Raw genomic sequence first — 47,757 nt, 5'->3', positions numbered from 1 at the left:
CGTTACAAGGGCCGTGCCAGGGGGCGGGGGGCCAGCAATGGCGCGGCTTGCCGGCCACTCTGAAATGTCTGGGAAACGCCCGTGTGCAGGGCGTCACGAAAGGTTGCGCAACAACTGGCGCAGCGCTGCGCAGGGGCTTGCGCAGAGGGGCGGGGCCGCATCGGACTAGGCCTGCGCGGTGGTGGGTGGCGGCGGGTGCGCAGAAAGTGGCGCAGGGGTGAGGGGTGCGATTCCGGATTGCACTCGGCTGCGGCCCTCACCCCGGCCCTCTCCCGGTGGGAGAGGGAGGCTTCCGCAGCTCAGTCTTCCCAGGTGCGGCCGGCCAGTTCCAGCAGGGTGCTGGCCTGTTCCGGGCCGTTGCTGCCGGCGGGGTAGGGGCGCGGGTCCTGGTAGTTGTCGCGCCAGCCCTTGAGGATCGGGTCGATCCAGGCCCAGGCCGCTTCCACTTCATCCCTGCGCATAAACAGCGTCGAGTCGCCCTCGATCACGTCCAGCAGCAGGCGTTCGTAGGCGTCCCAGCGGCGCTTCTGCGGCGACACCTGGGCCAGGTTGAGGTCCAGCTCGATGGGGGTCAGCCGCATGCCCTTGCCCGGGCTCTTGCCCATCAGCTGCAGGGTGATGCGCTCCTCCGGCTGCAGGCTGATCACCAGGCGGTTGGCCTGGCTGCCCTCGAACAGGCGGTGCGGCACCGGCTTGAACTGGATGACGATCTCCGAGCACTTCCTGGCCATGCGCTTGCCGGTGCGCAGGTAGAAGGGCACGCCGGCCCAGCGCCAGTTGTCGATCTCCGCCTGGAGGGCGACGAAGGTTTCGGTATCGCTGTCGTTGTCGACATGTTTCTCGAAATAGTACGCAGGCACTTCCTGCCCGCCGATCTTCCCGGCGACGTACTGGCCGCGCACCGTCTTGTCGTGCACGTCGAGCCCGGCGATGGGCTTGAGCGCCTCGAGGATCTTCACCTTCTCGTTGCGCACCGACTCGGCGTCGAAGCGCACCGGCGCCTCCATGGCCACCAGGCAGAGCAGCTGCAGCAGGTGGTTCTGCACCATGTCGCGCATGGCTCCGGCGTGGTCGTAGTAGGCGCCGCGATTCTCCACGCCGAGGGTCTCGTTGACGCTGATCTGCACGTGGTCGATGTGCCCGGCGCGCCAGATCGGCTCGAACAGGGCGTTGGCGAAGCGCAGCGCCATCAGGTTCTGCACCGTCTCCTTGCCCAGGTAATGGTCGATGCGAAACACCTGCGACTCGGCGAACACCGCGCCGATGGCGGCGTTGATTTCCTGGGCCGACTCCAGCGAGTGGCCGATCGGCTTCTCCAGGACGATGCGCGTGGCGCTGTCGGCCAGCCCGGCGATGGCCAGGTGCTCGGCGATGGCCTCGAACAGGTCCGGCGCGGTGGCCAGGTAGTAGATGCGTCCACGGTTGCGCGCATGGGCGCCGAGGAACTTGCCGAGGCGGCCGAATTCGGCGCTCTGCGACAGGTCCATGGCGAAGTAGTCGAGGCGCGCGGCGAAGCCGGACCAGGTGTCGTTGTCGAACTCGCTGCGCGCCACCTGGGCGCGTACCCGGCGTTCGGCCAGGGCCAGGTAGCCGGCGCGGTCGAGGGCGTTGCGCGCCGCCGCCAGGATGCGCATGTCGGCCGGCAGGCGCCCGTCGCGGTGCAGATGGTAGAGCGCCGGCAGCAGCTTGTGCAGGGCCAGGTCGCCGGTGCCGCCGAATACCAGCATGTCGCAGGGGCTGTTCAAGGCAGGGCCTCCGGCCGGGTTTGCCTGTGCGGGTTGGACATTCATGTAGTATAACTACAAGGTCACTACAGCCCGATCATAACAGGCCGGGTGAAAGCGCCGCGAGTCGGCTGCCTTCGCCGAGCGCCCGCCAACAGAGTCCCGCCTGTGAATCTTCTGCAGCATATCGCCCAGTCCCGTCACCTGCTTCGCAAGTCCGAACTGAAGGTCGCCGACCATGTCCTGCAGGACCCGTCGGCGGTGATGCACAGTTCCATGGCCGATCTGGCGCACGAAGTCGGCATCAGCGAGCCGACCATAGTGCGCTTCTGCCGCGCCATCGGCTGCAGCGGTTTCCAGGATCTCAAGCTGAAGCTGGCGCAGAGCTTGGCGGCGGGGGCCAGTTTCGGCCAGTTCGCCATCAGCGAGAACGATTCGGTGGCGGACTTCAGCCTGAAGATCTTCGACACCACCCTGCACACCCTGATGGAGGTGCGCGAGCGCCTCGACCCGCAGGCCCTGGAGAAGGCCATCGCCGCCATCGCCCGGGCCCCGCGCATCGAGTTCTATGGTTTCGGCGCCTCCGGCGCGGTGGCCGCCGACGCCCAGCACAAGTTCTTCCGCCTGCTGCTGACCGCCGCCGCCTACTCCGACCCGCATATGCAGGCGATGAGCGCGGTGACCCTCAAGCCCGGCGACGTGGCCATCTGCATCTCCCAGTCCGGGCGCTCCAAGGACCTGCTGATCACCGCCAACCTGGTGCGCGAGTCCGGTGCCACGCTGATCACCCTGTGCCCGGGGCAGACGCCGCTGGCGGATCTGTCCGACGTCAACCTGGCCATCGACGTGCAGGAGGACACCGAGATCTACACGCCGCTGACCTCGCGTATCGCCCATCTGGTGGTGATCGACGTGCTGGCCATGGGCGTGGCCATGGCCCGCGGTCCGGACCTGGTCAACCACCTCAAGAGCGTCAAGCGCAGCCTGCGCAGCCTGCGCCTGTCGCCCAAGACGGTGCGCAGCGCCGAGGACTGACACGCAAAGTTCATCGCCGCGCCGCCAAAGCGTCACGCCTAGGCGTGCAAGCTGGGTTCCCGGAAAACGGACCAGGAGCCCCGCGATGAGCCCGCATCACGCCGAACCCGTTCACGACAGCAAGACCCGCCGTAAGCTGGAAGACCAGCGCCGCATGGCCTTCCGCCGCGCCATCGAGGAGCGCGCCGAGCAGCGCCGCCTGCAGTGCGAACTCGACGGCTATAGCGATCTGCTCCCCGCCGATTTCCTCCTGACCAGTGCCGCGCGGCGCCGCCAGGCGGCCTGAGCTTAGGGCCTGTTGACGTTTCGCCGCGACCGCGACGGAGCCCGTTTTTGCGCGGAGCTAGGCGCGAGACGCGAAGTTTGGTCGTCCAAATGAGCCGTCGAGCAACGACGTTCCGCGCCAAAACGGGCCCGTCCCTGCGGGTTGCGCGCCAAATCGCGCCATGCGTTGTTGCGGGACTTGGCAAGGGATCGCCATTCCCTGCGTCCCGCGCCTAGCCTGGCGCGATTTGGCGCAGCAACGCGGCTTGCGCCGAAACGTCAACAGGCCCTAGCACGGGTATGCCGAATTCGGCATGCCGGGCGGGCAAATCGATCAAGCCGCGGCGGCGTCGAGAGGCCAGTGTAACGGGCAGACTGCCAGGAGCCCGTTATGACCCGACTGACCCTCACCGAGGCCCATGAGCTGGCCGCCGAGATCCTGCGCCACGCCGGCTTCGCCGAGGCCTTCGTGCAGGCCATCGCCGCCACCGTCACCGCCGGCGAGCGCGACGGCTGCACCTCGCACGGCCTGTGGCGCCTGCTCGGCATCGTGCACACGCTCAAGGCCGGCAAGGCGGTGGCCGACGCCGAGCCCGAGGTGATCGACCTGGCCCCCTCGCTGGTGCGGGTCGACGCCCACGGCGGCTTCTCCCAGCTGGCCTTCGCCGCCGGACTGCCGCTGCTGGTCGACAAGGCCCGGCGCAACGGCATCGCCGCCCTGGCGATCAACCGCTGCGTGCACTTCTCCGCGCTCTGGGTGGAGATGGAGGCGCTCACCGAGCAGGGCCTGGTGGCCCTGGCCTGCAACCCGACCCAGGCCTACGTGGCCCCGGCCGGCGGCAGCCGCCCGCTGTTCGGCACCAACCCCATCGCCTTCGGCTGGCCGCGTGCCGGCGCGCATCCCTTCGTCTTCGACTTCGCCACCAGCGCCATCGCCCGCGGCGAGATCGAGCTGCACCGCCGCGCGGGCCAGCCGCTGCCGCCCGGCTGGGGCGTGGACCGCCACGGCCAGCCCTGCAGCGACGCCACCGAGGTGCTCGACCACGGCGCCATGCTGACCTTCGGCGGCCACAAGGGCTCGGCCCTGGCGGCGATGATCGAGCTGATCGCCGGACCGCTGATCGGCGACCTCACCAGCCCGGAGTCCGGCGCCTTCGACGCCGGCAGCAATGCCCTGCCGCACCACGGCGAGCTGATCGTCGCCCTTGACCCGCAGCGTTTTCTCGGCGAGCAGGCCGACTTCCACCTGGCGCGGGCCGAGGCCATGTTCGAGGCGATCCAGGGCCAGGGCGCGCGGCTGCCCTCGCAGCGCCGCTACCAGGCGCGGGCCAGAAGCCTGGTCGAGGGCGTGGAGATCGACGACGGCCTGTATCGCGACCTGCGTGCGCTGCTGGCGTAGGGTGTCGTTTGACTTAGCGCTACAGGTCTGGCAGCTCCGAGTCGCCCGAAACACCCTCACCCCAGCCCTCTCCCGGAGGGAGAGGGGGCCTGTCTCCTCAGGCAAAAAAAGCCCCGGCGAGCCGGGGCTGAGGGAGAGAGTCGCCGCTGCCTGGGCCGACACCCGTTCAGGCCAGCGACTCCCGCGTGGCGATGCCGTCGACCAGCCGGGTGATGCCCAGCGGGTTGGCGTTCTTCAGGGCGTCCGGCAGCAGGGCGTCCGGACAGTTCTGGTAGCACAGCGGGCGCAGGAAGCGCTCGATCGCCAGGCTGCCGACCGAGGTGCCGCGGGCGTCCGAGGTGGCCGGGTAGGGGCCGCCGTGGACCATGGCGTCGCACACCTCCACGCCGGTCGGGTAGCCGTTGAATAGCACGCGGCCGACCTTCTGCTCCAGCAGCGGCAACAGGTCGCCATGGTCCTCGAGGTCGGCCGGTTCGGCCGTCAGGGTGGCCGTCAGCTGGCCGCGCAGACCGTGCAGGGCGCGCAGCAGCTCGGCCTTGTCGGCCACTTCCACCACCAGGGTCAGCGGGCCGAACACCTCCTCCTGGAGCAGCGCGTCGCCCTCCAGCAGCGCGGCATCGGCCTGGAACAGCTGCGGGCGAGCCTGGCGGCCCTGCTGCGCCTGGCCGGCCAGGTGCTTGACCCGCGGATGGGCATGCAGCGCGGCCAGGCCGCGCTCGTAGCTGTGCAGGGTACCGGCGTTGAGCATGGTCTGCGGCGGGCGCTGGCCGATCTCGGCCATCAGGCGGGCGACGAACAGGCTGAAGGCCGGCGAGGCGATGCCGATGACCAGGCCGGGGTTGGTGCAGAACTGGCCGCAGCCGAGTACCACCGAGTCGGCCAGCTCGCGGGCGATGCGCTCGCCGCGGGCGGCGAGGGCGGCGGGCAGCACCAGCACCGGGTTGATCGAACTCATCTCGGCGAACACCGGGATCGGCTGCGGGCGCGCGGCGGCCATGTCGCACAGGGCGCGGCCGCCCTTCAGCGAGCCGGTGAAGCCGACCGCCTGGATCGCCGGGTGCTTGACCAGCCACTCGCCGACCCCGCCGCCGTAGACCATGTTGAACACCCCGGCCGGCATGCCGGTTTGCTCCGCCGCCGTGACGATCGCCTGCGCCACCCGCTCGGCGGTGGCCATATGGCCGCTGTGCGCCTTGAACACCACCGGGCAGCCGGCGGCCAGGCCGGCGGCGGTGTCGCCGCCGGCGGTGGAGAAGGCCAGCGGGAAGTTGCTGGCGCCGAACACCGCCACCGGGCCGACGCCGGTGCGGTACTGGCGCAGGTCCGGGCGTGGCAGCGGCTGGCGTGCGGGCAGGGCGCGGTCGATGCGCGCACCGAGGAAGTCGCCGCGGCGCAGCACCCGGGCGAACAGACGCATCTGCCCGCTGGTGCGCGCTCGCTCGCCCTGGATGCGTGCGGCCGGCAGGGCGGTCTCGCGGCACACCAGTTCGACGAAGTCGTCGCCGAGGGCGTCGATCTGTTCGGCGATGGCGTCGAGGAAGCACGCGCGGCGCTCCGGGCTCAGCTGGCGGTAGACCGGATAGGCGGCCGCGGCGGCGCGGGCGGCGGCGTCCACCTCGGCCTCGGTGGCCTGGTGGAAGGCGAAGGGCAGCGCCTCGCCGGTCGTCGCGTCGAGGCTCTGCAGGGTGACGCTGCCGGCGGCGCTGCGCGCGCCGGCGATGAAGTTGTGGCCGAGAATGCCGGGCATGGTTAGCTCCTGTTGGGGGCCTGGAAACACCTGCGCCGTCGGCGAACTGCCGAGCGGCGTGGCGGGTCGGCCGGAGTCGCTGCAAGCCTCCGGCCGCAGCATGGTGTTCAGGCGATGCCGTGCTCGGCCGACCAGTTGGCGTACCACTGGCGGAACAGCTGGTACTGGCTCTGCGCGTAGTTGCGCTGGGCGGCGCTGAGCGCATCGGTTTCGTTGAAGTGCAGGGCGTATTCCAGATCGCCGTTGAGCACCATCAGGTACTTGTAGTAGAGGACCAGGTCGGTGCCTTCGTCGAAGGACGACAGCACATTCAGCGCCTCGGACAGCTCCAGCGCGCGGCGACGGGCGACGGCGTCGCCCTTGGCGGCCTGCTTGCTCAGCTCGACCAGCTGCAGCACTTCGCGCGGCAGGGCGTTGCCGATACCGGTGATGGCGCCGGTCGCGCCGCAGTTGACGAAGCCGTGCATCACCTGGGTATCGACGCCGGCCATGAGAATCACCTGGTCATCCTGCGAGGTGATGTGCTCGGCGGCGTAGCGCATGTCGGCGGCGCCGCCGAACTCCTTGAAGCCGATCAGGTTGGGGTACTGGCGGCGCAGCTTGAAGAACAGCTCGGCGCGGGTGGCGAAGCCGTAGTAGGGGCTGTTGTAGATCACCGCCGGCAGCTTAGGCGCCGCCTCCAGAATGGCGGCGAAGTGCGCCTCCTGGGCGGCCGGCGAGGCGCCGCGGGACAGCACGCGCGGGATGACCATCAGGCCATGGGCGCCGACCTTGGCGGCGTGGGCGGCGTGGGACACCGCTTCGCGGCTGTTCACCGCGCCGGTGCCGACTATGGTCGGGACGCCGGCGGCGACCAGGCGTGCCACGCCTTCCTGGCGCTCGGCCTCGGTGAGCAGCGGCCAGTCGCCCATGGAGCCGCAGTAGACCACGGCGCTCATGCCGATCTGGATCAGCTCGCGGCCCTTGCGCACCAGAGCGTCGAAGTCCGGCTTGCGCTCGGCGGTGCAGGGGGTCATCAGGGCGGGGATGGTGCCGGTGAAGATGTCGCTGTTCATGCTGTTGCCTCCTGGGCAGTTTCAAAGTATTTCGTATACGAAAGCAATCGGTCGTTTGAGCCCTAGCTTTCACGGGTTGGGCCTGGGCCCGGGTCATGGCGCCGCCGAGGCGGCGGTTTTCAAGTCTTCGAGAACGGTGCTACGGCTTCGGCTCCACCGGCCAGGTGTCGGACAGGCGGTAGCCCTGCGGCCAGGGGTCGTCCGGGTCGAGCAGGTGCTGGTGGGTGCCGGTGATCCAGGCCCGGCCCGACAGGCAGGGAAGGATGGCCGGGCGCCCGGCGACCTCGGTGAGGCCGGCGATGCGGCAATGGAACTCGGAGCCGATGATCGAGCGGCCGACGAAGCGCTCGTCCGCGCGCATCTGGCCCTTGGCGTGGAGCACCGCCATGCGCGCCGAGCAGCCGGTGCCGCAGGGCGAGCGGTCGATCTTGCCGGGGCGGATGATCACCGCATTGGCGGCGCTCAGCACGCCGTCGATGCGTTCCACCGGCGCGGCGATCTGGCAGAAGGAGATGTGGTCCCAGTCGTGGTTGGTGGGGTGGACGAAGCCCAGCTGCTCGTTGGCCGCACGGGTGATCTTCAGGCCGGCGGCGACCAGGTCGGCGGCCTCGTCGGCGCTGAGCGAAAAGCCCAGGGTGCGGGCATCGGCGATGACGAAGCTGTCGCCGCCATAGGCGGTGTCGACCCTGAGGCTGCCGAGGCCCTCGACCTCGATCATGGCGTCCAGTTTGTCGGCGAAGGACGGCAGGTTCTTCACTTCCACCCGCTGCACCTTGCCGCCCGCGCACTCGGCCACGGCCTCGATCAGCCCGCCGGGGGCCTCCAGCACCAGGCGCGTCTGCGGTTCGCTCATCGGCAGGATGCCGCTGTCGAGCAGCACGGTGGACACGCACAGCGAGTTGGAGCCGGACATCGGCGGGGTGTCGGCCGGCTCCATGATGATCCAGGCCATCTGCGCCCGCGGGTCCTTGGCCGGGAGCAGCAGGTTGACGTGGCGGAACACCCCGCCGCGCGGCTCGTTCAGCACGAAGTTGCGCAGCTCCTGGTCGCGCGCGATCCAGCGCGACTGTTCCCACAGGGTGGCGCCCGGCGGCGGCGCGACGCCGCCGACTATGACGTCGCCGACCTCGCCCTCGGCGTGGCAGCTGACCACATGGATGACCTTGCTCGAACGCATGGGTTTCTCCTGTATCGCGAGGGCCTGCAATTCCCTCACCCCGGCCCTCTCCCAAGGGGAGAAGGGGTTTAAAGACGTAGGGCGGGTTAGGCCTCTGGCCGTAACCCGCCGACCGGCCCGAGGGGCCGGCCAGCGCGTGTGGTTGACGCATGCGCCGCCCGCCGACAGTTCCGGCGGGTTACGCCGCCCTACGTCCTCCCTCACCCCGGCCCTCTCCCAGGGGGAGAGGGAGTAGTTAAAGCACCGACTTCAAGAAATCCGCGGTCTCCGGCTTCTGCGGGCTGCCGATGACCTGTTCGGGGGCGCCAATCTCGTGCACCAGGCCGTTGCGGAAGAACGCCACGCGGTCGGACACGTCGCGGGCGAAGCGGATCTCGTGGGTCACCAGGATCATGGTCATGCCCTCCTCGGCGAGCAGGCGCATGGTGTCCAGCACCTCGCCGACCAGCTGCGGGTCGAGGGCGCTGGTGGCCTCGTCGAACAGCATGTAGTCCGGGCTCATGGCCAGCGCGCGGGCGATCGCCATGCGCTGCTGCTGGCCGCCGGAGAGCTTGCTGGGAAACACCTTGAGCTTGTCCGCCAGGCCGACGTGGGTGAGCTGCTTGACCGCCATGGCCTCGGCCTCCTGCTTGCTCAGGCCGAGCACCTTGCGCGGCGCCAGCATGACGTTCTCCAGCACGGTCAGGTGGGGGAAGGCGTTCCACTGCTGGAACACGATGCCGATCTTCTGCCGCAGCTTGTTCAGGTCGGTGCCCGGCGCGTGCACCTCGGTGCCGTCGACGCGGATGCTGCCCTTCTGGATCGGTTCCAGGCCGTTGATGCACATCAGCAGGGTCGACTTGCCGGAGCCGGAGCCGCCGATGATCGACACCACCTCGCCCTTGTTCACCGTCAGGCTGACGCCCTTGATGACTTCGAGGGAGCCGAAGGATTTATGGACGTTGTCGATCTCAATCATTTTCCTGCCACCTTTTCTCCAGCCGGGCGCCCAGTTGGGCCACCACCAGGCTCATGACGTAGTAGATGAGGCCGGCGATGCACAGCACCAGCAGCGGCTCCTGAATGCGCGTGACTATGGTCTGCGAGGCACGCAGCAGCTCGACGATGCCGATCCACATGACCAGCGCGGTGTCCTTCATCACTCCCAGCACCAGGTTGAGCCAGCCGGGGAAGGCCACCCGGGTGGCCAGCGGCAGGACGATATGGCGCAGGTCCTGCCAGTAGCTCATGCCCAGCGAGCGCGAGGCGCGGCGCAGGTTGGCCGGCACGGCGAGCACGCCGCCGCGGACGATCTCGGTGCAGAAGGCGGCGGCGTACACGCCGAGCACGATGCAGCCGACGGCGAAGGCGCTGATGTCCAGCCCGGCGATGCTCTTGAGGGCGTTGAACAGGACGAACTGGATCAGCAGCGGCACGCTGCGGAACACGTCGAGCACCCAGGCCAGCGGCAGGGTGGCGCGCGGCAGGGCGGCGCGCAGCAGGCCGAGGATGAGGCCGGCCAGGGTGCCGATCAGCATGGCGCCGACGGTCAGCTTGAGGGTGATCCAGGCGCCCTGCAGCATGAACAGCAGGTCGTTGGAGGTGAGGCTGGTTTCGAACATGCGCAGTCCTCCCTCAGTAGCGGAACAGGCGCCAGGCCATCAGGCGCGCGGCCAGCACTATGGTCTTGGCGATCAGGTAGTAGAGCACCGCGGCCACGGCGAAGAACTCGAAGGTGCGGAAGGTCTTCACGTTGTAGTCCTGGGTCACTCCGGTGAGGTCGTTGTTCAGCCCGACTATCACGCCCAGCGAGGTCATCAGCACGGCCCAGACCATCTGGTTGGAGAGCGGGTAGAAGACGATGCGCAACAGCTGCGGCACTATGATCAGGCGGTAGGCCTGGAAGGCGCTCATGCCCAGCGAGCGGGCCGCCTTCATCTGCGTTTCCGGCACCGCCTTGAGGCCGCCGCGGAAGTTCTCCGCCAGGTAGCCGGCGTTGTTGAAGGTGATGCCGGCGAGCAGGGCGATCCAGGAGCTGACGTGCAGGCCGAAGCTGCCCAGGCCGAAGTAGAGGATGTAGATCTGGAACAGCGACGGGGTGTTGCGCGCGATGGACACCCAGGTGTTGGCGAAATGCCGTGGCAGCGGGTTGTGCATCTGCCGCATCACCGTCAGCAGCAGGGCGATCAGGGTGCCCAGGAGCATCGACAGGGCTGCCGTCTCCAGGGTCACCCAGGCGCCCGCCAGCATGTCCGGCAGGGCCTTGAAGGCCGCGCGCCAGTGGAAGGTGTAATCGAACATCGATCAGCGATTCCCTTGGGGTTGAGGTTGACCCAGCCAGGCCGGGAGTTGTCCCTGGTTGCGCCCCGTGCAGGCGGCCTCGACGCAGGCGGCGAGACTGCCGAAGTGCACCTGGCGGCCGACCAGGCCGGGGGCGTAGTGGGCGTACTTGCCCGAGTTGGTCATCAGGTTGCCGCCGCCCGGCGGCACCACCGGCTCGCCGAGCATGCACCAGCAGGTATCGGTGAGCAGGCGCGCACCGAATCTTTCCAGCGTAGCCACATGGCCGGCGCGCGCCGCCTGCTCATGCACGGCGCGGCCGCAGGTCACCACCAGGGCGGTGTGCGGATGTTTTTTGCGGCCCTCGCACAGCTCGGCCAGGCGCGCCAGCTCGGCGGCGGAGCTGTGCGGGTTGCCGATGGCCACCAGGGCCACCTCGGCCGACTCGGCGCCGTTCAGCTCCCACCAGCTGTCGAGCAGCTCGGCGAGCGCGACCCGCAGGCGCCGGGCCGGCGCGCGGCCGCCGAGGGCGCGGGCGACGTCCGGTGCCTCCGGGGTGACGCCGGCGATATGGAACATGGGCGCCGCCGAGGTGGTGGCGAAGGCGGCGCCGAAGGCTTTGAGGTCGTCGGCGCTCGGCGCGCTGTGCTCCAGGCCGGCGAGCACCGGGATGTCGCGGGCGGCGAGCAGGCCGACGTGGTAGCCGAGCAGTGGCCAGAAGCTGTCGTCCGCCTGCCGCGGTGCCTGCACTTCGAGCAGCAGGCTGGCGTGGCGGCCCTCGTCGAGGTGGCTGCCGCAGCGCGGCGCGCGGCCGGTGAGGGCGATGCAGATGTCCAGGTAGTCCGGGTACTTCAGGGTGCGCGCGCCGAGCACGCTGTTGGCGTAGACCACGGCGTTGGACTCGGCCCAGACGATCTGCTCGCCCAGCGCCGGGGCGCTGTCCAGCAGGTAGGGCGCGCAGGTGAAGCTGAGCCGCGCGCCCATGGCCATGTACACATCGCCGAGTTCGCTGGCCGGCTCGCCGAAGGCCGGGTCGATGCCCAGGGCGCACCACTGGCGCTGGTCCACCGAGATCGAGTTGAGGGTGGTCGGCACGCGCACCCGCGCGCCCCAGTCCAGCAACTGGCGGGCGAAGCGCAGGCACGCCGGGCCGGTGTAGATGCAGCCGTCGATATGCGCCTGGGTCACGTCGAGCAGCTCGCGCGCGCCCTGCAGCTCGGCCATGCGCAGCACCAGCTGCATGGCCACCTGGGCCGCCTTGCCATGGGCGCCGGCGAGCAGCTCCCGGTCGAGGGCGCTCAGCGTCAGGCCGGGTGGAAGGGCGCCGTCGTGGGCGATGGGCGAGGCCTGCCAGGCATCGTCCGGGGCGGCCTGCAGGCGGGCGCCGTCGACCCGCACCGTGGTGCCGGCATGGGCGGCCAGCTCGGCGAAGGCGGCGTGGCCGATGCACAGCACCGGCAGTTGTACGTCGAACACCTGCTCGGCGACCAGCGCGCCGAGGGTGAGAATCTCGTCGGGTTCGGCCAGCACCAGCGCCGCCGGTGCCGGACCGTTGAGGATCAGTTCCAGCAGGACGCTGCTGCCGGTGCAGGAGCCGCGTCCGCTGGGTATGGCCAGCACGCGCCCGGCCAGGGATTGCCCGCTCAGCGGGTGGTGACGGTCGATCACCTCGCCGCTGAACGGGTCGACGCCGCCCCAGAAGCTCAGGCCGACATCGGCGTACAGCAGCGGCCCCTGGCCCCTGCCGGCGACCAGGGCGCGGCCCGTGGTGGGTAGTGCGGACATGCTCGTCTCTCCCGGGGGCGGCCGCTCAGTAGTACACGCCGGGTACGGTCAGGCTGGCCGGCTTGATCTCTTCGCCGACCCACTTCTTCCACAGCTCCTCGTAGCGGCCGGTGCGCACCTGCTGGTTGACGAACAGGTTGAGGTAGTTGAGCAGACCGTACTCGCTGCGCTTGGCCGCCAGCGACACGTAGTCGACCACGTAGGGCGCGTCGCCGGCGACCTTGAGGCCCTTGTACTTGCCGGACTTGAGGGTGGCGGCGGCCACGGTGTTGGTCACCACGGTGGCGTCGATATGGCCCTGGGCCACGGCGAGGATGGTGTCGTTCTGCGACTGGTAGGCGCGGAAGCTGCCCGAGCCCCAGGCCTTCTGGTCCTTCTCCAGGGCGATGGCCTCGTAGGTGCCGCTGGTGTTGCCCAGCTTCTTGCCCTTGAGGTCGGCGTAGCTGTTCACCCCGGCGTCCTCGCGGGTCAGCACGACCATCTGGAAGGCGAAGTAGGGCACGGTCATGCCCACCGTCTTGGCCCGCTCCAGGGTGTCCGAGGTGGAGGCGACTATGACGTCGGCGCGGCCGGAGACCAGTGCCGGGATGCGATCGGGAAAGGGCGTCTCGACCACTTCCGGCTCCACGCCGAGGACCTTGGCCAGGTCGGCGCAGTAGTCCACGTCGAAGCCGGCCGGCTGGTTGTTCTCGTCGCGGAAGCCCATGGGCGGGAAGTCCAGGGTCACGGCGCAGCGCAGCTTGCCGGACTCGATGATGTCGTCGAGCTTGTCGGCCTGGGCGGTGGCGGCCAGGGATGCGCTCAGGGTGGCGCCCAGGGCGATGGCGAGGGTCTTTCTATTCATGTGCAGCCTCATGTGTGTGATGGGTTGGCAGATGAAACAGATGTATCTTGAATTTCGTATACGATATTTGATTAGCAAGGGCTGTGCCGGATCGCCCTCGATGGACGCGGTCATCCGCTCGGCCCGCGCCACATCGGCCCGGGCGGGCAGATGCGGCGGTGGCATGAAGACTAGCCTGGCCTGTTCGTGACCGCCCGGTGTTACAGAAGGAAGCATGGCGGCATCGGCGTGCCCGCAAACGGAACACGCCGGGTTGCACCCACTGCGGTCTGGCGGGCTCAGGCGCCGCGGTGCGAGTCGCGGTACTGGCTGGGCGAGAGCCCGGTGAGCGCCTTGAACTGGCGGCTGAAGGCGCTGTGGTCGGTGTAGCCGCAGCGCAGGGCGATCTCGGTGATCGGCAGTTCGCCGAGCAGCAGCTGCGAGGCGGCGCCGAGACGCGCCTTGTGGATCATCTGCCGCGGGGTGAGCTGGAAGATGCGCTTGCAGTGGCGCTCCAGCTGCGCCACCGAGAGGCCGGCGATGGCGGTCAGCTCGGCCAGGCTGATCGGCTGGGCGTAGTGGCGGCGGATGTGCTCGTCCACCGCCGCCAGCTTCTGGTAGGCCGGGTGCGCGGCCTGGGCCGCCGGCAGGTCGCAGGAAACGCCGGCCATGCCGATGATGCTGCCGGCGGCGTTGCGCAGGGCCAGCTTGTGGGTCAGGCACCAGCCGGGCTGGCGACCGGGGTAGAGGTGCAGCTCCAGCTGGTCTTCGAGGCCGTTGCCTTGATCCAGCACCTGCAGGTCCTGGGCGGTGTAGAGGGGGCCGAAGCGCGAGGGGAAGACCTCCTCGGCGGTACGCCCGAGCAGCTCGCTCTTGTCGCGGAAGCCGCAGCGGGTGGCCAGGGTCTGGTTGACCAGCGCGTAGCGCGCCTGGGGATCCTTGATGAAGAACACCACGCCGGGCATGGCGTCGAGCAGCGGCGCCACGGCGCTCAGGCTGGCGAGCAGGGCGGGCAGGTCGGCGGGGGCGGGTTGCGGCAGCAGATCGAGCATCGGAGAGCGGGCCGGGCCGGGGAGGGCCCATTCTGCGCGGCGCTGTACGCCGCGGACAAGCGGCCCGCCCGCAGGCGGGCCGCTCGCGCGTCACGGCAGACGCACGCTGTAGTCCTCCACTTCGCCGTAGTTGAAGGTGCCGCAGGGCACCGGCGCCGCGTTGTAGCGCATGGCCACGCGCATGCGTGTGGTGCCGGCCGGGGCGTTGCTCGGCACCGTCAGGGTGCCGCTGACCACGCTGCTCAGCGCGCGACCGGAGCTGTAGACCTCTTCGCCGGCATCGGTGAAGTCACCGTCCTTGTTGAAGTCGATCCAGGCCTTCCAGTATTCCCGGTAGGTGCTGCCGGCGAACTGCGGGGTCAGGCGCAGGCTGTTGCCGCCACGCTGCAGGTCGATCACCTTGGCGGTGAAGTCGCTGTAGGTGCTGGCCCCGGAGCTGTTGCTGAAGCTGCCGACCTGCACCTGGCCGATCCACTCGTCGTTGGCGTTGCCGCTGGCGGCGCTGCAGTAGTTGGGCTGCGGCGTGCCGGTGCCGATCACCAGGAAGCTGGAGCTGACCGCACCCCAGCTGCCGGAGGCGTCGCGGGCGCGCACGTAGATCATGTGCTTGCCGGTGGCCAGGCCGGTGGTGTCGATGCTGCCGGTGAGCGCCTCGGTCTTGGCGTTGAAGGCGCCGTCCTGCGGCTGCAGGGCGATGGGCGTGGCGCCGGACTCCCAGGGCGCCTTGTCGATGTAGTACTCGGCTTCGGCGATGTTCTGCGTGGTCTCGGTGCCGTTGGCGGTGCTGAAGCGCAGGTCGCTGGTGCTGGCGCTCAGGGTCACCGCCGTGCCGGCGGGTACCCCGCTGGTGGCGGCGCCGCCGCTCAGGGTGACGCTGGTCACGTCCGGGCCGGCCGGGGTGATATAGGGCGTGCGCACCACCTTGGCGGCGTAGATCAGCGCCGGCAGGTTCTTCGGCTTGATGGTGTTCTCGTACACGCTGCAGCTCTGGAAGAACTGGGTGCCCAGCTCGAAGGTGAAGGCGGGTACGCCCAGCTCGCCGTAGCTGATGCTGTCGCTGGTGCCGTCGGTGGGGTAGAGACCGATCGACTGCTGCGGCGTGTAGCCGTTGAAGAAGGCGAACTTGCGGCCCAGGGTCTGCATCGACGTGCCGTTGGGCGCCACCTGGCTGGTGTCGCCCCAGGGCCACAGGACCAGTTCGCTGTAGCTGTGGATGTCCAGGTGGATGCCGCTGGTGTCGCTGGGTGCCGCGTCGCTGCGGTTGGGGCCGCGGCGGTCCGGCCACAGGCTGCGGGCATAGGCTTCCAGGGCCTTGATCTCGGGCTCGGAGCCGGCGCTGGGGCCGCGATAGGTGTCGTTGCACTGGTCGCCGCTGGAGCCCTGGCCGTTGGTGCTGTTCCAGCCGAAGGTGAAGTTGCGGTTGAGGTCGGCGCCACGGCTGTTGCTGGTCGGCCCGCAGTAGTTCTGGTTGGTGTTCTTGCGCCAGGACAGGCCGGTCTCGGCCTTCTTGCGGCCGTCCGGGTTGGTGTGCAGCAGCAGGTGCACCTCATGGTGGTCGAGGATCCAGGTGGCGTCCGGGTCCACCCCGTAGCCGTCCACCAGCCAACGGGCGAAGGACAGCACCAGCGGCGCGGTGGTGTACTCGCGGGCGTGGATGGCGCTGTTGATCAGCAGCTTGGGCTTGGCGCCGGGCTTGTCCTTGTTGGTCAGCTTGAGCACGCGGATGTCGTAACCGCCCAGGCCCTGGGTCTTCTCCCAGGACTGGCCGACGTTCAGCCACTCGGCCAGCTGCGGCTTCTGGCTGGCCATGCCGGCCGCCGCCGCGTAGGTCTCCTCCACCGTCTCGTAGCAGGAGTAGCCGGGGATGCTGGCGATGCTGGTCATGTTGGCCGAGCTGGTGCTCATGCTGCGCTGCTGCAGGCGCTGCTGGATGCCTTCGAGGATGCGGTTGCGCTTGGCGATGAAGTCGTTGGCCACCTCGAAGGTGAAGCCGAACGCGGCCAGCTTCTGCTGCTCTTTCTCGGTCAGCTCCATGATCAGGTAGCCCTGGTCATAGTGCGACTCCAGCATCTGGCCGTGGAAGCTGATGGCGGCCTTGCGGGCGATCTCCTTGTTGGGGAAGAAGGCCTTGTACACCTGGTTGTTGGCCTTCTCCTCCTCCAGCAGGAGGAAGTCCTCCTGGGCCTTGGCCTGGCTGTCGGCCTGGGCGGCGCTGAGCATGCAGAGAGTGGCGATACCCGCGCCGATGGCGAGTGTTAACTTCCGCTTTATCATTCTTGATGTTCCTATCCATGTGTTGTGGTTTCGCCCGGCCCGATAAGGCACAGGCGGTTTTGTGCGCCTTCTTGTGGAAGGTGCATGGATCGAGGCAGTGGAAGCTCTGGATGCCGACTGCACAGGCGTTGGGATATCCCTTCCTGGCCTTGTGGGTGACAGGTGGCCGGTCTGGCAGCAAGAGTGCGAGAAAACCTAGAAGCCCCGTTTGGGTCTGTCAATTTTCCAGATGATGTCTGCCGTTTTTAGAACGTTCGCGGCAGAACATCCGCAAGGGAGGTGCCTATGAAGTCCGTCTCATGTCTGTGCGCGACACTGTTGCTGGCGCTGTGCGGCTGCGCCCACACGGCGGTGGCCGAGGATGCCGCGCTGGCGGCCGAGTGGCGCGAGCTGCGCCAGGTTGCCGGCCACCACGCCGGCGGCCCCTGGCGCCAGGACCTGGATGCCTGGCAGGGACGCAAGCACCAGCTGATGCAGAGCCTGGCCGAACGGCTGCTGGCCGAGAAGCCGGACGCGGCCGGGGTGCGCGCGCTGATGGGCGAACCGGACCGGCGCGTCGCCGCCGGGGCGGCCGAGCATGCCGACTGGCTGCGGCGCACCCAGTGGCAGGGCGAGCCGGACGGCGAGCTGTGGAGCTACCACTGGCGCGGCGACCACGACCAGCTGCTGGTGGCCATGGTCGGCGGCCGAGTCGGCGCCGTGGGCTGGCTCTACGCCTGGGAGTGAGGCCGGTCGTCGAGCGCCAGTAGCGTGTCGATGCGCGCCGGGCTGAAGGGCGGGCGCGGCGCCGGCGGCTGCCAGCCGAACAGGGCCTGGGTGGCGGCGCCGCAGATGCGCCCCTGGCAGGCGCCCATGCCGCAGCGGCTGGCCAGCTTGGCCTGGCTCCAGCCCTGCTGGTCGGCCAGGGCGGCCAGCGGCACGTCCTCGCAGCGGCAGATCAGGGTGTCCGGCTTGGCCAGGTGCCTGACCGCCTCGCCCAGGGCGAAGGCTCGGTCGAGGGCCTCGGCGAAGCCCTGCCAGCGCCGCCGGCGCGGCCACAGGCGGCGGGCCGCGTCGTGCTCGCCGACCGCCGCATGGCCGGCGATGGCGCCTTCGACTAGGGCCTTCTCGCTGCCGCCGAAGCCGGTGCTCTCGCCGGCCGCATAGACCCCGGGCAGGCTGCTGGCCTGCCAGGCGTCGACGGCGATGGCGTCGCCTTCGATGCGGCAACCCAGGGCCTGGCCCAGCTGCAGGTTGGGGATCAGGCCGAAGCCGCAGGCCAGACGCTCGCAGGCGACTTCGCGCAGCTTGCCGCCGACGCTCAGGCGCACCGCCTCCAGGCGGCCGTCGCCGAGGGCCTCGAGCACATGGCTGGCGGCGCGGTAGCCCGGGTGGAACAGGCCGCAGGCCTGCAGCAGCTTGTGCGGCCAGCGCGGCAGCCGTGCGGCGAAGCCGGCCACGGCGGCCCACGGCGCCTGTTCGAGGATGTGCAGCACCCGCGCGCCGTGCTCCTGCGCGGTGGCGGCGCTGGCCAGCAGCAGCGGGCCGCTGCCGGCGACCACGATGCGCTCGCCGGCCACCGGCAGGCCGCCCTTGATCAGCGCCTGCAGGCCGCCGGCACCGGTGACGCCGGGCAGCGTCCAGCCGGGGAAGGGCAGCAGCAACTCGCGCGCGCCGCTGCACAGGATCAGCTTGTCGTACTCGATCACCCGGCCCCGCTCGGGGTCTTCCACCAGCAGCGCGCGGGGCCCGGCCAGGGCCACCACCCGGCTGCTGGCCAGCAGCTGGATATTGGCCTGGGCGGCGAGGCGTTGGCGATGCGCGCGGGCCAGCGCCGGCAGATGCGCCTGCGGGCCGTCGCGCCAGATCTGCCCGCCGGCGGTCGGGTTGTCGTCGAGCAGGGCGATGCGCGCGCCGCTGGGCGCGGCGGCCAGGGCCGCGGCCAGGCCGGCGGGGCCGGCGCCGACGATCAGGATGTCCACCTTCATGGCCGGGTCTCCACGCGCATGCCGTCGCGGCACAGGGTCTGGCAGGCCAGGCGGCGCTGGCCGTCGATGCTCACCCGGCACTCCTGGCACACGCCCATGCCGCACAGCGGCGCGCGGCGCTGGCCGCTGACCGAGGTGCGGCTGCTGCCGTCGCCGCCGAGGGCCAGCGCGGCCGCCACCGTGGTGCCCTCGGCCACTGCCAGCGGGCGGCCGTCGAGAAGCAGTTCAGGCATATGCGGCGACTCCCGGGAAACGTTGCGGCAGGTAGGGCTGCGCCGCCAGCGGCGCGGTCTCGTTGAACAGCTGGGCGACCAGCAGGTCGGCGCTGCCCGGCGCGGTGGTGACGCCCAGGCCCTCGTGGCCGACCGCCAGCCACAGGCCGCGGCGCTGCGGATGCTCGCCGAGCAGCGGCAGGCCGTCCGGGCTGGCGGCGCGAAAGCCGGTCCAGGCGCGGATGGCGTTGAGCCGGGCCAGCCCCGGCATGTAGTGCACGGCGCGCTGGAGCATCCTGGCCAGCATCCAGGGTTCGACCTCGGGGTCGTTAGTGCCGAACTGGCGCGAGGCGCCGATGAACAGCTGCCCGGTCGGCCTGGGCTGGATATTGGCCGCGGTGGAGGGGCCGCTGGCGTTGTGCGCGCTGGTGACGTAGCCCAGCTCGACCAGGGTGTTGCTGACGCGCCCCGGGTAGCGGTCGGTGATCAGCAGGTGGCCCTTCTTCGGCTCGATCGGCAGCTCCGGGCACAGCTCGGTGACATGGCTGCCGCCGGCCAGGATCACCGCCTGGGCGCTCAGCCAGGCGCCGTCGTCCAGGCGCACGCGGGCGCCGTCGATCTCCACCACCCGGGCCCGGCGCTGCTCGATCAGCCCATGGTCGAGCAGCCAGCGCGCGGCGTTGGGCGCGTAGAGGATGCCGTCGCCGACCACCCGCAGGCCGCCGTGCAGGCCTTCGCGCAGTTCCGGCTCGGCGGCGCGCAGGGCGCTGGCGCCGAGCAGCTCGCAGTCCAGGCCGTGCTCGCGCAGGGCCCGGTACTTGGCCTCGGCCACCGCCATCTCCTCGGCGTTGGCGGCCAGCCACAGGGTGCCGTTCTGCCGGTAGGCGCAGTCCTCCGGCATCTGCCGCGCCCAGTCGCGCCAGCGCTGCACCGAATACTGGCTGAGCGCCAGTTCCGCCGGGTTGTCGTCCAGCACTATCAGGTGGCCCATGCCGGCGGCCGTGGCGGCGCGCAGGCCGGCGTCCAGCACCAGCACGCGCTGGCCGCGCCGCGCCAGTTCGTGGGCGCAGGCGGCGCCGACTATGCCGGCGCCGATGACGATGACGTCGCTCACGTACGGATGCCCCAGGCGAAGGGGTCGTCTTCCTCGAGCAGCAGGGTGGCCTCGGCGCTGATATGCGCGCGGCCGCGGATGGTGGGCACGATGCGGCCGTTGTCGGCGTTCTCGTAGCGGCCCTCGAACTGGCTGCCGATCACGCTGGCCTGGCGCCACAACTGGCCGGGCTGCAGTTTGCCGTCTGCCGCCAGGCAGGCCAGCTTGGCGCTGGTGCCGGTGCCGCAGGGCGAGCGGTCGTAGGCCTTGCCCGGGCACAGCACGAAGTTGCGGCTGTCGGCTCGCAGCCAGGCTGCTGCGCTCGATGGGGCGTCGTTAAGAGCAGGCTCAGAATGCTCATTTACCGCCTGTAAACTGCGCTTCTTCGCCTGCTCCTGCCTAGCCCCCTCATCGCTCGCGACGCCTGGCTGCGAGCCTTTCGGCTGTTCAGGGTCGGCGAACAGCTCGATATGGTCGATCGCGCCGCCGTCCTCGCCGCGGATGCCCTGCTCGTCCAGCGCCCGCTGCACGGCCACCGCATAGGCGGTGAGCGCCTCCAGATTGTCGCCGGCCACGCGCAGGCCGGGCTCGCCGATCAGGAAGAACCAGTTGCCGCCCCAGGCGATATCGCCGACCACCCTGCCGTGGCCGGGCACCTCGACCTCGACGGCCTTGCGGTAGCGGTAGGCCGGCACGTTGCGCACGCTCACCGAGCGGTCCTCGTGCAGGGTCGCCTCGACGGTGCCGACCGGCGTCTCGATGCGGTGCAGCCCCGGGCCGATGCGCCCCAGGTGGGCCAGCGAGGCCACCAGGCCGATGGTGCCGTGGCCGCACATGCCGAGGTAGCCGGTGTTGTTGAAGAAGATCACCCCGGCACAGGCCGCGGGGTCGAGCGGCTCGCACAGCAGGGCGCCGACCAGCACGTCGCTGCCGCGCGGTTCCAGCACGCTGGCGGCGCGCCAGCGGTCGAAGCGCTCGGCCAGCACCCGGCGGCGCTCGGCCATGCTGCCGCCACCCAGGTCGGGGAAGCCATCGAGGATCAGGCGGGTCGGTTCACCGCCGGTGTGCGAATCGAGTACTCGGATGCGTTGCATGGGCGTCCCCTGCCGGTGGATGTTCCGGCAAGGGTGCCGCCGCGCGGGTGTCGGCGGCTTGAGTCATTTAGCCCGCGCCGATGACGAAATCGGCACAGCGGCGCCGGCTCAGAGGCGGTTGGGCAGGTGCGCGTAGAGGGTCTGGCAGACACCGTCGATATGCGTCTCGATCAGTGCGGCGGCGCGCTCGGCGTCGCCGGCGCGGCAGGCGGCGATGATCTCGCGGTGCTCCTGGTCGGCGCGCTCCTTGCCCTCGGACAGGCTCATCTGCATGCGCAGGTAGCGCTCCAGCTTGTCGTGGATCGAGCGGATCAGGCCGATCAGGAAGGGGCGCCCGGCCGGCTCGTAGAGGCAGGCGTGCAGCTGCCAGTTGAGCTCGGCCCAGCGGCCGACGTCCTCCTCGCCGAGGAAGGCCTCGCAGATGCGCTCGGCCTCGGCGAAGGTGGCCTCGCTCATGTTCGGCACGGCCAGGCGGATCGCCCGCACCTCCAGCAGCACGCGCACCTCGAACATCTGCGCCAGCTCGGGCTCGGAGATGCGCGTGACCACCGCGCCCTTGTTGCGCTGGAACAGCACCAGGCCCTCGGCCTCCAGGCGCTTGAGCGCCTCGCGCACGGGAATCTTGCTGACGTTGAACAGCGCGGCGATGTCGTCCTGGCGGATCGGCTCGTCCTCGGCGAACTGGCCGGAGACGATGGCGTCGCGCAGGTGCTTGGCGATGACCTCGGACGCCGAGGGGACTATTCCCAGGTTGGGGGCATTGAAGCGTGGTAGGGGCACGGCGGGTCACCGAGTCGTCTGATCAGTGCGGATATGATATACGAAATTCCTGGCCGCCCGCTCAGCCGATGCGGCCGAAGCGCCGCTCCAGCTCGGCGATCTGTGCCCGTTCGTCGCGGATGAAATCGCGGAAGGCCTGGGCCACCGGCGACAGGTGCTTGCCGCGCGGGTGCACCACGCACCAGCTGCGCTGCAGTGGCAGCTCCTCCACCGGCAATTCGCGCAGCAAACCCTGGGCCAGCGCCAGGCGCACGGCGTGCAGCGGCAGCAGGGCCAGGCCGAGGCCGGCGATGGCCGCCTCCGCCTGGGCCTCGCTGGAGCCCAGCTCCAGGGTCTGGGCGAAGTGCGCGCGCTTCTGGTTGCAGTATTCCTCGCAGGCGCGCCGGGTGCCCGAGCCGGCTTCGCGCACCAGCAGGGGGAATTCGGTCAGGTCGGCCAGGCGTAGCCGCTGCAGCGTGCACAGCGGGTGGTGCGGTGGCGCCACCGCGATGATCGGGTTGGTCAGGAAGGGGAAGAAGTCCAGCGGCGGGTCGCTCGGTGGTTGCGACATGATCAGCAGGTCGTCGCGGCTGGCCGACAGGCGCCGCACCGCCTGGGCGTGGTTGACCACCACCAGTTGCAGGCTGACTTCCGGATGCTGCTCGCGGAAGGCGGCGAACAGGTGCGGCACCAGGTACTTGGCGCTGGACTCGACGGCCAGGCTGAGCTGGCCCTGCAGCGAGCCCTGCAGGTCGGAGAGCTGCATGTCCAGGGCCTCCAGGCGCCCGAACACGTCCTCGCCGGCCTTCAGCAGGGCCTCGGCGGCGGGGGTCAGGTGCAGCTTCTTGGCCACGTAGTCGAACAGCGGCTGGCCGAGCAGCTCCTCCAGCTGGCGGATCTGCAGGCTGACCGCCGGCTGGGTCAGCGCCATCTCCTCCGCGGCGCGGCTGTAGGAGCGGCTCTCGCACACCGCGCGAAAGATCTGCAGCTGGCGAAAGGTCATTCGCATCAGTGACTTGCGCATGGAAAACGATCCCGGAGGTGGCCTCTTGCGAACTAATATAAGTTTTACCTAATGCTTGTCCAAATAAATATTGATTTTGGCTAATCGAGCGCCGGGCGTAGGGTAGGCGCAAGACCGCCGGGGCTGGAGCGGTCACCCACGGACCGCATTGCCGCGGTCCATTGCTCACGTGATCGAGGAGCCAGGCTCGTGATCAAGAAGATTCTCATCGCCAACCGCGGCGAAATCGCCGTGCGCATCGTGCGCGCCTGCGCCGAGATGGGCATCCGTTCGGTGGCCATCTACTCCGAGGCGGACCGCCACGCGCTGCACGTCAAGCGCGCCGACGAGGCGCACAGCGTCGGCGACGATCCGCTGGCCGGCTACCTGAACCCGCGCAAGCTGGTCAACCTGGCCGTGGAGACCGGCTGCGACGCCCTCCATCCGGGCTACGGCTTCCTCTCGGAGAACGCCGAGCTGGCGGAGATCTGCGCCGCGCGCGGAATCAAATTTATCGGCCCCTCCGCCGAGGTGATTCGCCGTATGGGCGACAAGACCGAGGCGCGGCGCAGCATGATCGCCGCCGGCGTGCCGGTCACCCCGGGCACCGAGGGCAATGTCGCCGACCTCGCCGAGGCGCTTTCCGAGGCCGAGCGCATCGGTTATCCGGTGATGCTCAAGGCCACCAGCGGCGGCGGCGGCCGCGGCATCCGTCGCTGCAACTCGCGCGCCGAACTGGAGTCGGCCTTCCCGCGGGTGATCTCCGAGGCGACCAAGGCCTTCGGCAGCGCCGAGGTGTTCCTCGAGAAGTGCATCGTCAACCCGAAGCACATCGAGGCGCAGATCCTCGCCGACAGCCTGGGCAACACCGTGCACCTGTTCGAGCGCGACTGCTCGATCCAGCGGCGCAACCAGAAGCTCATCGAGATCGCCCCCAGCCCGCAGCTGACACCCGAGCAGCGCGCCTATATCGGCGACCTGGCGGTGCGCGCCGCGCAGGCGGTGGGCTACGAGAACGCCGGCACCGTGGAGTTCCTGCTCGCCGAGGGCGAGGTGTACTTCATGGAGATGAACACCCGGGTGCAGGTGGAGCACACCATCACCGAGGAAATCACCGGCATCGACATCGTCCGCGAGCAGATCCGCATCGCTTCGGGCCTGGAACTGTCGGTGAAGCAGGAGGACATCATTCACCGCGGCTATGCCCTGCAGTTCCGCATCAACGCCGAGGACCCGAAGAACAACTTCCTGCCCAGCTTCGGCAAGATCACCCGCTACTACGCCCCCGGCGGCCCCGGCGTGCGTACCGACACGGCGATCTACACCGGCTACACCATTCCGCCCTACTACGACTCCATGTGCCTGAAGCTGATCGTCTGGGCGTTGACCTGGGAGGAGGCGCTGGACCGCGGCCTGCGCGCGCTGGACGACATGCGCGTGCAGGGCGTGCGCACCACCGCGCCCTATTATCAGGAGATCCTGCGCAACCCCGAGTTCCGCAGCGCCCGGTTCAACACCAGCTTCGTCGAGAGCCACCCGGAGCTGACCCAGTATTCGATCAAGCGCAATCCGTCGCACCTGGCCATCGCCATCGCCACCGCCATCGCCGCCCACGCAGGCCTATGAAGCAGTGACAAGCTACAAGCCACAAGCGACAAGTAAAGGCGCAACGGCTTTGACTTGCGGCTTGAGGCTTGGAGCTTGCAGCTCCCGAGGAGAGTTCTGATGAGAAAGAAGATTACGGTCACTGACACCATCCTGCGCGATGCCCACCAGTCGCTGATCGCCACCCGCATGCGCCTGGAGGACATGCTGCCGATCTGCGACAAGCTCGACCAGGTCGGCTACTGGTCGCTGGAAGTCTGGGGCGGCGCCACCTTCGACGCCTGCGTGCGCTTCCTCAAGGAAGACCCCTGGGAGCGCCTGCGCAAGCTCAAGGCGGCGCTGCCCAACACCCGCCTGCAGATGCTCCTGCGCGGGCAGAACCTGCTCGGCTACCGCCACTACAGCGACGACGTGGTCGAGGCCTTCGTGGCGAAAGCCGCCGTGAATGGCATCGATGTGTTCCGCATCTTCGACGCGATGAACGACGTGCGTAACCTGCGCGTCTCCATCGAGGCGGTGAAGGCCGCCGGCAAGCACGCCCAGGGCACCCTCTGCTACACCACCAGCCCGGTGCACACCGTGGCCGCCTACGTCGAGCAGGCCAAGGCCATGCAGGCCATGGGCATCGACTCCATCGCCATCAAGGACATGGCCGGCCTGCTCACGCCCTACTCGACCTTCGAGCTGGTCAAGGCGCTCAAGGCCGAGATCGACCTGCCGGTGTTCGTGCACAGCCACGACACCGCCGGCATGGGCGCCATGTGCCAGCTCAAGGGCATCGAGGCCGGCGCCGACCATATCGACACCGCCATCTCCAGCTTCGCCTGGGGCACCAGCCACCCGGGCACCGAGTCGATGGTCGCGGCCCTGCGCGGCAGCCTGTACGACACCGGCCTGGACCTGGAGCTGATCCAGGAGATCGGCATGTACTTCCACGCCGTGCGCAAGAAGTACCACCAGTTCGAGAGCGAGTTCACCGCCGTCGACACCCGCGTGCAGGTCAACCAGGTGCCGGGCGGCATGATGTCCAACCTGGCCAACCAGCTGAAGGAGCAGGGCGCGCTCAATCGCATCAACGAGGTGTTCGCCGAGATCCCGAAAGTGCGCGAGGACCTCGGCTTCCCGCCCCTGGTCACCCCCACTTCGCAGATCGTCGGCACCCAGGCGGTGTTCAACGTGCTGGCCGGCGAGCGCTACAAGACCATCACCAACGAGGTCAAGCTGTACCTGCAGGGCCGCTACGGCAAGGCGCCGGGCAAGGTCGACGAGCAGCTGCGCAAGCGCGCCATCGGCAGCGAGGACGTGATCGACGTGCGCCCGGCCGACCTGCTGGCGCCTGAGATGGCCAAGCTGCGCGAGGAGATCGGCGCCCTGGCCAAGAGCGAGGAGGACGTGCTGACCTACGCCATGTTCCCCGACATCGGCCGCAAGTTCCTCGAGGAACGCGCCGCCGGCACCCTGACCCCCGAAGCGCTGCTGCCGATCCCCGGTGAAAACGGCGCGGCGCCGGCAGGTGGCGAGGGCGTGCCGACCGAGTTCGTGGTCGACGTGCATGGCGAGAGCTACCGGGTGGATATCACCGGCGTCGGCGTCAAGGGCGACGGCAAGCGCCACTTCTACCTGTCCATCGACGGCATGCCGGAAGAGGTGGTGTTCGAGCCGCTCAACCAGTTCGTCGCCGGGGCCGGCGGCAAGCGCAAGCAGGCCAGCGCGCCGGGCGACGTGTCCACCACCATGCCGGGCAACATAGTCGAGGTGCTGGTCAAGGAGGGCGATGCGGTCAAGGCCGGCCAGGCCGTGCTGATCACCGAGGCGATGAAGATGGAGACCGAGGTGCAGGCGCCCATCGCCGGCACGGTCAAGGCCGTGCACGTGGCCAAAGGTGACCGGGTGACGCCCGGCGAAGTCTTGATCGAGATTGAAAGTTGAGCCAAGCAGTCCCCTGGGAGCCGTAAGGCTCCCTTTTTTTAACTGGAGGTAAGCGATGGGTCTGGACCCGGTTGTACTGTTCTTCGTCTTCGGCTTGTTCGCCGGCCTGGTGAAGAGCGAATTGAAACTGCCTCCGGCGCTCTACGAGACACTGGCCATAGTGCTGTTGCTGGCCATCGGCCTGCATGGCGGGGTGGAGCTGGCCGAGCAGGCCAGCGCGCAGTTGCTCGGCCAGTCGGCACTGGTGTTGCTGCTGGGGGTCGGCCTGCCGTTGCTGGCGTTCGTCCTGCTGCGCGGGCTGCGTTTCGATCGCATCAACGCGGCGGCGGTGGCCGCGCACTACGGTTCGGTCAGCGCCGGTACCTTCGCCGTGGTGGTCGCCTACATGGTTTCGCGGGACATTGCCTTCGAGAGCTACATGCCGCTGTTCGTGGCCATCCTCGAGGTGCCGGCGATCCTGGTGGGGATCATCCTGGCCAAGGGCATCAGTCGCGACACCCAGTGGAAGGAGCTGGGCCGGGAGATATTCCTCGGCAAGAGCATCATGCTGCTGCTCGGCGGCATCATCATCGGCGCGATCGCCGGCAAGGAGGCGATCAAGCCGCTGGAGCCGCTGTACACCAGCATGTTCAAGCCGGTACTGGCGTTCTTCCTGCTGGAGATGGGCCTGATCGCCTCCGGCCAGCTCGGCGCCCTGAAGCAGTTCGGCCTGCGCCTGGCCACTTTCGCCCTGCTCATGCCGCTGCTCGGCGCGCTGATCGGCGCCCTGCTGGCGCGCGGCATGGGGCTGAGCCTGGGTGGCACGGCGATGCTTGCCACCCTGGCCGCCTCGGCCTCCTACATCGCCGTGCCGGCGGCGCTGCGCCTGGCCCTGCCCGAGGCCAATCCCTCGCTGTCGCTGACCGCCTCGCTGGGCATCACCTTTCCCTTCAACATCCTCATCGGCATACCGCTGTACCTGGCGCTGGCCGAGCAACTGATCGCCTGGGGGCTCTGAGATGGACATGCATACCCGTACCCTGCTCACCGTGATCGGCGAGGCCGCGCTGGAGCACAAGCTGGAGGCCGACCTGGAGCAGCTCGGCGCGCCGGGCTGGACCATCTCCGATGCCCGCGGCCGTGGCGGGCGCGGCGTGCGTAGCGCCGGCTGGGACACCGAGGGCAATATCCGCCTGGAAGTGATCTGCGCCCGCGAGCTGGCCGAGCGCATCGCCGAGCACCTGCAGCGGCGCTACTACGCCCACTACGCCATGGTCTGCTACCTGGCCGAGGTGCAGGTGCTGCGCGCGGAGAAGTTCTAGACGGGCAAGAAAAAGGGGAGCCTAGGCTCCCCTTGTGCATTCGCCGCTGGCGATCAGCGCCAGAACGGCTTGCTCACTTCCGCTTCGCGCTGGTGCAGGCTGATGCCGGCATCGGCCAGCAGGCGCTCGTCGAGGCGCGCCAGTTCGCGGCGGGTGCTCACGCGGCGCTGCCACAGCAGCAGGGTGGCGAGGGCACGCAGCGGCATGAAACCGCCGAAGGCCGGGTTGTGTTGTTGGAACATCAGGTCGGAACTATGGGTGCGTTCCATGGTGGGCTTCCTTCCGCTTGTGGCGGGTCGAGAGAGTGTTCTACTGGAAGCTCATTTTCCTGACTATACGGTCGTTTTAATAGGCACAGCTGGGATGAATTGCAGGCCTATTAGTTAGCCGGCTTTGTAACTGTTCTGTTTTTATTCGGGCAACTGTACCGGTCCTCCGTGAAAGTTCGGGTTGCTCCGCGGATGACGAGAGTTTTCACTGGGAGACCAGTGAGGCGCGGCAGTTTGCTGCCGGTACAGTTCTTTTGTCCGTCCGAACGAGAGCCAATCTGTTATTGCCGCCGCGGCAGCCCACGAGGCCGCCCTGGCCGGCTAGATTTAGCGCTACTCCCACGAGGAAAAACGTCATGACCGACCACAGCCAGCAATTCGCCAGCGACAACTATTCCGGCATCTGCCCCGAGGCCTGGGCCGCCATGGCCGAGGCCAACCGCGGCCACGAGCGCGCCTATGGCGAGGACAGCTGGACCGCGCGCGCCGCCGACCATTTCCGCCAACTGTTCGAGACCGACTGCGAGGTGTTCTTCGCCTTCAACGGCACGGCGGCCAATTCCCTGGCCCTGGCCTCGCTGTGCCAGAGCTACCACAGCGTGATCTGCTCGGAGACGGCCCACGTCGAGACCGACGAATGCGGCGCGCCGGAGTTCTTCTCCAACGGCTCCAAGCTGCTGCTGGCGTGCACCGAGAGCGGCAAGCTGACCCCGCAGGCGATCCGCGAGGTGGCGCTCAAGCGCCAGGATATCCACTATCCCAAGCCGCGCGTGGTGACCCTGACCCAGGCCACCGAGGTCGGCAGCGTCTACCGTCCCGAGGAGGTGCGCGCCATCAGCCAGGAGTGCAAGGCGCTGGGCCTCAACCTGCACATGGACGGCGCGCGCTTCTCCAACGCCTGCGCCTTCCTCGGCTGCAGCCCGGCCGAGCTGACCTGGAAGGCCGGCGTCGACGTGCTGTGCTTCGGCGGCACCAAGAACGGCATGGCGGTGGGCGAGGCCATCCTGTTCTTCAACAAGGCCCTGGCCGAGGACTTCGACTACCGCTGCAAGCAGGCCGGCCAGCTGGCCTCGAAGATGCGCTACCTGGCGGCGCCCTGGGTCGGCCTGCTGCAGGACGGCGCCTGGCTGCGCCATGCCGACCACGCCAACCGCTGCGCGCGTCTACTGGCCGAGCTGGTGGCCGACGTGCCGGGGGTGAGCCTGATGTTCCCGGTGGAGGCCAACGGCGTGTTTCTGCAGCTGTCGGAAACGGCCCTGCAGCGTCTGCGCGAATGGGGCTGGCGCTTCTACACCTTCATCGGCGCCGGCGGCGCGCGCTTCATGTGCAGCTGGGACACCGAGGAGGCGCGGGTGCGCGAGCTGGCGGCGGATATTCGCAAGGCCATGGCCTGAGCCGCTCACTGCTCGGTCGGCACCGGCTCCTGCTCGGCGCCTTCGTCGGGCCGGCAGGCGCCGCTGGCGCCCTGCTTGCCGGTGTAGGACACCGAGGGGGTGCCGGCGGCATCCAGGCCGATGGGGACGATCAGGCCTTCGCCTCGGGCCTCGTAGTACTGCTCGCTGAACTTGCTCAGGGTGGCCTGCTTGTCGTTGAAGTAGACCGGGCCGCCGGCCTCGGCGCGGACCTTGAGGTCGTCGCCGCAGCCGACCTCGAACGCCGGCAGGTTGGCGGCCTGGGTCGCGCCAGCGGCGCCGAGCAGGGCAAGGGTGATAGGCAGTCTTTGCATGCTGGTGCTCCTATGAGGGGGCGCGTGGGGCGCCTGCAGTCAGCTAAGCAGCCTGTACCGGCTTGTCCAACCCACGGCCCGCGCGCCGCCGGGCGGTCAGCCCAGCCAGCCCTCGGCCTTGGCGCGCGCCACCGCCTGGGTGCGGCGCTGCACGCCGAGCTTGACGTTGATTCGCCGCGCGTGGGTCTTCACCGTGTGCAGGGAGATATACAGGCTGTCGGCGATCTGCTGGTTGGAATGGCCCTGGGCGATCAGCCCGAGCACCGCCAGTTCGCGCTTGCTCAGCAGCGGCTCGCTGGGCGCCGCCTCTTCCCCCTGGAGCATGGCCTGGCGCCGTAGCCGCTGCGGCCAGGCCGGATTGTCGAGCAGCCAGGCCGGCTGCCGGGCCAGCAGCTCGTGCAGCAGCGCCAGCTGCTGCTGGCGTTGCGCCTCGCCCAGGCCGATGCGCAGCAGGGCCTCGGCCTCGTCTTCGCGTTCGAGCAGGTACAGGGCCTCGGCCTGCTGCAGGCGCACCTGGGTGGCCAGGCCGTGGTGGCCGCTGCGCCGGCAGTCGTCGTGCAGGCCCTGCAGTTCGCGCAACGCCGTGCCCCGCTCGCCCAGCGCCAGTTCGGCCTGGGCCAGCAGCAGGCGGCTGCGTGGCAGCAGGTCGTAGAAGCCCGAGGGCGCCAGCAGGCGCTGGCTCTCCAGGCGCCGGCGCACGCCGAGGCAGGCCTGGCGGGCCCGCTCGGCATCGCCCTGGCGCAGCCACAGGCGGCCCTGGGCCAGTTCGAGCACCTCGCGGTAGCGGATCTCCGGTACGTGCAGCCACTGCATCTGCCGCTCGGCGCGGCGCAGCAGCTGCTGCGCGCAGTCGGTGTCGCCCTGGCCGGTGGCCAGCTCGACCAGGCCCAGGTAGCCGAACAGCAGGTAGGCGTCCTCGCAGGCCTCCGCCTCCTGCACCCCGGCCCGCAGCACCTCGCGGGCCTCCTCCACCTCGCCGCGCTCGGCCAACAGGGTGCCGCGCAACAGCAGCAGGCGGGCCTGCACCGGGCCGCGCAGGGCGGCGCCCTGCAGCAGCTGCAGGCACTGTTCGGTCTGCTCCAGCGCGCGCTCACCGTCGCCGAGCATGGCCAGCAGGTGGATGTGATCGACGCTGAGCAGGGCCTCGAACAGCACGCTGCCGCGTTGGCGCGCCAGGCGCAGGCCCTCGTGGCTGTGCTGCTGGGCGCTGACCAGGTCGAGCTCGGCCAGGGCCTGCTGGGCCAGGGCCTGGTGGCAGAGGAGGTGCTGCGACCAGGCCGCCTCGTGCAGCACCTGCAGCGCCTCCAGGCAGTGCTGGCGGGCGCTGGCCTGGCCGCGCTGGCGCTGCAGCACGCCCTGCACCGCCTGGTACTGGGCGATCAGCTGGCGCTGGCGGCGCGCGTCCGGCTGCGGCAGGAAGCGGCCGAGCTCGGCGCTGCAGGCCTCGGCCTCGTCGAGGCGGGCGCAGATGATCAGCGCCCAGGCCTGCAGCATGATCAGCCGCGGCGTACCGTTGAACAGGCCGGCCGGCAGCTCGTCGCGCCAGTGCAGGAATTGCGCGACGCTGTGGCCGATCAGCAGCTGGTCCTGGCCGTAGCGCTGCAGGTAGTTGGCCGCCACGTCCGGCTGCTCGGCCCACAGCGCGTGCTCCACCGCCTCGCGCACGGCGCCCTGGTTGGCGAACCACTGGCAGGCACGGATATGCGCCTGCAGCGGTGGCTGGCCGCCGGGCAGGCGCTTGAGCAGGGTGGCCAGCGGGCGCCACAGGCGGAACCACTCGCCGCAGCTGTCCAGGCCGTGGAGGAACAGCTGGCGCTGGCGCAGCTGTTCCAGCATCCCGGCGCCGTCGCACTCCTCCAGCAGGTGCTCGCACAGGGCGGCGCAGAAGCGCGGCATGTGCGCCAGCACGGACAGCGCATGCAGCAGCGGCGGCGGCAGGCCGGCCAGCACTTCGCGCTGCAGGTAGTCGAGCAGCAGCGGGGTGCCGGCGGCCAGGCGCGGGGGCAGGTTGTCGGCGTGGCCGCCGATCAGCAGCAGGCAGATGCCGGCCGGCCAGCCCTCGCTGTGTTGCAGCAGCTGCTCGGCCAGTTCCTCGGGCAGGCTCTGCTGGCGCTGTTGCAGCAGGCGCTCGAGCTCCTCGCGGTCGAGCGCCAGGTCGTGGGCGTCGAGCTCCAGCAGGTCGCCCTGCAGCAGCAGGCGCGGCAGGTTCCAGGCCGGCCGGCGGCGCCCGCCGATCCACCAGCGCAGGGTGTGCGGGGCGCGTTCGAGCAGGCGGTCGAGGCAGGCATCCAGCTCGGCGCAGGGCTGCCGCGGGTAGTCGTCGAGGATGATCCACAGCGGCTGCTCGATGCGCCCGAGCAGCAGGCCGAGCTCGGCGCAGGGCTCGCCGTCGCCGTGGTTCAGCTGCAGGGCGGCGGCCAGGCGGGCGAGCAGCTCGGTGGGGCTGTGCGGGTGGCCGAGCAGGTCCAGCCAGACCACCCGGGTGCCGGGCGGCGCCTGGCGCGCGCATTCGCCGAGCAGCACGCTCTTGCCGAAACCGGCGGGGGCGCAGACCAGGGTCAGGCGGCTGTCGCCGGGCAGCAGGCTGCGGGTCAGCCGCGGGCGGGCGATGTGCGCCGCCGGCAGGCGCGGCAGCGCGGGGTCGGCCTGGCCTGGCGGCATGGCGCTGTGCAGGGCGCGTACCTGGTCGTGCATGGTCGTGGCCTCGGCTCTGTTTTTGTCGTTATGGGTCGAGCGATGCAGCGATCTTATCCAATAGCCGCTCGGTGTGGCCGGCGCTTATGACGCGTCATAAAAAAGGCGACCCTAGGGTCGCCTGAAGGCTGGAGCAGCGTTGCGATGAGACTCAGCGGATGCCGGCGTTGCGCAGGGCGGCCGGGGTGAAGTCGACGGCGCTGGCCTGGATGCCGTACTGCACGGAGAACTCCTCCTCGTTGGACAGGCCGATGGCGATGTAGCGCCCGGCGATGATGTCGTAGAGGGCCTCGAAGGCGTAGGTCGGCACCTGGCGGTCGTACTGCTGCATGAGCATGGCCTGCCCCACGCGCCACAGCTGGCCGCGGCCGTCGTACAGCTCGGAGGCGGCGATCTGCCAGCTGTCCTCGTCGATAAAGAAGCGGCGCTTGGCGTAGATGTTGCGCTCGCCGGCCCGCAGCGTGGCCTCCACTTCCCAGACCCGGTGCAGCTCGTAGCGCGCCAGCGCCTGATCGGTATGGCCGGCCTTGAGGATGTCGGCGTACTTCAGCTTGGGCGAGGCGATGCGGTAGTTGTTGTAGGGGATGTACAGCTCGCGCTTGCCGACCAGCTTCCAGTCGTAGCGGTCGGGGGCGCCGTTGAACATGTCGAAGTTGTCCGAGGTGCGCATGCCGTCGGCGGCCGTGCCCGGGCCGTCGTAGGCCACCTGCGGGGCGCGCCTCACGCGGCGCTGGCCGGCGTTGTACAGCCAGGCCATGCGCGGCTCCCTGATCTGGTCCAGGGAGTCGTGCACCAGCAGCACGTTGCCGGCCAGGCGCGCCGGGGCGGTGACCCGTTGCTTGAAGAACAGCAGGGCGTTCTCCGCCTTCTTCGCGTCTAGCCCCTTGATGTCGGTGGGGTAGGCCACCTCGTCCTCGAAGTGCACCAGGCTGTAGCTGCCGTTGGTCTGCGGCGCGGCCTGCACGATGTGGCGCTGCAGGTTGCCGCCGCGATAGCGGGTGATGTGGTTCCAGATCACTTCCAGGCCGTTCTGCGGAAGGGGGAAGGCGTAGTAGCGGCTCGCGGCGAAGCCGGTGAGGCCGTTGCCGCCCTCGATCAGGCGGGTGTTCAGCGCGCTCTGCCTGGCCGCCTCGGCGACTTCCTGGGGCACCGCGGTGCTGCGGTGGCTGGGGTAGACCGGCAGCTTGAAGGTCTCCGGGTAGCGCTTGAGCAGGGCGAGCTGCCCTTCGGAGAGCTTGTCGCGGTATTGCTCCAGGTTCTGCGCGGTGATGGTGAACAGCGGTTGTTCGCCGGCGAAGGGGTCTTCGAGGAAGCCGCCGGGCAGCGCGGTGGCCGCGTCTCTCGGCAGGCCGCCGGTCCAGGCCGGGATGCTGCCGTCGGCATTGCCGGCCTTCTCGCCGCCCAGCGGGGTCAGGCTGGCGCCCAGCTTGGCGGCCTCTTCCGGCGCGACGGCGGCGAGCACCGGGCCGGCCAGCAGGGACAGGGTAAGGGCGGTGAGCAATCTTGTTGTTTTCATGGTGGCCGGTTCCCTTAGAAGTTGACGCCGAAGCTGAGGGCGAGGAAGTCGCGATCGACGCTCGCGTTGTAATCGCCGCCGAAGAAGTCGGTGTAGGACAGGCTGGCGGTGTAGGTATTGAGGTAGTCGGCGTCGAGGCCGACGCTGATGGCCTTGGCGCCCTCGTTGAACACTGGGCCGTAGCCGTCGACGTCGTGCGACCAGGCGAGGTTCGGCTTGAGGTTGATGCCGGCGAACAGGTTGCTGTACTCCAGGATGGCGCGCGTGCGGTAACCCCAGGAGGTGTTGGTGTAGAAGCCGTGGGTGCCGTATTCGCGCAGCGCGGCCAGGTTGGAGGCGCTGCTGCCGTGCGGCGAGCCGAAGATCGAGTCGCGGCCGTAGGCCACCTCGTCGCGGCTCTCCAGGCCGCCGATGCTGGTCAGGCCGAGTTCGCCGACCAGGGTCAGGCGCGAGGCGCCGAGCACCTGGTCGAAGAAGTGGGTGAGGCTGGTCTGCGCCTGGGTGACTTCCTTGCGGTTGTAGCCCTTGAGGTACTGGTCGCCCTGGGCCATCGCGGCGGCCACGCCGGCGGCGCCGCCACCCGCGGCGGCGAAGGCGCCGGCCGGCACCCGGGCCAGCTTGCCGGTCATGTCGGTGCCGTTGATCTGCAGCGGCATGTTCGGCCGGTAGCTGAGCTCGCCGGCCCAGGCGGTGCCGGTGGGCAGGGTGGTGGAGAAGCTCAGGCCGTACAGGCGGATGTCCTCGGGATACTCGGCGAAGTAGCGCCCGGTGCCGAGCAGGATCGGCTGGGCCAGCGCGCCGCCGGCGGTGGTGAAGGCGTTCTGGATGTCGGTCGCGGAGCCGGTGGCGAAGCTGACGTTGGGCGTGCGGCTGTGGTAGTTGAGGAAGTAGGCGGCGTACTCGGTCTCGTCGCCCAGCCAGCGCAGGGCCATGCCCCATTGGCCGGAGTCGCGGGCGTCGCGGTCGCCGCCGCGCGGCACGACCAGGCCCTCGTCGAGCACCGTCACGCCGCGGCTGGCGAGCAGCGCGCCCATGCCCTGCAGGGCGCTCACCGTGGTCGCGTCGAGGATGGTGTTGTTGGTGTCGCAGCCATCGGCCAGCACGTCGCTGCTGGCGAAGAAGGTGCCGCAGTTGTCGGCCACCGTCTGATCCCACTCCAGCTGATAGAACAGCTCGGCCGAGAGCTGGTCGGTGATGGTCTGCGAGAGGTAGAACATGTTGACCGGGATCAGGCCCTCCTTGATCTCCGCGCCGGGGCGGCGCAGGGCGGCGGCATCGACCGGGTTGATGGCGTTGATGCTGTTGCCGATGAAGGTGCTCTCGCCCCAGCTCACCACCTGCTTGCCCAGGCGCACCGAGCCGGGCATCTCGCCGATGGCGTAGTTGTGGTAGACGAAGGCGTCGAGGATCTCCGCGCCCGAGGCCTGCGCCGCCTGTTTGCGGTTGTGATCGTCGATGTCCTTGAACAGGCGGCTCTCGTCCTTCAGCTCGAAGTCGTACCAGTACTTGCCGCGCACGAATACGCCGCTGTCGCCATAGCTCAGCTGCAGGTCGTGGATGCCCTTGAAGATCTTCGAGAAGGTCTCGCCCTTCTTGAAGTTGAGGCGGCCGTCGTCACCGGTCTGGGTGAAGCCGCTGCCGCCATTGGCGGAGCCGATCAGGTCCGGGTCGGCGCTACGCATCGACCAGCTGGCGCCGACCGAGAGCGACGAGTCGAGCTGGGCGTCGATCTCGCCGATATTGAAGTTGATGGCCTGGGCCGGGGCGGCGGAACCCAGGGCGATGGCCAGGGTGAGGGTGTGCGGCTGGAAGATTCCGGGCCTTTTTATTCTTGTCATGAGGCTCTCCGTGGGTGGGTGCAACTGGCAGCACCCTAACCAGCGGATGACAGGCGCATAAGCGCACCAAGGACGTATTCGCCCTGTCGCTCGAAGGTATGAATGGCCCGCCGTGGCGGGCCTCGCGCGGGGCTAGAAGCCCCGTGAATGGTCGATCATCGATCTGACCGAGGATGGCGGGTCATTGCCTGCTGATCAGCGGGCAGACGATCAGCTGATAGCAGAACACCGTGCCCTGGGCGGGCTCGAAGGACTCGCCGGCTATGCTCGGCAGCTCGTCGTGGCGGGGGCTGCCGGCGCAGCCGCTTAGGGCGCACAGCAACAGGAAGGCGAGGGCGGGGCGCATATTGAAATCCTTTTCAATCGACGGGGCGCGGATTGTACGGCAAGTGAGCACATCTGGACGGGCCTGATCGACATTCCCGGCGCCCGTCCGGCCGCTGCCGCTCCGGTGCGCCGCGAAGGGGCTAGAGTGATGGAGCCCCGCTGTCGCCATGCGAGTCGTACCATGCCCGCGAGAGTCCTGCCGATCCTGTTGCTCCTGTTGTTGGCCATGCGCTTCGCCCAGGCCGAAGTCTTCATGGTCTACGGCTCCCACGATGGCTTTCCCAAGTACTACGAGGAGAACGGTACGGCCAAGGGCATAGTGGTGGACATCACCCGCCAGTGCCTGGACGAGATGCAGCTGCCTTACCGAATCCAGCTGCTGCCCTGGGCGCGCGCCTACAGCCTGAGCGAGCGCGGCGGCGGCGCGGTCATCGGCCTGTCCAAGAGCCAGGAGCGCCTGGCCCTGTTCGACTTCTCCGAGCCGATCTTCACCGAGCGCGTCGTGCTGGTGGTCAAGCAGGGCCGGGAGTTCCCCTACCGGGGCATCGCCGACCTCAAGGGCAGGCTGGTCGGCGTGACCACCGGTACCAGCTATGGCACCGCCTTCGACCAGGCGGTGAACGATGGCGCCCTGACCCTGGTCGGCTTCAACGACACCCGCAGCGGCCTGGCCATGCTCCATCACGAGCGCATCGACGCCATCCTCATGGGCTCCAGCGTGGATATCGGCAAGCTGGCGGCGGGCAGTCCGAGCCTGCAGGGCAGTGCCTTCGGCGTCCTGCCGGTACCCTTCAAGACCGACAGCAAGTACATGGGCATCGCCAAGTCGCTGCGCATGGGCTGGTTCCTCGAACGCTTCGACCAGTGCCTGCAACGCGGCTATGCCTCGGGCGAGTTCGAGGCCATTGTCTACCAGTACAGCAACTGAACGGCGGCGCCGTAGCTAGGCCGCCGTGCTTGCTGGTGCTGGGCGTCTACATGGCGCCGTTGTGCCCACGGCAGTGAGGATCGCGCCTAGCGGGGGGGGGCAGGCGCATGGGATGCATGGCCTTAAGCTCGACTCGGCGAGCGCTTCAGGCCACGCTCAGAGGGAAATTTCAACCTTGTCGATCTTCCAGCCGTTCTCGTCAACGAGCCAGACGTTCTGTGTCTCCGGCTCCGTCGAAGTGTTGCCGCAGATATCAGTCTGGCTGTAGACCAGATGAGCCGTGTCGCCAGCGACGGTTTCTTGCTCTAGGTGAATCTCTTTGCACCGGGCGACCGACTTGGATACATCGAGATAGAGTCGAACCACATCCTCTTTTGTCTTGCTCGTTGCCTTCATGAGGCTGAGGATCTTGGCGTCAAGCTCGCGGTTCTTTCGCGATGAGTAGAAGCGAGCATCCTCTTCGAGGGTGGTGATACCGGCGGCGGTGCTCTCGTTATAGCGCTCGTAGAATGCGCTTGGGCTTTCTTCGTTTTGGCATCCTGTAACAGAAGCAAGCAATGTCAGCATGAAGAGGTGGCGCATGGTTGTTCTCCCTGGCGTTTGGTGAAGGGCTACGTCTGGCCCGCTCCGCGTGAACATGACGAGCGACTGAGTGCCCTGCCCGGTTCAGCTCTCGATAATGTCTGTTACCTCCCTTGCCGTCCCGTCTGAATCCCGCCCCGGTTCATCCTGTTACATGTCGGGCACCGATATATGACGTCGTACTCACCATCCACTGGCGACTCTTCCATTGCGTAAGCCATCAGCCGGCTGCACTGCTCGCACCAGCGGGCCCTGTTCTTCTTCAGATAGAAATAGGCCGCGCCGAAAGCGAAGATCGAGAGGCATAGAATTTCGACGATCCCTAGCGAGCCGCCATGGCGCCAGGAGAAGTAGCCCGCGAAGCAGCAGGCGGCCACGGCGCCGACCTCGATAATGTCTTCCCTGAGCACGAAGGTCAGTTTCATAAGGTCAGTCGATTCGCCAATCGGGTTCAGTCGGCAGGCGGTTCAGCTTTCGGCTCGCGACAGGAGCCGTGGTGAATGCCAGGTCAGGCGCGCAATTCCTTGACCATAAAGGCTGATGAACTGGGGCACAACCCGGAGAACTGGCTGCTTGCGGCGATAGCGGCGGGGGCCTCCAAACGGTTGGCAACCTGGTAGCCATGCGCCGCGAAGTACTGTTGCGCCGTGGTGGTCAGCAGGTAGAGGGCGCTGACACCCAAGGCGGCCGCCTGCTGCTCGGCATGGCGGACCAGGGACGAACCCAGGCCCTTGCCCCGTTCGGACTCCGCGACCGCCAAGGAGCGCAGCAAGGCGGCCGCGCCAAACACCTGGAGGCCCACGACCCCCAGAGGCCGCTGCGCGGAGCCCGCAACAAACAGCAGGACTTCGGTGCCAGCCTCCAGGTCCGAGGTCGGTAGATCGTTGTGCTGCAGTAGTGCGCCAATGTGGCTATTGAAGGGTGTGGATCTCATGGCATCTGACGCCTGGTAAAGGGATGGCGTGGAGCGCGCAGCGACTAAGAACCGGCATGTGCAGGCCGTGGCGGCCGGTAAGCCATCTTCATATAGACATCGCCGCGCGCGAGCTCGTCCAGCATCTGTGCCAGGCGCTTCTGCTGTGTTCCGGGCATCTTCGCTCTGGTGATCCATCCAATGTAGTCATTGCGTTGGTAAGGCGGCCGAGAGGCGTAGGCAGCTTCCAGCCCTGCGGCTTTCAGCGCCGCGCCTACGAACTCAGGCATTGGATGGAGGGGGCGTTTCAGGCGGGATGCGGAGTCATCCATGGTCGTCTCCAAGCGGTACCGGCTTCAGTGAACTCGACTATTCATGCTGGAGAATGTTGATGAGCCTGCCTAGCGGGTCCCTGACATAGAACCGGCGAACTCCCCAGGGCTCACTGACGGGGCCATACTCCGTGGGAATCTCACCCTTTTGCACTCGCCGCCATGCCTCATCGAGATCGTCCACCTCGATGGACAGATCCGGCACCGGCGTGCCGGAGCCCCCTTGGCTCGCGAAGCTGACCTGCACCGCCATTTCGCTGGCGCCGGCATAGGTACGAATCCAGCCATGATCCATGACCAGTTCAAGGCCTAGGATATCCCGGTAGAAGCCATCCACCGCCGATGGTTCGGGCGCCGCAATGTTGGCAATGATTCGCTTGACTCTCATATGCCCTCCGGTGGCACTTGTGCTGCCGACAGCATTTCTGGGGGCCCGGCTAGGCGGAGTGCGGACTCAATTGACCTTGCTCCACCCGGGAAGATGCAGCGCCTGTTCGAGCCATGACCTTATCAATGGTTCGTCGAACTCGGACTCATCGTGCACGTCGATGCGCCGTCCCTGTGTGTATCCGCTATTCCACGGGCCTGACATTTTCGCTACCGGCGGCTCGGGATTGAGTTCCGTTCCGGCAATAAAGCCGATCCCGACCTTATCCTTGAACGACCAGATCGCGACGATCCATCCCTGATCTGGCGTGCCATAGAAGGGAATGCCGAGCGGTTGCGAAGGCTTCCGCCACTTGATCCCTCTCCGCACATTGGGAACGATCTCCTCAATCAATCCGTCCATGCGCTCTACAATCGGTCGGTGTTCGGGCTTCACGCCCGCGATCCAAGCCTGTACACCCGCCGCGCCATCCCTTTCATCGCTCATTTTCACAGCTCCATGTCAAAGTTATCGACCATCTAACCTCTGAGGTAGGCCTAGCCATAAAGTGGCTTCGGCTTGAAACACTACATAGCCGCCATGGCCTCGACCTCGAGTTTCCACTTGGGGTCGAGCAACTGGCAACAAACAACGGTGGAGGACGGCTCATAGGCCCCCAAGTGCTTGATGCGCATACGTACGTTGGCCTCGTCGTATTTGGGGTCGGCGAGGTAAGTGCGCAGAGAGACTAGGTGACTCATGTCCATTCCAGCGGAATGCAGCAGAGTGCGAATGTGCCCCCAGATAATCTCGGCCTGCTCTTCGAATGACTCTGGCATGGTTACGCCGTCTGCCATATAGCCATTGAGGCCGCTGATGATAAGTAGCCGAGAGTCACCGCGAATCTCGGTGGCATGACTATAGCAGCGATATTGCGGGAACAGGGCTGCGGGGTTGTGCTTGATTATGGGCATTGCATGTTTCTCCTGCGAGTCACGAAGATGCCTGGATCAATCTGACGCCTGGTTAGATAAGTTGCAGCTCCATGAAAACGCTGTTCGGGTCTGGTCTATAGCTGCCAAAGGCGCCGCAGTATGTGAAGCCATGCTTCAGATACAGGCGTCGCGCCGGCTCGAAGAACTCCATTGAGCCGGTTTCTAGCTTTAGAGAATGGTACCCGCGGTGCTTGGCGGTGATTATTATGTGATCTAGTATCTCTGACCCGAACCCTTTCCCTCTGCAAGAGCTGCAAATCCGCATGGATTTAATTTCTCCGCTGTGCGGGTCTATTTCTTTCAGGGCGCCGCAGCCAATCAGGGTTCTATTGTCGTAGGCGGACCAGAAAGTAATTTCTGGCGCCTTAAGCCCGCTTATATCTAGTGCGTGCTTGCTTTCTGGTGGCGAGACGGCCCGCATATCCTTTATGTGATCTTCCAGAAAGGATGTGATTTCTGAGCTTTCGAGGTTGTCGATTTGAATTTCCATATTCGAGCCATCTCCTTGCTTGGCGATTAGTCTAAGGGGTGGGCCTCGGCCCGCCCGAGTGAGCGACTTGAGCCAATTGTTATGTAGCGCTCGTTGCGTTCAAGAATTCAATGGTTGCGATGTAAGTTAGTACGAATAGCGGGATGTTTGATAGGGCAAACAGTAAGAATCTGATTTCAATTTTATTTATTAGTGCCTGTAGCAGGCTATGCGCAACTCTTAGGAGGACGTACATCCAGGCAAAAAGCAAGCATGCCTGAGACTGAGTGCCTAGCAAGGATAGAGAGATTGCTAGCGCATAGAATACTGTTGGCTGTTCCAGTAAGTGGTTGTAGTTATCAGCTTTCCAGCGTACATGCGGAGGAAGCAAAGACATCTGCTCACCTCGTGGGGCGTTTGGATCAGGTTTCATGCGCGCGGCACGTATAGCAGGCAGCCGCGTAGCGTACATCCATAACCACATCACCATCGTCCACGCAACCAGTGCGATAACTGGACCAATTAATTGCACTGATGTTGTCATGGAAGTCTCCGTATTTTTCAGAAAGGTTTAGTGATGCATAGCGTTGGACGTAACCGGCTGACGAAAAGTTCAGCTTTTTGGCAGTCCGGTTGAAGGACTTGTTATGCATCGTTCTTTGGCTCAACTTTCCATGTCATGCGATTACGCGACCCTCCTTCCACCTCAAAGTGCTGAACTCGACACCGCTTGTCTGCAGGGTGCTCCACGATGGCCACATGATCCAGCGATAGATCTTTGGCAATGATGTAGCAAAATCGCCCCATGTATGGTTTGCCGACCAAGTGATCACAGTCACCGTACTCAGCGCCGCAGATTGAGCATTCTTGCTTTCCCACAATCATTCCAGAACTAATGAACACTTGAGGCGGAAATACAAGATGCTCTATCGCCTCTAACTTCCGGTTGTGTTCTACGAGGTGTGCAAATCCAGCGTGTGCACGAACTGCATCAACCGAAGCCATCTGAGCCGTAACCAATTCGTCCCATGCAGCATCTGGTTTGCCCTCTTTCAACAACAGCCACATCCTTAGTTCCGCGACCAGAGCCGATGAGACACAAGTGCACCCAAGCAATAGGTTCGCATAATCTTCATTTTCATTCTCGATGGCAGTCGCCATTTCGGAGGAAATTGACTCACGAAATGCCATTAGGTTTTCAATGGCTTCCTGTTGCAAGGTGCTGTCTCTGGCAATAGAGAGAAATACTTCGGCTTCTTTTACCTTGGTGTTGAACGTGGAAATGAACGGGGAAAGATTGTTATTCATCTGAAGCGGTCCTAATGACTTCCGGCAAATCCTTCAATCCCTCTGGCGGACCTTTGTAAGTTACCTTCTTGCAGACTTTGCTTTTTGTTCGCTCTACCACAATATCCATTTGCACCTGATTTTCACCGCTCATGCCCTTAAAGAAATCGGTGGCATAGTTTGCAATGACGCTAAGCGCAACTGATAAATAGGAGGCGTTTTGCGAGAGCACACCGGCAGACACAAACAGCGTTGGAGCCACCCACTCGAAGGCATTGTTTTGGATATAGGAAGGGCGTTGCTCCTTGGAAAGCAATTCGTCTAATGGAACATTAGATGTTCTCAATAGCGTCCTGACAGTCGCGCTTTCAGAAACCTGGCGAAAGGTGGAAATATCGGACGCCGTTTCAAAGTTGGACGGGAGCAAAGCCAACCCAGTCGGACTGAGGCAACCTAAGTCGCTAATCCGCTGACGAACGTCGATGTATTCAGAGATGGTTGTAGTCATAGCGTGGGGCAACCTTGAGATGCATAACTAGTGTTTATGCGACATGCCTATGGCTAGGTTTTCGGCAGTCGAAGCAGAAGCGAGGGGCATGCGGATTTCCTTCTCCGTGCAGGGGATGATCGCAGTCTGCCCGAGGGACATAGCGGCCTCAAGCGGGGTGGGTGTCCTATAAACAGTGGGGTAGGAGGTCAGCGAGAGGCTGACAAACGGTTGCGGCAAAGGCGCGACTCCCGTGGCTTTGCGGTATACTGCGCCGCCTCCGGGCCACCCTGGCCCGTACCCTCCCATGACAAGCCACGCCGATTGCGTGGCTTGTTGGTTTTTGTCGCGCCACAAGGCGCCCGAATATGAGGCATGACGATGAGCGCACTGGTTGGCGTGATCATGGGTTCCAAGTCCGACTGGAGCACCCTGAGCCACACCGCTGAGATGCTGGACAAGCTGGACATTCCCTACGAAGTGCAGGTGGTGTCCGCTCACCGCACCCCGGATCTGCTGTTCCAGTATGCGGAGCAGGCTGAGGGGCGCGGCATCCAGGTGATCATCGCCGGCGCCGGTGGCGCCGCCCACCTGCCGGGCATGTGCGCGGCCAAGACCCATCTGCCGGTGCTGGGTGTGCCGGTGCAGTCCGCCGTGCTTTCCGGCGTCGACTCGCTGCTGTCTATAGTGCAGATGCCAGCCGGCATTCCGGTGGCCACCCTGGCCATCGGCAAGGCCGGTGCGGTCAATGCCGCGCTGCTCGCCGCGAGCATCCTCGGCCACCAGCACCCGCAATTCCACGCCAAGCTCAAGCAGTTCCGCGACGAGCAGACCCAGACCGTGCTGGACAATCCCGACCCCCGCTCCTGACTGGAATGATGAGATGAAGATCGGCGTAATCGGTGGCGGCCAGCTGGGCCGCATGATGGCCCTGGCGGGCACTCCGCTGGGCATGGACTTCGCCTTCCTCGACCCGGCGCCGGATGCCTGCGCCCAGGCGCTCGGCGAGCATATCCGCGCCGACTACGGCGATCAGGATCATCTGCGCCAGCTGGCCGACGAGGTCGACCTGGTGACCTTCGAGTTCGAGAGCGTGCCGGCCGAGACCGTGGCCTTCCTCTCCCAGTTCGTGCCGGTCTACCCGAGTGCCGAGGCGCTGCGCATCGCCCGCGACCGCTGGTTCGAGAAGTCGATGTTCAAGGAGCTGGGCATTCCCACGCCGGAGTTCGCCGACGTGCAGAGCCAGGCCGACCTGGACGCCGCCGTGGCCGCCATCGGCCTGCCGGCGGTGCTGAAGACCCGCACCCTGGGTTACGACGGCAAGGGCCAGAAGGTGCTGCGCAAGGCGCAGGACGTGCAGGGCGCCTTTGCCGAACTGGGCAGCGTGCCGTGCATCCTCGAAGGCTTCGTGCCTTTCACCGGCGAGGTGTCGCTGGTGGCAGTGCGCGCCCGTGACGGCGAGACGCGCTTCTACCCGCTGGTGCACAACACCCATGTCGGCGGCATCCTCAACCTGTCGGTGGCCAGCAGTGCCCATCCGCTGCAGGCCCTGGCCGAGGACTATGTCGGTCGGGTGCTGAACAAGCTCGACTACGTCGGCGTGCTGGCCTTCGAGTTCTTCGAGGTGGACGGCGGCCTCAAGGCCAACGAGATCGCCCCGCGCGTGCACAACTCCGGGCACTGGACCATCGAAGGCGCCGAGTGCAGCCAGTTCGAGAACCACCTGCGCGCGGTGGCCGGCCTGCCGCTGGGCTCCACCGCCAAGGTCGGCGAGAGCGCCATGCTCAACTTCATCGGCGCGGTGCCGCCGGTGGACAAGGTCGTCGCCATCGCCGACTGCCACCTGCACCACTATGGCAAAGCGTTCAAGGCCGGGCGCAAGGTCGGCCACGCCACCCTGCGCTGCCAGGACATGGCGACCCTGCAGGCGCGCATCGCCGAGGTCGAGGCGCTGATCCGGGGCTGAGCCCGCGCGGCTCGTGTCGGTCACAACAGGGCGTGCCGGGTGCACGCCCTGTTGGTTTTCAAGGAGCACGCCGTGAGCCTCATCGCCACTCTGTTCTTCGGCCTGCTGGTTGTGCGTTTCATCAAGTCCGGCGCCGACGGCATGGGCTGGAGCATGACCATTGTGCTCGGCATCGGCGGCTCCATCGCCGCCACCTACGGCGGCCAGGCTCTGGGCATCTACCAGGCCGAGCAGGCGGCCGGTTTCGTCGGTGCCGTGGCCGGTGCGGTGTGCCCTATGGCGCGCTGAAGAAAGGCTGAGGGCGCGGGTTACACTGCGCCCTCGTCCCGTCTACGGAGTTGCCATGTCACGCCTGTTCGCCCTCACCCTGCTGTTCTGCTGCGCCCTGGCCTGTGCCGAGCCGGCCGAGTTGGACTGGCCGGAACTGATGCCGGCCGAGGACCGCGCGGCCCTGGAGGCCATGTCGGAAATCAGCCACGAGGGTCTCGAGGCGGCCGGCGACTTCGCCGCGGGGCTCAGGCAGGCCGAGGGGCTGCCTGAGGTGATGTACTCGAAGAAGACGGTGGCGCGCCTGGACGGCCAGAGCGTTCGCCTCGGCGGCTATCCGGTGCCCCTGGAGAGCGACGCCGAGGGGCGCAGCACCCTGCTGTTCTTGGTGCCCTACCCGGGGGCCTGCATCCATGTGCCGCCGCCGCCGCCGAACCAGATAGTGCTGGTGCGCTATCCCGAGGGCATCGCCCTGGAGGATATCTACACGCCGCTGTGGGTCGACGGCACCCTGCGCGTGGAGGCGGTCGACAACGACCTGGCCGAGGCCTCCTATGCCCTAGACGCCGCCAGCGTGCGCCCGGTCGACGAGGACGATCTCTAGCTCAGTCCCTCCGAGCTTGAGCGAACCCCGATTCGGGACAGCGGCCGCCGCTTGACTATCCTTCTGGCAGGGCCACCCCGCCGAGGCGGGAGGTGGCGGGGGGAAGCGCCGATGCGTTCAATCATGCAGTCGAGGCATGTGCGGTTTTGCCGGCTGGCCGCTGGCGTTGCCTCGCTGTCCGCCGTTCTGCAGGTGCAGGCCTGCGAGTACGCGGTGGCCGTGGAGACGCAGTCCTACAGGCCCTATTTCAGCATGGAGAGCGGCCGCTACGAGGGCTATGCCCGCGAGCTGCTGGATGCCTTCGCCGTGACACTCGGTTGTCAGTTCAGCTACCGCCCCCTGCCGATCAAGCGCGCCCATGGCGGTTTCCTGGCCGGGCAGCTGGACTTCCGCTTCCCCGACAATCCCGCCTGGAATGCGGAGCTGAAGAAGGGTTTCGGCGTCCACTACAGCGCCCCGGTCATCGACTTCATCGACGGCCTGCTGGTGTTGCCGCAGCATGTCGGCCGTGGCCAGGGCGCGATTCGCGAGCTGGGCACGCTGCTCGGCTTCACCCCGGCGAGCTACGAGCAGGCCATCGCCAGCGGCGCGATCACCCTGCGCCAGGTGCACAACACCCGCTCCCTGTTGCAGATGGGCCTGCTGGGGCGGGTGGACGCCGTCTATCTCAACCCGGTGGTGGCCCGCCAGGCGCTGGCCGAGATGGGGCGCCCGCAGGCGCTGCGCTTCGACCCCGCGCTGCCGTACCTGTCCGATCACTATTACCTGTCGAGCCTGCGCCACCCGGAGCTGCTGCAGCGCTTCAATGCCTTCCTGCGCGACAGCGGCGAGCTGCAGCGCGCCCTGCGGCGCAAATACGATCTGTGAGAGGCCGGCCCGCGAGGTGCGGGCCGGCATCGTTCATTTGCCGTACAGCTCGTTGGGCAGCCAGGTGATCAGTTCCGGCCAGAGGTAGGCGATCACCAGCATCAGCAACTGGATGCCGATGAAGGGCACCACGCCCTTGTACATCACCATGGTCGGTACCGACTTGGGCGTGACCCCGCGCAGGTAGAACAGCGAGAAGCCGAACGGCGGGGTGAGGAAGGAGGTCTGCAGGTTCATCGCGATCATCACGCCCAGCCAGACCGGGTCCAGGCCCATGGCCAGCAGCACGGGACCGACGATCGGTACCACGACGAAGGTGATCTCGATGAAGTCGAGGATGAAGCCGAGCAGGAAGATCACCAGCATCACCAGGGCGAAAGCGCCGAGCACGCCGCCGGGCAACTGGGCGAACACGTCCTCGATCAGCACCTCGCCGCCGAAGCCACGGAACACCAGGGAGAACAGCGAGGCGCCGATCAGGATGAGGAACACCATGGCGCTGATCTCGGTGGTGCCGTAGGCCACTTCCTTGAGCTGGGCGAAACTCAGCTTGCGCTTGCCCAGGGCCAGCAGCATGGCACCGACCGCACCGAGGGCGGCGGCCTCGGTGGGGGTGGCGTATCCGGCGAGGATCGAGCCGAGCACGGCGGCGATCAGCACCAGCGGCGGCACCAGGGCGGCGAACAGCTTGCCCCATTCGATCGGGCCCAGCTCCTCCTGCGGTAGTGCCGGCATCTTCTTTGGCTGGGTGAAGGCGACGAAGATCAGGTAGAGGATGTACAGGCCGACCAGCAGCAGGCCGGGAATCAGCGCGCCGACGAACAGGTCGCCGACCGACACGGTCTTGGGCGAGAAGATGCCCATCTTCAGCTGGGCCTGGGAGTAGGCGCTGGACATCACGTCGCCGAGCAGCACCAGGATGATCGACGGCGGGATGATCTGCCCCAGGGTGCCGGTGGCGGCCAGGGTGCCGGTGGCCACGGCCGGGTCGTAGCCGCGCCGCAGCATGGTCGGCAGGGCCAGCAGGCCCATGGTCACCACGGTGGCGCCGACGATGCCGGTGCTGGCGGCGAGCAGCGCGCCGACCACGCACACCGAGATCGCCAGGCCGCCGCGCAGGGTGCCGAACAGGCGCGACATGGACTCCAGCAAGTCTTCGGCGACCCGCGACTTCTCCAGCATCACGCCCATGAACACGAACAGCGGCACGGCCAGCATGGTCTGGTTGTTCATGATGCCGAACAGGCGGTTGGGCAAGGCGTGCAGGTAGCCACCGTCGAAGGTGCCGGTGAGCATGCCGATGCCGGCGAACAGCAGGGACACGCCGCCCAGGGTGAAGGCCACCGGGTAGCCGGCCATCAGTGCCAGGCAGATGCTGACGAACAGCAGGATCGCCATCAACTCAGCCATGCTTCACCTCCGGCGCGGGGATCTTGCCGGCCAGCACATAGCCGTGGCGGATCAGCTCGACCAGGCTCTGCAGGATGAGACTGACCGTCAGCACCAGGATGATGCTCTTCTGCAGGTAGACGAAGGCCAGGCCGCCGGATTCGCCGGATTTCTCCAGGGTCGACCAGGAGGCGCTCACGTAGTCCCAGCTGTTCCAGCCGAGGAACAGGCAGAAGGGCAGGAGGAACAGCAGGTTGCCGAGGATCTCCACCAGCGCGCGGCGGCGTGCGGAGAAGTTCTGGTAGAAGATGTCCACGCGCACGTGGCCGCCGCGCTGCAGGGTCCAGGCGGCGGCGCCCATGAACACCAGGGCGTGG

Annotated in this window: 50 protein-coding genes (1 of these 50 only partly in view); 15 read left to right on the top strand and 35 right to left on the bottom strand. The window is 67.4% G+C overall.

Annotated features, from left to right (window positions below; genetic code table 11):
• Positions 1–299: 299 nt before the first annotated feature.
• The gene (gene zwf / locus AAFN46_RS07895) at positions 300–1,790 is read right to left on the bottom strand and encodes a glucose-6-phosphate dehydrogenase (protein ID WP_347808149.1); all 1,491 of its coding nucleotides are present in this window, start codon (positions 1,788–1,790) and stop codon (positions 300–302) included.
• Between the two features lie 102 nt (positions 1,791–1,892).
• Here zwf and hexR point away from each other — a divergent pair, with 102 nt between their 5' ends.
• From hexR to AAFN46_RS07880, 3 genes are all read left to right on the top strand, one after another.
• Positions 1,893–2,759 carry a transcriptional regulator HexR gene (gene hexR / locus AAFN46_RS07890; RefSeq protein ID WP_347808148.1) on the top strand — a complete coding sequence of 289 codons (867 nt, stop codon included), beginning with the start codon at positions 1,893–1,895 and terminating at the stop codon, positions 2,757–2,759.
• An 85-nt stretch (positions 2,760–2,844) separates the two neighbouring features.
• On the top strand, positions 2,845–3,045 hold the full coding sequence (locus AAFN46_RS07885; protein ID WP_347808147.1) for a transcriptional regulator: 201 nt from the start codon (positions 2,845–2,847) through the stop codon (positions 3,043–3,045).
• A gap of 369 nt (positions 3,046–3,414) precedes the next feature.
• On the top strand, positions 3,415–4,422 hold the full coding sequence (locus tag AAFN46_RS07880; RefSeq protein ID WP_347808146.1) for an Ldh family oxidoreductase: 1,008 nt from the start codon (positions 3,415–3,417) through the stop codon (positions 4,420–4,422).
• A gap of 166 nt (positions 4,423–4,588) precedes the next feature.
• On the opposite strand, the gene AAFN46_RS07875 is transcribed toward AAFN46_RS07880, so the two are convergent.
• From AAFN46_RS07875 to AAFN46_RS07830, 10 genes are all read right to left on the bottom strand, one after another.
• A complete protein-coding gene (locus AAFN46_RS07875) occupies positions 4,589–6,169 on the bottom strand; it encodes an aldehyde dehydrogenase (NADP(+)) (protein ID WP_347808145.1) in 1,581 nt (526 codons plus the stop codon).
• Positions 6,170–6,276: 107 nt separating this feature from the next.
• A complete protein-coding gene (locus AAFN46_RS07870; RefSeq protein WP_347808144.1) occupies positions 6,277–7,224 on the bottom strand; it encodes a dihydrodipicolinate synthase family protein in 948 nt (315 codons plus the stop codon).
• Between the two features lie 139 nt (positions 7,225–7,363).
• Positions 7,364–8,401 (bottom strand): proline racemase family protein, encoded by a 1,038-nt coding sequence (locus AAFN46_RS07865; RefSeq protein WP_347808143.1) that lies wholly within the window; start codon positions 8,399–8,401, stop codon positions 7,364–7,366.
• A 235-nt stretch (positions 8,402–8,636) separates the two neighbouring features.
• Entirely contained in the window at positions 8,637–9,359 is a 723-nt protein-coding gene (locus tag AAFN46_RS07860) for an amino acid ABC transporter ATP-binding protein (RefSeq protein ID WP_347808142.1), read from the bottom strand.
• Positions 9,352–10,002, bottom strand: a complete 651-nt coding sequence (locus AAFN46_RS07855; protein ID WP_347808141.1) for an amino acid ABC transporter permease — start codon at positions 10,000–10,002, stop codon at positions 9,352–9,354. The genes AAFN46_RS07860 and AAFN46_RS07855 overlap by 8 nt, the downstream gene beginning before the upstream one ends.
• A 13-nt stretch (positions 10,003–10,015) precedes the next feature.
• A complete protein-coding gene (locus tag AAFN46_RS07850; protein WP_347808140.1) occupies positions 10,016–10,681 on the bottom strand; it encodes an amino acid ABC transporter permease in 666 nt (221 codons plus the stop codon).
• 3 nt (positions 10,682–10,684) lie between these two features.
• On the bottom strand, positions 10,685–12,445 hold the full coding sequence (locus tag AAFN46_RS07845; protein WP_347808139.1) for an aconitase family protein: 1,761 nt from the start codon (positions 12,443–12,445) through the stop codon (positions 10,685–10,687).
• A gap of 25 nt (positions 12,446–12,470) precedes the next feature.
• Positions 12,471–13,289, bottom strand: a complete 819-nt coding sequence (locus AAFN46_RS07840; protein ID WP_347808138.1) for a transporter substrate-binding domain-containing protein — start codon at positions 13,287–13,289, stop codon at positions 12,471–12,473.
• 278 nt (positions 13,290–13,567) lie between these two features.
• Positions 13,568–14,320: an AraC family transcriptional regulator gene (locus tag AAFN46_RS07835; RefSeq protein ID WP_347808137.1), complete on the bottom strand. Its 753-nt coding sequence runs from the start codon at positions 14,318–14,320 to the stop codon at positions 13,568–13,570.
• A gap of 90 nt (positions 14,321–14,410) precedes the next feature.
• Entirely contained in the window at positions 14,411–16,594 is a 2,184-nt protein-coding gene (locus tag AAFN46_RS07830; RefSeq protein ID WP_347808136.1) for a M14 family zinc carboxypeptidase, read from the bottom strand.
• A 285-nt stretch (positions 16,595–16,879) separates the two neighbouring features.
• Between AAFN46_RS07830 and AAFN46_RS07825 the strand changes: the two genes are divergently transcribed.
• On the top strand, positions 16,880–17,320 hold the full coding sequence (locus AAFN46_RS07825; protein WP_347808135.1) for a hypothetical protein: 441 nt from the start codon (positions 16,880–16,882) through the stop codon (positions 17,318–17,320).
• Here the strand turns inward: AAFN46_RS07825 and AAFN46_RS07820 are convergent.
• The 6 genes from AAFN46_RS07820 to AAFN46_RS07795 all read right to left on the bottom strand — a co-directional run bounded on the left by AAFN46_RS07820 (position 17,305) and on the right by AAFN46_RS07795 (position 22,743).
• Positions 17,305–18,561 (bottom strand): FAD/NAD(P)-binding oxidoreductase, encoded by a 1,257-nt coding sequence (locus AAFN46_RS07820; RefSeq protein ID WP_347808134.1) that lies wholly within the window; start codon positions 18,559–18,561, stop codon positions 17,305–17,307. The genes AAFN46_RS07825 and AAFN46_RS07820 overlap by 16 nt on opposite strands.
• On the bottom strand, positions 18,558–18,794 hold the full coding sequence (locus AAFN46_RS07815; protein WP_347808133.1) for a (2Fe-2S)-binding protein: 237 nt from the start codon (positions 18,792–18,794) through the stop codon (positions 18,558–18,560). Before AAFN46_RS07815 ends, AAFN46_RS07820 begins: the two co-directional genes overlap by 4 nt.
• On the bottom strand, positions 18,787–19,887 hold the full coding sequence (locus tag AAFN46_RS07810; protein WP_347808132.1) for an FAD-dependent oxidoreductase: 1,101 nt from the start codon (positions 19,885–19,887) through the stop codon (positions 18,787–18,789). The genes AAFN46_RS07815 and AAFN46_RS07810 overlap by 8 nt, the downstream gene beginning before the upstream one ends.
• The gene (locus tag AAFN46_RS07805; protein ID WP_347808131.1) at positions 19,884–20,960 is read right to left on the bottom strand and encodes a proline racemase family protein; all 1,077 of its coding nucleotides are present in this window, start codon (positions 20,958–20,960) and stop codon (positions 19,884–19,886) included. Before AAFN46_RS07805 ends, AAFN46_RS07810 begins: the two co-directional genes overlap by 4 nt.
• A gap of 108 nt (positions 20,961–21,068) precedes the next feature.
• A complete protein-coding gene (locus AAFN46_RS07800; RefSeq protein ID WP_347808130.1) occupies positions 21,069–21,740 on the bottom strand; it encodes a GntR family transcriptional regulator in 672 nt (223 codons plus the stop codon).
• A gap of 61 nt (positions 21,741–21,801) precedes the next feature.
• Complete coding sequence (locus AAFN46_RS07795) at positions 21,802–22,743, bottom strand: LysR family transcriptional regulator (RefSeq protein WP_347808129.1); 942 nt, start codon at positions 22,741–22,743, stop codon at positions 21,802–21,804.
• Between the two features lie 189 nt (positions 22,744–22,932).
• Between AAFN46_RS07795 and AAFN46_RS07790 the strand changes: the two genes are divergently transcribed.
• The 4 genes from AAFN46_RS07790 to AAFN46_RS07775 all read left to right on the top strand — a co-directional run bounded on the left by AAFN46_RS07790 (position 22,933) and on the right by AAFN46_RS07775 (position 27,557).
• Positions 22,933–24,348 carry an acetyl-CoA carboxylase biotin carboxylase subunit gene (locus AAFN46_RS07790; protein WP_347808128.1) on the top strand — a complete coding sequence of 472 codons (1,416 nt, stop codon included), beginning with the start codon at positions 22,933–22,935 and terminating at the stop codon, positions 24,346–24,348.
• Between the two features lie 99 nt (positions 24,349–24,447).
• Entirely contained in the window at positions 24,448–26,256 is a 1,809-nt protein-coding gene (gene oadA, locus AAFN46_RS07785; RefSeq protein ID WP_347808127.1) for a sodium-extruding oxaloacetate decarboxylase subunit alpha, read from the top strand.
• 55 nt (positions 26,257–26,311) lie between these two features.
• On the top strand, positions 26,312–27,253 hold the full coding sequence (locus tag AAFN46_RS07780; protein ID WP_347808126.1) for a sodium-dependent bicarbonate transport family permease: 942 nt from the start codon (positions 26,312–26,314) through the stop codon (positions 27,251–27,253).
• Between the two features lies 1 nt (position 27,254).
• Positions 27,255–27,557, top strand: coding sequence for a transcriptional regulator (locus AAFN46_RS07775; protein ID WP_347808125.1), 303 nt, complete (start codon positions 27,255–27,257; stop codon positions 27,555–27,557).
• Between the two features lie 53 nt (positions 27,558–27,610).
• Here the strand turns inward: AAFN46_RS07775 and AAFN46_RS07770 are convergent, their stop codons facing one another.
• On the bottom strand, positions 27,611–27,826 hold the full coding sequence (locus AAFN46_RS07770) for a DUF1127 domain-containing protein (RefSeq protein ID WP_347808124.1): 216 nt from the start codon (positions 27,824–27,826) through the stop codon (positions 27,611–27,613).
• Between the two features lie 356 nt (positions 27,827–28,182).
• Here AAFN46_RS07770 and AAFN46_RS07765 point away from each other — a divergent pair, with 356 nt between their 5' ends.
• Complete coding sequence (locus tag AAFN46_RS07765) at positions 28,183–29,220, top strand: low specificity L-threonine aldolase (RefSeq protein ID WP_347808123.1); 1,038 nt, start codon at positions 28,183–28,185, stop codon at positions 29,218–29,220.
• Between the two features lie 5 nt (positions 29,221–29,225).
• Here AAFN46_RS07765 and AAFN46_RS07760 read toward each other — a convergent pair whose 3' ends face one another.
• The 5 genes from AAFN46_RS07760 to AAFN46_RS07740 form a co-directional block, all read right to left on the bottom strand.
• Positions 29,226–29,552: a hypothetical protein gene (locus tag AAFN46_RS07760; RefSeq protein WP_347808122.1), complete on the bottom strand. Its 327-nt coding sequence runs from the start codon at positions 29,550–29,552 to the stop codon at positions 29,226–29,228.
• Between the two features lie 96 nt (positions 29,553–29,648).
• Positions 29,649–32,246, bottom strand: a complete 2,598-nt coding sequence (locus AAFN46_RS07755; protein ID WP_347808121.1) for a LuxR C-terminal-related transcriptional regulator — start codon at positions 32,244–32,246, stop codon at positions 29,649–29,651.
• A gap of 151 nt (positions 32,247–32,397) precedes the next feature.
• A complete protein-coding gene (locus AAFN46_RS07750) occupies positions 32,398–33,762 on the bottom strand; it encodes a DUF1329 domain-containing protein (RefSeq protein WP_347808120.1) in 1,365 nt (454 codons plus the stop codon).
• Between the two features lie 14 nt (positions 33,763–33,776).
• Positions 33,777–35,600 (bottom strand): DUF1302 domain-containing protein, encoded by a 1,824-nt coding sequence (locus AAFN46_RS07745; protein WP_347808119.1) that lies wholly within the window; start codon positions 35,598–35,600, stop codon positions 33,777–33,779.
• A gap of 181 nt (positions 35,601–35,781) precedes the next feature.
• Positions 35,782–35,946, bottom strand: coding sequence for a hypothetical protein (locus tag AAFN46_RS07740; RefSeq protein WP_347808118.1), 165 nt, complete (start codon positions 35,944–35,946; stop codon positions 35,782–35,784).
• A 162-nt stretch (positions 35,947–36,108) separates the two neighbouring features.
• Here AAFN46_RS07740 and AAFN46_RS07735 point away from each other — a divergent pair, with 162 nt between their 5' ends.
• Positions 36,109–36,855, top strand: coding sequence for a transporter substrate-binding domain-containing protein (locus AAFN46_RS07735; RefSeq protein ID WP_347808117.1), 747 nt, complete (start codon positions 36,109–36,111; stop codon positions 36,853–36,855).
• A 156-nt stretch (positions 36,856–37,011) separates the two neighbouring features.
• On the opposite strand, the gene AAFN46_RS07730 is transcribed toward AAFN46_RS07735, so the two are convergent.
• From AAFN46_RS07730 to AAFN46_RS07685, 10 genes are all read right to left on the bottom strand, one after another.
• On the bottom strand, positions 37,012–37,437 hold the full coding sequence (locus tag AAFN46_RS07730) for a hypothetical protein (RefSeq protein ID WP_347808116.1): 426 nt from the start codon (positions 37,435–37,437) through the stop codon (positions 37,012–37,014).
• Between the two features lie 104 nt (positions 37,438–37,541).
• Entirely contained in the window at positions 37,542–37,862 is a 321-nt protein-coding gene (locus AAFN46_RS07725) for a hypothetical protein (protein ID WP_347808115.1), read from the bottom strand.
• An 83-nt stretch (positions 37,863–37,945) separates the two neighbouring features.
• Positions 37,946–38,371 carry an arsenic resistance N-acetyltransferase ArsN2 gene (gene arsN2 / locus AAFN46_RS07720; RefSeq protein ID WP_347808114.1) on the bottom strand — a complete coding sequence of 142 codons (426 nt, stop codon included), beginning with the start codon at positions 38,369–38,371 and terminating at the stop codon, positions 37,946–37,948.
• 44 nt (positions 38,372–38,415) lie between these two features.
• Positions 38,416–38,682 (bottom strand): YdeI/OmpD-associated family protein, encoded by a 267-nt coding sequence (locus AAFN46_RS07715; RefSeq protein ID WP_347808113.1) that lies wholly within the window; start codon positions 38,680–38,682, stop codon positions 38,416–38,418.
• Positions 38,683–38,719: 37 nt separating this feature from the next.
• Positions 38,720–39,070: a VOC family protein gene (locus tag AAFN46_RS07710; RefSeq protein ID WP_347808112.1), complete on the bottom strand. Its 351-nt coding sequence runs from the start codon at positions 39,068–39,070 to the stop codon at positions 38,720–38,722.
• A 66-nt stretch (positions 39,071–39,136) separates the two neighbouring features.
• Positions 39,137–39,556, bottom strand: a complete 420-nt coding sequence (locus AAFN46_RS07705) for a DUF1801 domain-containing protein (protein ID WP_347808111.1) — start codon at positions 39,554–39,556, stop codon at positions 39,137–39,139.
• Positions 39,557–39,636: 80 nt separating this feature from the next.
• Positions 39,637–40,023 (bottom strand): RidA family protein, encoded by a 387-nt coding sequence (locus AAFN46_RS07700; RefSeq protein ID WP_347808110.1) that lies wholly within the window; start codon positions 40,021–40,023, stop codon positions 39,637–39,639.
• A gap of 52 nt (positions 40,024–40,075) precedes the next feature.
• On the bottom strand, positions 40,076–40,534 hold the full coding sequence (locus tag AAFN46_RS07695) for a GNAT family N-acetyltransferase (RefSeq protein WP_347808109.1): 459 nt from the start codon (positions 40,532–40,534) through the stop codon (positions 40,076–40,078).
• A gap of 624 nt (positions 40,535–41,158) precedes the next feature.
• Positions 41,159–41,821, bottom strand: a complete 663-nt coding sequence (locus AAFN46_RS07690; protein ID WP_347808108.1) for a hypothetical protein — start codon at positions 41,819–41,821, stop codon at positions 41,159–41,161.
• Positions 41,814–42,308 carry a hypothetical protein gene (locus AAFN46_RS07685; protein ID WP_347808107.1) on the bottom strand — a complete coding sequence of 165 codons (495 nt, stop codon included), beginning with the start codon at positions 42,306–42,308 and terminating at the stop codon, positions 41,814–41,816. Before AAFN46_RS07685 ends, AAFN46_RS07690 begins: the two co-directional genes overlap by 8 nt.
• 360 nt (positions 42,309–42,668) lie before the next feature.
• Between AAFN46_RS07685 and purE the strand changes: the two genes are divergently transcribed.
• From purE to AAFN46_RS07660, 5 genes are all read left to right on the top strand, one after another.
• Positions 42,669–43,157: a 5-(carboxyamino)imidazole ribonucleotide mutase gene (gene purE / locus AAFN46_RS07680; protein ID WP_347808106.1), complete on the top strand. Its 489-nt coding sequence runs from the start codon at positions 42,669–42,671 to the stop codon at positions 43,155–43,157.
• A gap of 13 nt (positions 43,158–43,170) precedes the next feature.
• Complete coding sequence (locus AAFN46_RS07675; RefSeq protein WP_347808105.1) at positions 43,171–44,253, top strand: 5-(carboxyamino)imidazole ribonucleotide synthase; 1,083 nt, start codon at positions 43,171–43,173, stop codon at positions 44,251–44,253.
• 72 nt (positions 44,254–44,325) lie between these two features.
• A complete protein-coding gene (locus AAFN46_RS07670) occupies positions 44,326–44,541 on the top strand; it encodes a GlsB/YeaQ/YmgE family stress response membrane protein (RefSeq protein WP_347808104.1) in 216 nt (71 codons plus the stop codon).
• A gap of 55 nt (positions 44,542–44,596) precedes the next feature.
• The gene (locus tag AAFN46_RS07665; RefSeq protein WP_347808103.1) at positions 44,597–45,124 is read left to right on the top strand and encodes a DUF3299 domain-containing protein; all 528 of its coding nucleotides are present in this window, start codon (positions 44,597–44,599) and stop codon (positions 45,122–45,124) included.
• Positions 45,125–45,235: 111 nt separating this feature from the next.
• Positions 45,236–45,991, top strand: a complete 756-nt coding sequence (locus tag AAFN46_RS07660; RefSeq protein WP_347808102.1) for a transporter substrate-binding domain-containing protein — start codon at positions 45,236–45,238, stop codon at positions 45,989–45,991.
• 33 nt (positions 45,992–46,024) lie between these two features.
• On the opposite strand, the gene AAFN46_RS07655 is transcribed toward AAFN46_RS07660, so the two are convergent.
• Complete coding sequence (locus tag AAFN46_RS07655; RefSeq protein ID WP_347808101.1) at positions 46,025–47,401, bottom strand: TRAP transporter large permease subunit; 1,377 nt, start codon at positions 47,399–47,401, stop codon at positions 46,025–46,027.
• Positions 47,394–47,757, bottom strand: the 3' portion of a protein-coding gene (locus AAFN46_RS07650) for a TRAP transporter small permease subunit (RefSeq protein WP_347808100.1). It continues 176 nt past the right edge of the window; the window shows 364 of its 540 coding nt (coding positions 177–540); its start codon lies off the right edge, out of view; its stop codon occupies positions 47,394–47,396. Before AAFN46_RS07650 ends, AAFN46_RS07655 begins: the two co-directional genes overlap by 8 nt.

The organism is Pseudomonas sp. CAU 1711 (assembly GCF_039888625.1).
Classification (GTDB): Bacteria; Pseudomonadota; Gammaproteobacteria; order Pseudomonadales; family Pseudomonadaceae; genus Aquipseudomonas.
Note: the sequence above shows the minus strand (reverse complement) of the source record. Positions and strands in the feature narration are given on the sequence as shown.

What these genes read in the sequence shown, in the direction of transcription:
- zwf (WP_347808149.1), bottom strand. Translation starts at nt 1,790, where the DNA reads ATGAATGTCCAACCCGCACAGGCAAACCCGGCCGGAGGCCCTGCCTTG.
- AAFN46_RS07885 (WP_347808147.1), top strand. Translation starts at nt 2,845, where the DNA reads ATGAGCCCGCATCACGCCGAACCCGTTCACGACAGCAAGACCCGCCGT.
- AAFN46_RS07880 (WP_347808146.1), top strand. Translation starts at nt 3,415, where the DNA reads ATGACCCGACTGACCCTCACCGAGGCCCATGAGCTGGCCGCCGAGATC.
- AAFN46_RS07875 (WP_347808145.1), bottom strand. Translation starts at nt 6,169, where the DNA reads ATGCCCGGCATTCTCGGCCACAACTTCATCGCCGGCGCGCGCAGCGCC.
- AAFN46_RS07870 (WP_347808144.1), bottom strand. Translation starts at nt 7,224, where the DNA reads ATGAACAGCGACATCTTCACCGGCACCATCCCCGCCCTGATGACCCCC.
- AAFN46_RS07865 (WP_347808143.1), bottom strand. Translation starts at nt 8,401, where the DNA reads ATGCGTTCGAGCAAGGTCATCCATGTGGTCAGCTGCCACGCCGAGGGC.
- AAFN46_RS07860 (WP_347808142.1), bottom strand. Translation starts at nt 9,359, where the DNA reads ATGATTGAGATCGACAACGTCCATAAATCCTTCGGCTCCCTCGAAGTC.
- AAFN46_RS07855 (WP_347808141.1), bottom strand. Translation starts at nt 10,002, where the DNA reads ATGTTCGAAACCAGCCTCACCTCCAACGACCTGCTGTTCATGCTGCAG.
- AAFN46_RS07850 (WP_347808140.1), bottom strand. Translation starts at nt 10,681, where the DNA reads ATGTTCGATTACACCTTCCACTGGCGCGCGGCCTTCAAGGCCCTGCCG.
- AAFN46_RS07845 (WP_347808139.1), bottom strand. Translation starts at nt 12,445, where the DNA reads ATGTCCGCACTACCCACCACGGGCCGCGCCCTGGTCGCCGGCAGGGGC.
- AAFN46_RS07840 (WP_347808138.1), bottom strand. Translation starts at nt 13,289, where the DNA reads ATGAATAGAAAGACCCTCGCCATCGCCCTGGGCGCCACCCTGAGCGCA.
- AAFN46_RS07835 (WP_347808137.1), bottom strand. Translation starts at nt 14,320, where the DNA reads ATGCTCGATCTGCTGCCGCAACCCGCCCCCGCCGACCTGCCCGCCCTG.
- AAFN46_RS07830 (WP_347808136.1), bottom strand. Translation starts at nt 16,594, where the DNA reads ATGATAAAGCGGAAGTTAACACTCGCCATCGGCGCGGGTATCGCCACT.
- AAFN46_RS07825 (WP_347808135.1), top strand. Translation starts at nt 16,880, where the DNA reads ATGAAGTCCGTCTCATGTCTGTGCGCGACACTGTTGCTGGCGCTGTGC.
- AAFN46_RS07820 (WP_347808134.1), bottom strand. Translation starts at nt 18,561, where the DNA reads ATGAAGGTGGACATCCTGATCGTCGGCGCCGGCCCCGCCGGCCTGGCC.
- AAFN46_RS07815 (WP_347808133.1), bottom strand. Translation starts at nt 18,794, where the DNA reads ATGCCTGAACTGCTTCTCGACGGCCGCCCGCTGGCAGTGGCCGAGGGC.
- AAFN46_RS07805 (WP_347808131.1), bottom strand. Translation starts at nt 20,960, where the DNA reads ATGCAACGCATCCGAGTACTCGATTCGCACACCGGCGGTGAACCGACC.
- AAFN46_RS07795 (WP_347808129.1), bottom strand. Translation starts at nt 22,743, where the DNA reads ATGCGCAAGTCACTGATGCGAATGACCTTTCGCCAGCTGCAGATCTTT.
- oadA (WP_347808127.1), top strand. Translation starts at nt 24,448, where the DNA reads ATGAGAAAGAAGATTACGGTCACTGACACCATCCTGCGCGATGCCCAC.
- AAFN46_RS07780 (WP_347808126.1), top strand. Translation starts at nt 26,312, where the DNA reads ATGGGTCTGGACCCGGTTGTACTGTTCTTCGTCTTCGGCTTGTTCGCC.
- AAFN46_RS07775 (WP_347808125.1), top strand. Translation starts at nt 27,255, where the DNA reads ATGGACATGCATACCCGTACCCTGCTCACCGTGATCGGCGAGGCCGCG.
- AAFN46_RS07770 (WP_347808124.1), bottom strand. Translation starts at nt 27,826, where the DNA reads ATGGAACGCACCCATAGTTCCGACCTGATGTTCCAACAACACAACCCG.
- AAFN46_RS07765 (WP_347808123.1), top strand. Translation starts at nt 28,183, where the DNA reads ATGACCGACCACAGCCAGCAATTCGCCAGCGACAACTATTCCGGCATC.
- AAFN46_RS07760 (WP_347808122.1), bottom strand. Translation starts at nt 29,552, where the DNA reads ATGCAAAGACTGCCTATCACCCTTGCCCTGCTCGGCGCCGCTGGCGCG.
- AAFN46_RS07755 (WP_347808121.1), bottom strand. Translation starts at nt 32,246, where the DNA reads ATGCACGACCAGGTACGCGCCCTGCACAGCGCCATGCCGCCAGGCCAG.
- AAFN46_RS07750 (WP_347808120.1), bottom strand. Translation starts at nt 33,762, where the DNA reads ATGAAAACAACAAGATTGCTCACCGCCCTTACCCTGTCCCTGCTGGCC.
- AAFN46_RS07745 (WP_347808119.1), bottom strand. Translation starts at nt 35,600, where the DNA reads ATGACAAGAATAAAAAGGCCCGGAATCTTCCAGCCGCACACCCTCACC.
- AAFN46_RS07740 (WP_347808118.1), bottom strand. Translation starts at nt 35,946, where the DNA reads ATGCGCCCCGCCCTCGCCTTCCTGTTGCTGTGCGCCCTAAGCGGCTGC.
- AAFN46_RS07735 (WP_347808117.1), top strand. Translation starts at nt 36,109, where the DNA reads ATGCCCGCGAGAGTCCTGCCGATCCTGTTGCTCCTGTTGTTGGCCATG.
- AAFN46_RS07730 (WP_347808116.1), bottom strand. Translation starts at nt 37,437, where the DNA reads ATGCGCCACCTCTTCATGCTGACATTGCTTGCTTCTGTTACAGGATGC.
- AAFN46_RS07725 (WP_347808115.1), bottom strand. Translation starts at nt 37,862, where the DNA reads ATGAAACTGACCTTCGTGCTCAGGGAAGACATTATCGAGGTCGGCGCC.
- arsN2 (WP_347808114.1), bottom strand. Translation starts at nt 38,371, where the DNA reads ATGAGATCCACACCCTTCAATAGCCACATTGGCGCACTACTGCAGCAC.
- AAFN46_RS07715 (WP_347808113.1), bottom strand. Translation starts at nt 38,682, where the DNA reads ATGGATGACTCCGCATCCCGCCTGAAACGCCCCCTCCATCCAATGCCT.
- AAFN46_RS07710 (WP_347808112.1), bottom strand. Translation starts at nt 39,070, where the DNA reads ATGAGAGTCAAGCGAATCATTGCCAACATTGCGGCGCCCGAACCATCG.
- AAFN46_RS07705 (WP_347808111.1), bottom strand. Translation starts at nt 39,556, where the DNA reads ATGAGCGATGAAAGGGATGGCGCGGCGGGTGTACAGGCTTGGATCGCG.
- AAFN46_RS07700 (WP_347808110.1), bottom strand. Translation starts at nt 40,023, where the DNA reads ATGCCCATAATCAAGCACAACCCCGCAGCCCTGTTCCCGCAATATCGC.
- AAFN46_RS07695 (WP_347808109.1), bottom strand. Translation starts at nt 40,534, where the DNA reads ATGGAAATTCAAATCGACAACCTCGAAAGCTCAGAAATCACATCCTTT.
- AAFN46_RS07690 (WP_347808108.1), bottom strand. Translation starts at nt 41,821, where the DNA reads ATGAATAACAATCTTTCCCCGTTCATTTCCACGTTCAACACCAAGGTA.
- AAFN46_RS07685 (WP_347808107.1), bottom strand. Translation starts at nt 42,308, where the DNA reads ATGACTACAACCATCTCTGAATACATCGACGTTCGTCAGCGGATTAGC.
- purE (WP_347808106.1), top strand. Translation starts at nt 42,669, where the DNA reads ATGAGCGCACTGGTTGGCGTGATCATGGGTTCCAAGTCCGACTGGAGC.
- AAFN46_RS07675 (WP_347808105.1), top strand. Translation starts at nt 43,171, where the DNA reads ATGAAGATCGGCGTAATCGGTGGCGGCCAGCTGGGCCGCATGATGGCC.
- AAFN46_RS07665 (WP_347808103.1), top strand. Translation starts at nt 44,597, where the DNA reads ATGTCACGCCTGTTCGCCCTCACCCTGCTGTTCTGCTGCGCCCTGGCC.
- AAFN46_RS07660 (WP_347808102.1), top strand. Translation starts at nt 45,236, where the DNA reads ATGCGTTCAATCATGCAGTCGAGGCATGTGCGGTTTTGCCGGCTGGCC.
- AAFN46_RS07655 (WP_347808101.1), bottom strand. Translation starts at nt 47,401, where the DNA reads ATGGCTGAGTTGATGGCGATCCTGCTGTTCGTCAGCATCTGCCTGGCA.